The following is a 57,671-nucleotide window of genomic DNA, read 5'->3' as shown; positions in this document are numbered from 1 at the left end:
AGACCGCCCTCATCACTGGCGCCACTTCCGGTTTCGGCGCCGCCGCCGTGCGCCGCTTCGTCGACGCCGGCTGGCGCGTGATCGCCACCGGCCGCCGCGCCGAACGCCTGCAGCCGCTGATCGACGCCTTCGGCGCCGAGCGCGTGCATGCGGCCGCCTTCGACATCCGCGACGAAGCGGCGATGGACGCGATGCTGGCCGCACTGCCCGAAGCCTTCCGCGGCATCGACCTGCTGGTCAACAACGCCGGCCTGGCGCAAGGCACCGCGCCGGCGCAGGCCGCGCGGCTGGACGACTGGCGCACGATGATCGACACCAACATCACCGCGCTGGTGACGCTGACCCATCGCCTGCTGCCGACGCTGATCCAGCACCGCGGCGCGATCATCAACATCAGCTCGGTAGCGGCGATCTACCCGTATCCGGGCGGCAACGCCTACGGCGGCACCAAGGCCTTCGTCAGCCAGTTCTCGCTGGGCCTGCGCTCGGACCTGCACGGCACCGGCGTGCGCGTGACCGCGATCGAACCGGGCATGGCCGAAACCGAGTTCACCCTGGTGCGCACCCATGGCGACCAGAGCGCGTCGGACACGCTGTACCACGGCGCCGCGCCGATGACCGCCGAGGACATCGCCGAGACGATCTTCTGGGTAGCGACGCTGCCGCCGCATCTGAACATCAACCGCCTGGAACTGATGCCGGTGACGCAGTCGTTCGCCGGCTTCCAGGTCGCGCGGCAGCCCGCGCCGGGCGCGTGAGCGGCGATCGCGCGCCGGCCGCGGCGATGCAGGACGTATCGCGCGAACGCTTCGAGCAACTGTGCCGGCATCATGGCACGCTGGCGCAGGGCTACGGACCTGCGTACTGGCAGGCGTATTTCGCCGAGCCTGCCGCCGCCACGACCCGCTATTGCTACTGGCCGCCGGCCAGCGCGCTGCATACGCGGCTGATGCTGGTCAGCGACCACGCGCGCGGTGAATGCCGGATGTTCTTCATCACCGAAGACGAGGAAGAGGGCCTGTTCCGCGACGGCAGTTGATCTGGCCGGAGCCGCCGATCGGCCCCGGGCGTGGCTGACCACTGGTCCGACTGCCGTCGCTCGGCCTGGCCGGGGTCCGGCTGGCACGCCCGGCTCTTGGGAAGGACTTCCGTCCCGACTCACGCATCCAGCGCTGGGCAAGGCGCGCGCCATGCCGCGATCCACGGCCGCATCGACGGCACGTGCCAGGCACGGCGACTAGGCCGGCCCCGCCGCCGCCGGCAATGCGATTCGCCGCCGGCGCGCCAGGCGCTCGCGCAGTTGCAGGAACGGCCGCTCCACCGCGTGGTGCAGCAATGCGGCCGCCAGCAGCGCCATCGCCGCGTACAGCGCGAAGGCGAGCAGCCCGCGCCCGTCCAGCGCGACACCGAACCACGCCTGGGTGAGGTGGAACACGGCCTTGTGGGTCAGGTACAGGCTGTACGACGCGGCGGCCAGCCAGGCCACGCCCGGCACGCGGCTGCGACCGAGCACGCCCTGCAGCGAGGCGCCGGCGAACACCAGCAACGCCAGGCCCAGCGACAGCAGCGGCCAGCCGACCGCGTTGCCGAGCAGCCCGGTACGCTCGCGAAACAGCCACATCGCCAGCGCGCACACCGCCAGCCCCATCAGCGCCGCCAGGTTCGCGTGGCGCTGCAGCCGTTGCCAGCGCTGCGGCCGGAACACCTTGCACGCGGCCAGGACCACGCCGGCCAGCAGGCCATCGAGCCGGTTCCAGGTCGGGTAGTAGATGTCCTCGATGAACCAGTTGCGCTGCAGCCCGGCGCCGACGCGATCCAGTGCGCTGTCGTGCAGCCAGGTCGCGGTGCGCAACGCGACGCCGGCCAGCACCACGGCCACGCACAGCGCGACGAAGCGCGGCGCCGACGGCCGCCGCATCGACGCCGCCGCCAGCAGCGGGAACACCAGGTAGAAGTGCTCTTCCACGCACAGCGACCAGGCATGCGAGAACGCCGGCTGGTTGGCGTAGTCGATGCCCAGGTTCAAGGTGAAGCTGGCGAACATCCACCATGGCGCGATACCCGGCGCCTCGCGGAAGCCGGGCCAGGCCAGGTACAGCGACAGCACCACCACGAACGCCGGCAGAATGCGGAAGGCGCGGCGCAGGTAGAAGTCGCCGTAGCGCAGCGGCTCGCCGCGCGCCAGCGGCGCCAGCACCTGGCCGCCGATCAGGAAGCCGCTGAGCACGAAGAACAGATCCACGCCCATCCAGCCGTAGCGCGACAGCCAGGTCCAGTCCGGTCCCAGGCCGCCGACCACGAACGAGTGGAACAGCATCACCCACACGATCGCCAGCGCGCGCAACAGGTCCAGGCCGGGATAGCGCATCGGGTCGTCGAGGTGATCGCAGGGGCGTTCAGCTTACGGGCCGGTGCCGGCGCCCGTCCATCGCCAACGGCGGCGACAGCAGCAGGCATGTGGCGCGGACGAGCAGGCGCGCCCCTGTGCGCGATGCTCGCCGCTGGCGATCGCGGCGCTGCGCTGTTGCATGCACAGCTGGGCAAGGAGCGCCCGGCCCATCGGCCGGACGCGCGCCGCCGCTCAGCCCAGCGGCTCGTCCGACAGGTAGGTGTAGCCGGTCAGTCCCGCTTCCAGCGCCGCTGCCAGCGCCTGCGCCTCGTCCGCTGGCAGCTGCGCAGCGGCCACGCGCTCGGCGTAGGTCGCGCGCAGCTCGTCCAGGCGGTAGCCGACGTAATCGAGCATCACGTCGGTGGTATCGCCACGGCGCTGCTGGGCGATGCGATAGCCGCTGCCGTCGGCGCTGACCTCCACCGCGTCGGTGTCGCCGAACAGGTTGTGGATGTCGCCAAGGATCTCCTGGTAGGCGCCGACCAGGAAGAAGCCGATGCGGTAGCTCTCGCCGGCGCGCAGTTCGTGCAACGGCAGCGAGCTGTCCAGGCTCTCGTTCTCGACATAGGTCTTGACCATGCCGTCCGAGTCGCAGGTCATGTCGGCGATCACGCCACGCCGCGACGGCGCCTCGTTCAGGCGCTCGATCGGCAGGATCGGGAACACCTGGTCGATCGCCCACACGTCCGGAATCGATTCGAACACGCTGAAGTTGACGAAGTACTTGTCCACCAGCCGCTCGTTGAGCTCGTCCAGCACCGGGCGGTGGCTCTTTTCCTCGCTGCTCAGGCGCTGGCGCACGGCGTGGGCGATGGCGTAGAACAGGTCGTCGATGCGCGCGCGCTGCGGCAGGTCGATCTGGCCCAGCGCGTAGCTGGACAGGCCCTCGGCATGGAAATGCTGCGCTTCCTGGAACAGCTCCACCGCCGGACGCACGTCCAGTTCGGCATGGATCTCGCGCAGGTGGCGCACCGGCGCCGGCTCGTCGGCGTGCGCGTCGGGCACGCGTCCTTCCGGCGCCTGCTCCACCTCGGCCACGTTGGCGATCAGCACCGCGTGGTGCGCGGTCATCGCGCGCCCGCACTCGGTGACCACCCGCGGCGGGGCCAGCCCATGCTGCTCGCAGGCCTCGGCCAGCGGCTGCACGATATTGCTGGCGTAGGCATGCAGGCCGTAGTTGATCGAGCAGTAGCTGCGCGAACGGGTGCCCTCGTAGTCGATGCCCAGGCCGCCGCCGACGTCGACATGGCTGATCCTGGCGCCCAGCTTGGACAGCTCGACGAAATAGCGGGTGGCCTCGCGCATGCCGTTGGCGATGTCGCGCACGTTGGAGATCTGCGAGCCCATGTGGAAATGCAGCAGGTTCAGCGCATCGGCGTACTCGGTGTCGCGCAGCTGCTTCCACAGGTCCAGCAGCTGGCGCGGCGACAGCCCGAACTTGGCCTTGTCGCCGCCGCTGTTCTGCCACTTGCCGGCGCCCAGCGAGGCCAGCCGCATGCGCACGCCCAGGCCCGGCTTGACCCCCAGCGCCTTGGCTTCCTCGATCACCAGGCCCAGCTCGGAGGGCTTCTCGATGACGATGAAGGTCTGCAGGCCCAGCTTGCGTCCGATCAGCGCCAGGCGGATGTACTCGCGGTCCTTGTAGCCGTTGCACACGATCAGCCCGCCCGGCCGCGACAGCGCCAGCACCGCCATCAGCTCCGGCTTGCTGCCCGCCTCCAGGCCGAAGCCCTCGCCCTGGTGGCTGGCCAGCGTGCCGGCCACCCCGCGGTGCTGGTTGACCTTGATCGGATACACCGCGGTATAGCCGCCGGTGTAGTCCCAGTCGGCCTGGGCCTGGGCGAAGGCGGCCTGCAGCTTGCCCAGGCGCTCGCCGAGGATGTCGGGGAAGCGCACCAGCATCGGCAGCTTGGCGCCGGCCGCGCGCGCGGCGTCGACCACCTCCGGCAGCGCGATCACCGCCCCGTCCGGCCCCTGCGGCCGCACCACCACGCGCCCGGCCGCGTCCACGTCGAAATACCCATCGGCCCAATGCGGGATCGAATAGGTCTTGCGTGCTTGGTCGGGGGACCAATCGCTCATCGTGTCGGCTCGGCTGAGGGCAAAAGGGCGTGAATTGTAACGCCTGGCTCGCATGGGGTCCGTTACAATCCGCGCCGACCCGACGCCCGGCTCCCCGGTGGGAACCGTGGGTTTGGGGTTGGCGCTGCGTTGCGGCTGGAGTGCGCGAGGCCGCGCCCTGCCTCATCCGGCGAGGGGTTGGGCCTGGCATCGCGCGATTTGGCTGCGCGAGGCTGCGCCTTACCCTCACCCGGCGAAGGGTGGGCCTGGCATCGCGCTATTTGGCTGCGCGAGGCTGCGCCCCACCCTCATCCGGCGCTCCGCGCCACCTTCTCCCGGTGGGAGAAGGGAAGCCTGCACTCTTTCTGCTTTCTTAGGATATCCATGAGCGCCAACGACAACTGGTACATCGAACACTTCCAGCCCACCGGCTCGGCCATCGGCTACCGCATCACCGGCAAGCTGGACGAAGTGCAGTCGCCGTTCCAGAAGATCGAGATCTACGACACCACCGATTGGGGCAAGCTGATGGTGATCGACGGCGCGGTGATGCTGACCACGCGCGACAACTTCTTCTACCACGAGATGATCAGCCACCCGGCGCTGTTCACCCACGCCGCGCCCAAGCGCGTGGTGATCATCGGCGGCGGCGACTGCGGCACGCTGCGCGAGGTGCTCAAGCACCCGGGCGTGGAAAGCGCCACCCAGTGCGACATCGACGAGCAGGTCACGCGCATGGCCGAGAAGTACTTCCCGGAACTGTGCGAATCCAACTCAGACCCGCGCGCCGAGCTGCTGTTCGACGACGGCATCGCCTACATGGCCAATTGCCCGGCCGGCAGCGTGGACATCGTCATCGTCGACTCCACCGATCCGGTCGGCCCGGCCGAAGGCCTGTTCAACAAGGCGTTCTACGCCAGCTGCTTCAAGGCGCTGAAGGACGACGGCATCCTGGTGCAGCAGTCCGAGTCGCCGCTGGCGCTGCTGGACCTGATCAAGGAAATGCGCGCGGAGATGGGCAAGGCCGGCTTCGCCAGCTTCCACACCGTGCCGTTCCCGCAGCCGTGCTACCCGACCGGCTGGTGGAGCGTGACCCTGGCGCGCAAGCAGGGCGGTTTCGACTTCCGCCAGGACGACGCGGCCGCCAAGCCGTTCGCCACCCGCTACTACAGCGCGCACCTGCACGCCGGCACCCAGGTGCTGCCGCCGTTCGTGGCCGAAGCGCTGGGCGAGTGAACCCGGGACGGAAGCGCATCGGCGCTTCCGCCGGAAGAACCTCTGCAAGCAGGCCGGGAAGCCGTGTCGTGCGTCGCGCAACGGCCATGTCGTGATGCGGCGCATCCATGGCGCCGTCCATGGATGCATGGCCTCGTGGATCAGCTCGAGGTCGAAGCGCCTCGACGATGCGCCCGCGATCCAGCGGCCGCGGTCCAGCAAAGCACACTCCTCCCGACGGTTCGATTGCAGCCTTCATGCGCCGCGGCGCAGCGCGCCAGCGCCAGCGCCAGCGCCAGCAAGTTTCTCGCGTCTGTTCGCAGGCTCCGGCCGGTGAAGCGACATCGGCTGGCTTCACGCCATCAGCCGCGACAGACCTTGTCGCGCCCATCGCGGCCAGCGTCCTCCCACGGCGCTTCGCCGGCTGCCTATACCTGCCCCGGTCGAAGTGCGCTGACGCGGTGACGGGATCTCCTCGAGGACGTAGAAACGTCCGTCCGGCCTGAAGCCGGCGCGATACGCTCGTCAGCCATGCGGACGGGGCATTGCGCTAACGCGGTGGCGGGATCTCCTCAAGGATGTAGAAACTTCCGTCCGGGCTGAAGCCGAAGCGATACGCGCTCATAGGCCATGCGTACAGGGCGTTGACCTTGCTTTCCCAACGCCGCTCGCCGTCGCTGCCGCCGACCACGAAGTAGATCGAACGGTCGCCGTCGGCCAGCTCCAGATTCTCGCGCTGCTCCGGGTGCAGCGCTTTCAGCCCTTCCAGATGCCTGTCGAGCGCCTTGTCCACCGCCGGCAACGCCTGCAGCGGCACTTCGTCCAACCGGATCAGCTGCGGCGCCAGTTCCGCCGGATCGCGATCGCGCGCGAACACGTGCGGGCCGTCCCAGGCCGGCGTCGGCCGCCCGCTGCCGGCGGGCCGATACTCGTAGTGATCCAGCTGGCCGGGGCGCTGCGGGTTCTGCACCTTCAGCATCACCGTGCCGTCGTCGTGGAAGAAAACGTACTGGAACACCTTCAGCTCGCGCCCCGTCAGTTCCGGCCGTGCCTTCAGTTCGGCGAACGCGTCGCGGAACAGCTGCGGCCGCTGCAGCGCATCGTGCACCGGTGCCGGCGCCTCAGCTTGCGCCTGCGCCTGCGACGCCGCCGGCTCTCCGCCGCAGCCGGCCAGGGTCAGCGCCGCCAACAGCAGCGTGGCCGCCGCCGCGCAGCGTGGCGGCAGGCTGGCGGCCTGGGTTCTACAGCGCGTCGGCATCCAGTTCGCCGGTGCGGATGCGCACCACCGTGCCCAGGTCGTACACGAACACCTTGCCGTCGCCGATCTTGCCGGTACCGGCGGCCTTGACGATCGCCTCGACCACGCGCTCGACCTGGTCCTCGCTGACCGCCACTTCCAGCTTCACCTTGGGCAGGAAATCGACGACGTACTCGGCGCCGCGGTACAGCTCAGTGTGGCCCTTCTGCCGGCCGAAGCCCTTGACCTCGGTCACGGTGATGCCGGCCACGCCCTGCGCCGCGAGCGCCTCGCGCACGTCGTCGAGCTTGAACGGCTTGATGATGGCCATGATCATCTTCATGCGGCTTTCTCCAATCCCAATGGCGTCAGGATAACGCGGTTGCGTGATGGCCGGCCGTCGGGTTCAATGAACGCGCGCTTCATCGCCGGAATTTTCCGACAGCGCACCGCGCCCAGCACCGATGGCCCCGGACCGCCGGATGCCGCAGTCTGGCGCCACCTGCCGGAGCACAGCCATGATCGACTTCAACCAACTCGACGACCTTGCCCGCCGCCTCAGCGACCTGGTGCCGCCGGGCCTGCGCGAATCCCGCGACGAACTGCAGAACACCTTCAAGAGCGCGCTGCAGGCCGGGCTGGGCAAGCTCGATCTGGTCACCCGCGAGGAATTCGAAGTGCAGCGCGCGGTACTGCTGCGCACCCGCGAGAAGCTGGACGCGCTGGAGCAGACCGTGGCCGCGCTGGAAGCCGCGCGCAGCGGCAGCGGTACCGACAGCACGCCGCAAGCCTGATCCCCGCCGCCATGAGCCTGGCGCTGGTGCACAGCCGTGCCCGCGCGGGGGTGCTTGCGCCTCCGGTCCGGGTCGAGGTCCATCTGTCCGGCGGGCTGCCGGCCACGCAGATCGTCGGCCTGCCGGAGGCCGCCGTGCGCGAATCGCGCGACCGCGTGCGCGCCGCCATCCTCTGCGCGCAGTACGAGTTCCCGGCGCGGCGCATCACCGTCAACCTGGCCCCAGCCGACCTGCCCAAAGAAGGCGGCCGCTTCGACCTGCCGATCGCGCTGGGCATCCTCGCCGCCGCCGGGCAGATCGATCCGCAGGCGCTGGGCGGCTACGAATTCCTGGGCGAGCTGGCGCTGACTGGCGAACTGCGCCCGGTGGACGGCGTGCTGCCGGCGGCGCTCGTCGCCGCGCAGGCCGGCCGCACGCTGATCGTGCCGGCCGGCAATGGCGCCGAAGCGGCGCTGGCGCAGCACGTGCAGGCCTATACCGCGCGTACCCTGCTCGAAGTCTGCGCGCTGTTGAACGGCAGCAAGACCCTGCCGGCGGCGCAGGCCCTGCCGGCCGCGGCCACGCCGTTCCCGGACCTGGCCGACGTGCGCGGGCAGGCGCATGCGCGGCGCGCGCTGGAGATCGCCGCGGCCGGGCACCACCATCTTCTGCTGATCGGCAGTCCCGGCTGCGGCAAGACCCTGCTGGCCTCACGCCTGCCCGGCATCCTGCCCGACAGCAGCGAGGCCGAAGCGCTGGAAAGCGCGGCGATCGCCTCGGTCAGCGGCCGCGGCCTGGATCCGGCACGCTGGCGGCAGCGCCCCTACCGCGCGCCGCACCACACCGCCAGCGCGGTGTCGCTGGTCGGCGGCGGCACCCATCCGCGCCCGGGCGAGATCTCGCTGGCGCATCACGGCGTGCTGTTCCTGGACGAGTTGCCTGAGTGGAACCGGCATGCGCTGGAAGTACTGCGCGAGCCGCTCGAATCGGGAACGGTCACGGTGTCGCGCGCGGCGCGCAGTTCGGAGTTCCCCGCGCGCTTCCAGCTGGTCGCGGCGATGAATCCCTGCCCCTGCGGCTGGGCCGGCGATGCCAGCGGGCGCTGTCGCTGCACGCCGGACAGCGTGCGCCGCTACCGCGCGCGCATCTCCGGCCCGCTGCTGGACCGGATCGACCTGCACGTGGACGTGCCGCGGCTGCCGCCGCAGGCCTTGCGTGCCGACGCCGCGCCCGGCGAATCCAGCGCCGCGGTGCGTGCACGGGTGGAACATGCACGGCAACGGCAGCTGGCGCGCGCCGGACGCCCCAACGGCCAGCTCGGCCAGAGCGAAACGCTGCGCGACTGCCGGCTGGGCGCGCGCGACGAGGCGCTGCTCGAGCATGCGATCGAACGGCTGCGGCTGTCGGCGCGCTCACTGCACCGCATCCTGCGCGTGGCGCGCACCATCGCCGACCTGGCCGAAAGCGACGCCATCGGCAGCGCGCACCTGAGCGAGGCGATCGGCTATCGGCAGCTGGATCGTGGCGAGGAGGTGGCGGTGCCGGCCATGGCCAGCGGCTAGGACGTGCCACGCGCTTGGCAACAGCATTGCAGGAACTTGGGTGTGCCGCGCGGCGAATGGACATCTCGGCTCGAACGTCGACGCCGCGCCGATGTGCGTCCAGCGCTTCGAGGCCAGTGCGACGTGCACCAGCCTCGATCCACTTCAGCGCGCGCGAAGAGATGCCGCCGCTCGCGCAGTGAGCCCGCGCCGCCGCGCCGCGCTCGCCACGCTTGCGCTCCAGCAGCTAGGCCACGGGTCTGTGCCACTGGCACGCGACCGGGCCAGTGGCGTGTTCCGATCACGGTGGATCACGTGTAGGAACGATCCGGACCTCGGGCCAGTAGCCGCGGCAGTTTTGACGACGAATTGTCGCGACGGATGGCCAAAGCACCAGGCGCCGCTCCCAGCGGCTGCTTGATCGCAAGCACCCACGGCTCCGACCACGCGCTAGCGCGCATGCAGGCGGAAGAACTCCTCGAGCAAGGCGTTGCAGCGGCGCGCATGGGTGAACGTCATGCCGTGCGAGGCCCCCGCCAGCGCGTGCCAGCGCGCGTCGGGCAGCCATGCGGACAGCGCTGCCGCATTGTCGCGGTACTGCGCGGGGCTGCGCTCGCCGGTGACCAGCAACACCGGCAGCGGCAGCGCCATCGCGTCCTCGCGCCGGTACGGCGGCAACGCATCGCGCAACTGCGGCGCCAGGGTCGCCGCGTTGTCGCGCACCATCTGCCGGAACATCTCGCTGCTGCGCGCCCAGGCACCCGGCTGGCTGACCGAATCGACGAAGCACGCCAGCCCCGCCTCGACCTGGCCGCTGGCGACCAGCGCCACCGCCCGTTCGCGTACCGCCTCGACCTCGGCCGGCAGGCCGCCCGGCTGTGGTCCGCCCGGATCGAACAGGCTCAGGCTGGCCAGGAGTTGCGGATGCTGCAGGGCCACCTGCCAGGCCACCGCCGCCCCGCGCGAATGCCCCACCAGGTGCACCGGCGCCGGCCCGCTGGCGGCGATGAACGCCGCCACCTGTTGCGCATGCCAGCGCCAACCGAACGTGTGCCGTGCCGCCGACGCCAGCGCCGGGTAGTACCGGCCCAGGCTCAGCGAGGTGAGTTCGAATGCCTCGGCCAGGCCGCGCCATTGCGGCCACCAGTAGCGGTAGTCGCACAGCGCGCCGTGCACCAGGACCACCGGCGCGCCGCGGCCCACGCGCAGGTAGGCGATCGCGTCGTCGTCGCCGAGCGTGCGTACCGCCGGCTTGCCGGGTGGTTCGAACGCGGTCTTCACCTGCGCCACCGCAGGCCGGCGCCGGCCGGCATGGCGGGAACGAGAGGGGACGAGGGCCGGCACTGCCGCCGGCCTTGCATGGCGGTCGCGTACGGGCCAGCCATGGCGGCGCCTTGCGCGCTCAGCAGCCGGGCCATGCCGGCATCGGGATCTGGTGGAACATCCACAGCACTGTTCGATGGTGCGCCCGGAGGGATTCGAACCCCCGACCAATGGCTTCGGAAGCCACTACTCTATCCGGCTGAGCTACGGGCGCAACGGACGCGCATTCTAACGGCAAACCGCGCGCCGCGTCTCCCCCTTGCCGTCCCTTGCGGCCGCAGCGGGTCCCGCGCCCGCCACCGCCGCGGCGCAGGCATGGCGGACCGCGCCGTGCTGCCGCCGGACAGGCCCGGCTGCTACCCTTGTCGCATGGGTTACGAACGCTACGAAACGCCCGCCGCGCTGCCGCCGCGCGCGCGCCTGGGGCAGTACTGGAAACTGCTGCGCGGCGACCGTCCGATCGGCGCGCTGCTGCTGCTGTGGCCGACCTGGTGGGCGCTGTGGCTGGCCGCCGACGGCCTGCCGCCGCTGTGGACGCTGTTCGTGTTCACCGCCGGCGTCTGGCTCACCCGCTCGGCCGGCTGCGTGATCAACGACTACGCCGACCGCTGGCTGGACCCGCAGGTGGAGCGCACCCGCGGGCGGCCGCTGGCCACCGGCGCGGTCAGCGGCCGCGAGGCGCTGGCGCTGTTCGCGCTGCTGATGGTCGTCGCCTTCGCGCTGGTGCTGACGATGAACGCGCTGACCATCGGCCTGAGCGTGGTCGGGCTGTTCCTCGCCGCCAGCTACCCCTACCTGAAGCGCTACACCTACCTGCCGCAGGTCTACCTCGGCATGGCGTTCGGCTGGGGCATCCCGATGGCCTTCGCCGCGATCCGCGGCGAGGTGCCGGCGCTGGGCTGGTTGCTGTACGCGGCCAACATCCTGTGGGCCACCGCGTACGACACCTGGTACGCGATGGTCGACCGCGAGGACGACCTGCGCGCCGGCTCCAAGTCCACCGCGATCCTGTTCGGCGACCTGGACCTGGTCGCGCAAGCCATCCTGTACGCGCTGATGTTCGTCGCGCTGGGCTTCGTCGGCACCCGCGGCGCGCTGGGCCCTTGGTACTGGGCTGGACTGGGCGTGGCCGCGCTGCTGGTCGCCTACGAGTTCGCGCTGGCGCGCGGTCGCGAGCGCAGCGCCTGTTTCCGCGCCTTCCTGCACAACAACTGGGTCGGCCTGGCGATCTTCGCCGGCATCGTCGCCGCGCTGGCGACGCGTTCGCCGGCGGCCTGACGCCCGCTGCGCGGCCACGTGGCCTGCGCGGCGGCGATGTCGGCCTGGCGCGCGGCCGCGGCGGCCTCGGCCTGCTGCAAGGTGGTGGTGCAGGTGTGCGGACCGATCTGCAGCAGCCACTTCGCTCCACGCCACGCCACGCCGCAGCGCAGAGCGGCGCCAATTTCAGTCCGCCGGATCGCTGCCGACAGCATGGCGGCACGGCAACTGCGCGCCGCTGGCGACTGACATTGCGTGCGACGCTGGCGATGCAGACTTCCAGTGCATGTGGGGCGGCTCATGCCGAGATCGCCCGAGCGGTGTCGAGTCCCGGCTTGGCGCGTCGTACGAAGGAACGTCCCGCTGGATGGGCGCGTTTTCGGAGCCGGCTGCCGCAGCCGCGGCGGGCAGTCCGAACGACCCGCCGAGCGAGCAACGGACAGCGGCACTCGGCGCCCAGGTCACACAACCCGTTCCTGCCATCGCGCCCGTTTCGAGCGGCGGCTGGCGGAGGCGACGGCCGGCGCGCAGAATCGCCCGGACGCCGACCGGAGTTCCGACATGAACACCACTGCCGCTTCGCACGATGGATGGATGGCTCGCGCCGCGTTGCGCTGCGCGGCCTGGGCCGAGCGCTGGTTTCCCGATGCCTACGTGTTCGCCGTGCTCGGTGTGGTCATCGTCGCGCTGGCGGCGATGGCCTTCGGCGCCACGCCGCAGGCCACCGCGGCGGCGTTCGGCGAAGGCTTCTGGAGCCTGATCCCGTTCACCATGCAGATGGCGTTCGTGGTGATCGGCGGCTACGCGGTGGCCACCGCGCCGGTCGTGTCGCGGCTGATCGAGCTGCTCGCGCGCGTGCCGCGCAGCGGCCGCGGCGCCATCGTCTACGTCGGCCTGATCAGCATGCTGGCCTCGCTGCTGAGCTGGGGTTTCTCGCTGGTGTTCGGTGGCCTGCTGGTGCGCGCGCTGGCGCGGCGCCAGGCGCTGGGCATGGACTACCGCGCCGCCGGCGCGTCGGCCTACCTGGGCCTGGGCGCGGTGTGGGCGATGGGGCTGAGCTCTTCGGCCGCGCAGTTGCAGGCCAACCCCGCCAGCATGCCGCCGGGGTTGCTCGAGATCACCGGCGTACTGCCGTTCACCCAGACCATCCTGCTGTGGCAGTCGCTGCTGCTGACCGCGATCCTGATCGCGGTTTCGCTGCTGATCGCCTGGCTGACCGCGCCCAGCGGCGCGTCGGCGCGCACCGCGCGCGAGTTCGCCGGCGCCGCCTTGGCCGAACCCGAGCCGCTGCCGCCACGCACCCGTCCGGGCGAATGGCTGGAATACAGCCCGCTGCTGACCGTGCTGCTGTCGCTGCTCGCGTTCGGCTGGCTGGCCGGCGAGTTCGCGAGCAAGCCGGTGGTCGGCGCGATCGCCAGCCTGAACACCTACAACTTCCTGTTCCTGTCGCTGGGCCTGCTGCTGCACTGGCGCCCGCGCAGCTTCCTCAACGCGGTGGCCAAGGCGGTACCCAGCACCACCGGCGTGCTGATCCAGTTCCCGCTGTACGGCGGCATCGCGATGATCCTCACCCATGCCGTCGGCAGCGGCGATGCGACGCTGGCGCACCGGCTGTCCAGCCTGTTCGTGCGCATCGCCAGCGCCGACAGCTTCGCCCTGGTGATGGGCGCGTATTCGGCGGTGCTCGGCTTCTTCGTGCCGTCCGGCGGCGGCAAATGGATCATCGAAGCGCCGTACGTGATGCAGGCCGCGAACGAACTGAAGGTGCACCTGGGCTGGGCGGTGCAGATCTACAACGCCGCCGAGGCGCTGCCGAACCTGATCAACCCGTTCTGGATGCTGCCGCTGCTCGGCGTGCTGGGCCTGAAGGCGCGCGACATCGTCGGCTTCACCTTCATCCAGTTGCTGGTGCACATCCCGCTGGTGCTCGGGCTGCTGTGGCTGCTGGGGCTGACGCTGCCGTATGTGCCGCCGGTGATGCCGTAGCGCAGCATGGTGCGTGCGATGGCGCTCGCCTGGGAGCATCCGACTCTGGCGTGTGCAGCCAGCAAGACGACTGGGTGAGCTCAGGTCATCGGTCGTTCGGCGTGGCGCGGGTCGGCGACCGCCTTGCGCGGCCAACGGCGATACGTAGGTCGGTTTCCGACGGATCCGGAGCAGCGCCACGTCCGGCGTCTTGGCCAGGCTACCCGCGCGGGGTAGCGACAAAAGCCGCCTCGGCTGCTGTCGCTCCTACATGATCGGTACCCGCAGATAAGAACGGCCGAGTGGATCCCGGCCACTATCGAAGCGACGGCGGCGACGCGCCACTGCGGGACGCTCTTTCGCCGCCATCGCTCGCGCAGCTTGCTAATCGCGGCACGAACGCGAGGCTCAGTGGGTCTTGCCCGCAGGCGCGCGCGGCGAAGCGTCGGGTTGCGTACGCGTCAGTAACGCGAAGATCCGCGACTGCGCCGGTTCGTCCTCCAGCCCGCTGATCTGCATGTCGCCGGACAGCGGCGACATCACCGTGGCGACGGTGAGTACCTGTCCGTCGCCGAGCAAGGCGATGGGCTTGCCGATCTGTTGCGAGGTCGCCTCGGTGATGCGGCGGGCCTGGTCCGCATCGAAGCGCAGCGCGATCGCCGGGCGGTCGTCGCCGCCAGTGGCGCGGGAGACGGTGACGCCGGTATCGGCGCGCAGCAGCGGCTGCGGCGCCAGATACACCACGCCACCCTGCCCCAGTGCGGCGCTGTAGGCCGTCTCGGCATATCCAGGCTGCGGCGCATGGCTGGCCTGGCGCAGTTCGACCGCGGCTTTCACCGGCACCGCCTCGGGGACCGGCTCCTGCCGATCGCACGCGGCCAACGACACGCAGCAGGCCAGCGACAACATCCATGATTTGGTTCCGCGCATCGCATCCTCCAGGTGTTTTTCCAATGCCATCATAAGCGCACCGCTCATGATGACCCATCCGTTGCCTCCATCCGGGGGCCGCAAACATGGGGCGTGGGCAGGCCCGCCGATCCGCCAACCTGCCCTTCGCAGACGCACTGCTTGCTCCTGCCGCGTTCAGTACAGGTGACAGCAATGGCGACACGAGCCTGCCGCGTTGGCTACCGCGCTTCCACCTCCATGTGCTCCGGCACCATGCGCCGGCCCGGCGCGCGCGTCAGCAGTTTCAGCATGCGCTGCTGCTCCTGCACGTCTCCTATCCCGCCGAGCTGCATGCTGTCGGCGAACGGACCGGCGACGGTGGCGACGGTGAGCACCTGGCCGTTGGCCAGCAACGCGATCGGCTTGCCGATATGCGCTTGCGCCATCTGCGCGATCTGCTGTTTGGCCTCGGGGCGGAAACGGATATCGATGACCGGCGTTCCGCCGGCATCGAAGTTGGCGCGGGCCGTCAGCAGGGTCGCCCCCGCGACCAAGGGTTCCGGCTTCAGGTACAGCGGCCGGCCATCGCCACCGACCGCCCGCTCGTACCCCGGCACCGGCTCGTAGCTGACGCTGCGCCATTCGACCACGGCCTTGACCGCATCCGGCGCCGGCTCGCTGGACGACGCGCGGCCGCATGCCGTGATGGCGAGCATGCAGAGCAGCAGCCAACCCCACCGGGACCCTCCATGCATCATCGCTTCTCCGTTCAATGGCTCGCATCCTAGGACGTTTTTGGCGCGACAGAACAGGCCATGCTGCGCATGCGGTTGGACAGGCGGTAAGCCTGCCGCGGCGCCACGCTCGACTACTGGCACCGACGGCAGCTAGCAAGGCCGCACTCGGGCGCAATCGGAGCGAGCGCGTCAGCAGTTGGTGCTTATCGGCATCAGCCATCTGGCTCTCGCTGTCTCTCACGCGTCCAGCACGACATGCCCTGCACCTACACGCGCTTGACCCGGCGGTTGTTGAGGAAGCCGTTGACGTAGCTGCGGCCCATCATCGTGCCCAGCGTGGCATTGATGTCCGAAGCCGCCACGCCGAGCGCGCCGGCCTAGTCCGATAGCGACAACGCATCTCGACCATGCCGGTCAGGGCACCCGCGCCACCACCCACGCATCCACCCGGGCCACGCCTGCGCGCCGCAGCGCCTGCGCCGCCGCATGCAGGGTGGCGCCGGTGGTCATCACGTCGTCGATCAGCGCCACGTGCGCCGGCGGCGCGCCGTGCACCGCGAATGCCTGGCGCAGATTGCGCCTGCGCGCGACCGCATCGAGCTCGGACTGCGGCGACGTCGCGCGCACCCGCCGCAGCACGTCGCACAGCGGCAGCCCGAGCCCGCGCGCCAGCGGCCTGGCCAGCTCCAGCGCCTGGTCGTAGCCGCGCTGGCGCAGGCGGGCGCGGTGCAGCGAGACCGGCACCAGTGCCTGCGGCCGCGGCAACCCGGCGGCGCGTTCGAGCAGCAACGCGCCCAGCAGCCGGCCCGCCGCCAGATCGTGGTGGAACTTGAAGCGGCGCAGCAGGCCGTCGACCGGTGCGGCATAGACGAAGGCGCTGGCGGTCGCTTCCAGCGGCGGCGGCTTGCGCAGGCAGCGGCCGCACAGCGTGGCGGATTCGAAGGCCGGCAATGGCGCGGCGCAACGCTGGCAGGCGCAGCCGTTCCACGGCAACGAGGCGCTGCAGGCCGCGCACAGGTCCAGGGTGACGGCGCCCGGCTCTTTGCACACCAGACAGCGCGTCGGCAGCAGGCAGCGTTGCAATCGACGCCACCAGCCGTCAACTTCAAATGAACCTTCGCAGTTGACAGGGATATCCATGCTCACCAGACTGCCCGCTTTCCCAGCCCGTTACCGTCAGGAAACCCCCATGTTCGCTGTCATCCGACACGACTGGCAACGCCAGGAACTGCTCGCCCTGTTCGACCTGCCCTTCCCGGACCTGCTGCACCGGGCCGCCAGCGTGCATCGCGAGCATTTCGACCCGGCGCAGGTGCAGGTATCGACGCTGCTGTCGGTGAAGACCGGCGGCTGCCCTGAGGACTGCGCGTATTGCCCGCAGGCGCAGCGCTACGACACCGGCGTGGATGCGCAGAAGCTGATGAGCACCGACGCGGTGCTGGCGAAGGCGCGTCAGGCCAAGGCGGCTGGTGCCTCGCGCTTCTGCATGGGCGCGGCATGGCGCTCGCCGAAGGACCGCGACATCCCCAAGGTCGCCGAGATGATCCGCCAGGTGAAGGCGCTGGGCCTGGAGACCTGCGCCACGCTGGGCATGCTCGACGGCAGGCAGGCGCAGGCGTTGAAGGCGGCGGGGCTGGACTACTACAACCACAACCTGGACACCGCGCCGGACTTCTACGACTCGATCATCCACACGCGCCAGTACCAGGACCGCCTGGACACGCTGTCACACGTGCGCGACGCCGGCCTGAAGACCTGCTGCGGTGGCATCGTCGGCATGGGCGAATCGCGCGAACAGCGCGCCGGCCTGCTGCAGGCCCTGGCCAACCTGCCGGCGCACCCGGACTCGGTGCCGATCAACCGCCTGGTGCAGGTCGCCGGCACCCCGCTGCACGGCACCCGCGAACTAGACCCATTCGAGTTCATACGCACCATCGCGGTCGCGCGCATCGCCATGCCGCGCTCGATGGTGCGCCTGTCGGCCGGGCGCGAGAGCATGAGCGACGAACTGCAGGCGCTGTGCTTCTGCGCCGGCGCCAACTCGATCTTCTATGGCGAAAAGCTGCTGACCACCGGCAACCCCGACACCGAACGCGACCAGGCGCTGTTCGCGCGCCTGGGCCTGAGCCCCATGCCAATCACCGTGGACGCCGGCGACCACGATCACCCGGGGACCGTGCATGCGGATATCACCAAGGAGTGCTGCGGGCACGCGGCGTAACCGCGGCCGCCCTGGCAGCGGGTGCAACTCGTAACCAGGGCGTCAGCGAAGCAGTTCCAAGATCGATCCGCGCTGCACATCATGGATCGCGCGACATGGCGGCAAGTACCATCCAACAGGTCAAACTACCGGGCCGATAAACGGCGACCGATCTTGTCGCCATCGATAAACACCGCATGCCGCTTGGGTCAGGACGCCGGTCAATCGGGCCCGAAGATGACTTCGCGCCACCCGACAAAGACCATGAACAAAAAGCTTCCTCCATAGAACAACGTGGACAGCGTCATGCCGATGCGCCAACGCAGGTTCATGTAGGGCAACTTTCCGTCGATTGCCTTCTGTTCGATCTCCGTCGGCGGCGTAGTTCGATAGGGATTTTCTCCGCTCCACTGCATCGATTTTTCAAGCTCAGGCGGCAACGGTGGGTGAGGCGTGTGCCGCTCGATCCAGGGGATCATCCGGTCGGCCCAATAGCCGAACATCGCGCCCATTCCGAAGTAGAGCTTGTTGAACAGGCCCGGTTTCAGGCGATGCTCGTCGTCCAGCAGCCCCGGGATGGTATCCCGGTCGATCCGGGCATGGATCCCATGCGACTGCCCTTCGGGAATGCGGTATTCGATCGGAGGCACCTTGTGCGCAGGCGCGTCCATGTACAAGCGGATGAACTCCCACAACTCAGCCTGCGGCAGCACTGCATTCGCTGCATCGCTCACCCGAATGCCCTTCAAGATCTTGCGTGTCGCAGGCTCGATCTCGTTCACGTCCAGCATGTACATGGAACTTGCGCCGTAAGGCGTGACTGCCATATGCCCGTAGACAGCAGGCACCGCCTTGTCGTAATCGACCCATGTCCAACCCGACTTCTTGCCTTGCCACTGGTAGAAACGGCGAAGCTTACGACTTAGAATAATCCGTGATTGTGGCGAGCGGAGTTGCTTGAAGAAAATCGCAGCACAAATCGCTGGAACCAAGATAGAGACAGCGTTCAGAAGAAAGGCCGCCAAAAAATCATCGTTCCAGTTTATTTTGCCGAAGCCGAAGTTAACCTTGTATAGGTCAGGAAGACTCGAAAGAAGCATAAACCCTCCAGCCCAGGCCGTGATCAGCAGCGCAAAAGGGCGGAAGCTAGCGCGATAAGTCTTGGTGAACTCCAAGTAGGCTGGATTGATCGCCGACACCATTTGCCGCGCATTCGCCGAAGCCTCTTCTTGCGAAGGCCCGCCTGCCCCAGGCATCACATAATACATATTGTCCTTCTCGCCGGGCAGCGGCAGACTGCGGTACAACGCCATTAACGCGGTTCCGGATGCCGAAATGTGCTCACTACGTCCGGCATACCGTCCTTGTCGGGCCAATAGGTACCCTCCATCTCCAGGCCATCCACATATATAGCTTCCGGGTTGATTTCCTTGCCGGTCATCCATTCGATCATCGATTCAGACCATGGCTCATCGCGCTGAAATACCAACACTCCGGACAGATTCATCGCGCCCGTAGTGGGGTCCAGTTTGATTTCTGGACGCCCATATCCTTTAGCCTCTTCAGCCAGCAAATTCTTACGCCCAGCCCGACCAATCGACAGACTTTGCTTACCATCCTCACAGATGATGGTTCCTGCCTCGCCTTTCTTCATACGGCGACCATCCTTGACTGCGGTGAAATGCAACTCAAGGCGACTGCCCTTCGTGTAGCGAGGCAGGTCGACTTGATAGCTGAAGTGATAGCCAATACCGTGTCTGTCGCGAAAGTCACTGAACCGCCCCATGGCGGTGAATACGATGCGCTGGAAGGCCCGCACCTCGTCAGCGAGGGTGGCAAAAGGAGCAACAGCCCCAGCCTTTCCGAAAGCATTCTTCTCGTCCGCACGATGCGCGCCCTTGCCAAAGACGCCGTTGTCTAGCCAATATTCAACGGGCAATAATTCGGAATCGTCGGTGGCGAATGCCTGCCAGGCGCAGTACAGCGCCAGCCCCAACGCCGCGACGACGATGAGAGCCCAGCCCACCGGACCCATCAACGCAGCTATTCCCGTGGCGGCAGCACCCGAACTGGCTGCTGCAGCGGCTCCAGCGCCGGCCCAACCAGCGACGCTTGCAACTACCAGCGCGGCGCCCGAACCGATACTCCAAAGTCCCGAATCCACATCGCCACTCGCTATCTTTGCACGTCCCTTGATGATCGAGTATCCCCCCTCAATCACGCCAGCAGCCAATCCTCCGCGCGCCGCCCATCTTGCCACCAAGCGAACTGTAGTCGTCTCTACGCCTCGCACGGCCTGCACCGCCACGAAAAGTTCCATGCCTGCGCTCAAGCAACCCAACACTGAGTAGGACAGGCCCACCGCCAGATCCAACTTGTCCTCCGCTGAAGGGCTCGCCTTGCTGCGATACTGCTCGATGACGCTGGCTCCAGCAGCCACTTGAAAGAACACTGCGCCGGCGCTGAGAACCGCTCCAGCTTTATCCATCACCTTGTTAAGATGATTCTCCATCAAAGGATTGTTCTGGCTGGGATTGGCGCCCGAACGGGTACTGATCTGTATCTCTGTTAGACGCATCCTCTTAAGCGCGTCGTAATCGAGCGTAGCGCCGGATTCCATTTTCTTGACCACCCAGGCGACAGCGGCAATGGCCTCATCCCTGTTTGTGGGGGGCGCCAGCACCAGTGCACCATCCATCGCACCCGACAAGCCGGGCTTGTTGATCGGCGACAGGCCCACGGTACTGCCCCGGGTCGAAGCGACCGGCACCTGCGCGCGCACACGTGGATCACCTAACATTACAGCCAGGAACTTCTGCGAAACCTGCTGCCAGGTACCCTTGAGCAACGACGGTTGCACGGCGATGTCTTCACGAGTAATCAAGGCAAGCGTGACTTTCCGCAGCAGCTTTCGGTATGCCTTCGGGTTCTTTTGCCTCAGCTTGAACAACAGCCCGGCGCTGGTCTCTATGATCGTCGCAGTATTCTGGTTGGCCATTCGCGTAGCGCGAATGGCCCTACGAAAGTTATCGACACCGACCAGCGCCTTCGCAGAATACTCGCTCAGTACCCCCGTGGCCTCTGCAGCGGCATCGTAAGCTTCGTCCTGATCGCCCGGGTTTCCTGCCAAGTAGGTTAGGAATGGTGTATGCGCGGCACTGAGGCTGCGGGCGAGCCAGTTGTTGGGATCGTCCTCCGGGAGATCGAGCACGCTCATCCATATCTGATCGAGTTCCTTGCCGGTCTGCCCGGAACCGGCAATGCAGCACGCCACCATGTCCTCATGGTCGAGCCCCGAGCGAGTATCGTCCGAAAAATCCGAGCGCTGCTGGAGCTTCCAGGCTTCCGAAGTCATCACGGCGCAGTAATCTGCGCTGGCCTTCTCGCCATACGCAATCAACGAATCAGCAGTTCGCTTTTCGTCCAACGCCGCACGCCATGCGGTCTGGTCGATGTGGCGAAGATACCGGTCGGGGCCGTAGTGCGATGCGTACCAGGGGCCAGGGTTTTTCTCGGCATTGAGGCGGATGCCCTCGATGAGCTCGGCGACTATGCGCTTGCGGCTGCGCATCTCATCACCCATCCCTGCAACATGGGCCAATTCGGCGGCCGTGCGGCTGCGATAGTGATTCATCTGCATCGCAACGCCGACGGTGTCCTCCATGTACAGGATGACGCCGGTCTTGCCTTCGGTCGCCTTGGAGGACTTGGCCATTTCTGCGGCCAGCTGCGCGCCTGGCGACGACGCGTTTGGCAGACCCAGTTGCAGCAATGGAGCCTGCGCCATGAGCGATGCCTTGGGGCCTCGATTGTGCAATCGCTGCAACTGGATGGCGCTGATCTGATCGCGCGTCGTCTGCGAGGCGTAGTCGGCCACGTGCTTGCCTATGTCGGCCGTCATCTGCCTAGCATGCGTCACGGTCCTTCCTACACCGACATCGTTACGGGCGGCCGCGACCACGTCCATGGCCCACATGCGCTTGTCGCGGATGCCGTCCTTGTTCGCTTGGTAGTCGTCGAGCACCTTCTTCGACCAACGATAGCGACTGAAGGCCACGCATACGCGCGGCGTCTTTTCAGGGTCGAGCACGAAATACTGCAGGGCCGTGGGATTGTGCTCCGTGCGCATGCACGCGCTTGGCTCGTCCAACGGCTTGGCTTCGCTGGCGCTCTCGGGAAGGTCGGCGATCGGCATCTGGCGCAGCAGGCCCGAGGAATCTACGAGATACGCCTTCAGCCAAGCGTCTTTGGCCAGGTCGTAGATATAGATATAGCCCGCCGGCACCGAACGCATGTAGTACCAGTGGTCGGTCAGGTCGGTAGCCCGCAACGCGTTGCTCAATGCTTCCAGCTCGTTGGCTCCCGGGTCTCTGAACAAGACTCCCGAGGTGACGGACCTCAGCATCGCCGCGGCCAATATGTTCTTGGGCAGGACGCCGGATACCACGGGCAGGACCGCCAGTCCCTGCTTGACGCAGTTGGGACACTGGTCACCGGGCTGCTTGTCCGTCGTGTTTTTCGCGACCGTCTTTCGTGCCGCAGCGATTCCACCATCTGCCATGATCCGCTCTCCTTATCGAACCGGCTCTACTGCCGTATGAGCCAACGTTGTACTGCCGAGCGACTGCCAATAGGCATCGTCAAAGGCATCCAAAGCATCCATCACCGAACTGCCGCTGGCCTGCGCCGCCAGCATCCGCGCATGTACCTCGGGCGTGCGATCGAATCCCTCGCCGACCATTGCCACGTAGACGAGGTACATCACCCTGTCTCGTTCCGTATCCAGCCTCCAGGACTGCATGCCGGCGCGCAAGTTACGCGCGAGCTTGGCCGGCGACAGCGCGGCCATGTCACGCCCCATCTCCTGTAGAACGTCCAGCGCGCGGTTGACGTATCCGGCTTGGACGAGCAAGTCCAGCTGGCCGTCATCCAGGCGCAACGCACTGGCGGCGTCCGGCTCGGCGCTCGCCTGGTCGAGGACGATCGATTGGATGGCACCATCGCGCCTGAGCCAGTATCGAGCCGTTGCATGGCGGAGCAGACATTGCCTCTGTGTCGGATTCACCAGGGCGGCCAGGATGTCCATGATGCGGGGATCCCAATGCCGCAGCATCCGGGACTCGCCTTGCAGGGTCAGGGCTGCGCAGCCGGCCATGTGCGACGCGAGCTCCTTGAGCGAGCCGGAGCGTATCCAGCCACACACCGAGCGCGCGCGGGGCGCCGAGTCGTCCAGGTGCATGGCCTCGGAAACGGCGACGCCTATGCTGGTTTCGATAGCCTGGTCGCGGCCGAAATCCCCGAGCGCCAGCAGATAAGGCCGTTGTTCGTCCTTCAGATCCCGGCGGCGTAGCGGCAGAACGATGGCCTCTGCGCGCGTCGGGGCGTCGCGCAATGGGTCCACAAGGATCGGATCTACGAGCACACACAGGCGCCCGTGCGCGTCTTTCATGCCTTCTGCGAGCAGCGCGCCCCGTACGTTCTCCTTGGCCGAGTGAAGTCGTGCGTCAGACAATCGCCTCTCCCCCCTGGGCCGCGGCCTGCATCTTGTAGTCGCACCCCTTGTAGCTCGCGTTGGGCAGCGTGGTCTGGCTGCTTGCCGACTGCGGCCCCGTCCACACCCGGTTCCCGCCCTTGAATTCGATCTTGCCCGGCGCGCCCAGTTCGATGTTGCCGCCTTCCAGCTTGATGTAGGCGCCGGCGGCGGTGGCCAGCAGGTGCTTGTTGGGGGCGGCGATCTGGATGTCGGCGGTGGTGCTGGCGATCCTGACCTGGGTCTTGGCCGCGATCTTGGCCAGGTTCTTGTGCGCGCGGGCGCTGACCGCGCCTTGCGCGGCGTGCAGGGCGATGCCGCGTTCCTGGTTGGGGCTGCCGGCGACCGGTTCGCCGCCCTGGGTGTACAGCACCAGCCCGCCGGCCACGGCCATCACCAGTTGCGCCTGGCTGGCCCAGTTCAGCGCGGTGCCGGCGAGCAACGCGGTCTGCGTGCCAGAGACCCAGACCTGGTCGGCCGGAGTCAGGCTCATCATGCCCGCGGTGCCGCTGCCGAGCAGCGCCGGGCTGCTCCAGCCCGGGGCCTGGCCGTCGCCGCCTTTGAGCTGGCCTGCCGCGCTGCCGCTCTGCGTCGCCTTGAGGCTGGCCTGCAGGGTCTTGAGCCCTTCCTGCGCCGGCAGCGTGTCCGGGTCGTTCGGCAGTTGCGCCTGCTGCTGCTTGGCCGCATCGGCCAGCGCCTGCAGCAGCTGTTCGCCCTGCTCCAGCTGCGACAGCGCCTCGCTGGCCGCCAGCTGCTGCTGCCCGGACTCGCTGGTCAGCAGCAGGCCCTGGCCGGCGCGCACGGCGCCATAGGCCTGGGTGGACAGCTCGACGCCGAAGCCGCGCTCGCCTTCGCGCAGGTTGTCGCCGCCGCCCTTCAGGTGGCCCAGGGTCAGCGTGCTGGCGTGCTGGGTGGTCGACAGCTGCGCGCGGCCCTGGCCGGGGGTGTCGTCCAGCCGCAGCTGCTGGTAGCCGCCGGCGCCGTCCTGGCTCTGCGCCAGCGCCTGGCTCTTGAAGCCGGTGAACACCGCGCCGTGCTCGTTGCCCTGGAACCACGACGGCGCATTGCCGGTGGCGCCGGCCCCGCCGCCGCCGACCTGGTTGTGCGCCGCGTCGTCCTGGCCGCGTCCGTTGTAGATGCTGCCGATCACCACCGGCCGGTCGATGTCCCCTTCCAGGAACGCTACCAGCACCTCCTGGCCCTTGCGCGGCAGCACCACGCCGCCCCAGTTGTCGCCGGCCCACGGCGTCATCACCCGCACCCAGGTCCACGCCGAGGCGGTGCCCGGCGCGTTGTCGTCGCCGGCCGGGTGCGCGAGCGCGCTGCTGGCGTCGGCGCCGCGCTGGAACGGGAACTGCACCTTGATCCGGTGGTCGCGGTCGGACTGCACCGGGTCGCCGTCGCTGACCACGATCGCGCTCAGCGTGCCGCTCACCGTCGGCTTGGGATGCAGGCGCAGGCCATGGCCGTCCTCGGTCTGCGGCCGGTAGGTCGCCGTGGCTGGCAGGGCGGTGAACTGGTTGCGGTAGAACTCCACCGACGCATCGTCTTGCGGCGGCGCATAGCCGGCGCCCAGGCCTGCCAGCGCCGACGGCAGCGGCGCGCCGGCCACGGTCACCGTGCCCAGCGACTGCTCCAGCGCGTCGAACACATCCGCACCGAGGTTGTTGCGCGCCTGGTGCCGCACCTGCAGGCACAGGAACGCCGCATCGGCGGCCACGCCCACATGCTGGCTCAGCGCGAAGCGCTTGCCCGGCGCGAGCCGGCGCCAGCTGCCCTGGCCTTCGATGGTCTGCGCCGCCACCTGCTGCGCATCGAGCTGCTGCTGCGCGCGGCGCTGGCCGCGCGCGGTGTTCTGCCAACCGTACGGGCCGGCGGTGTCCACGTCCTCGGCGCCGATGTCGCCCAGCGCGGTGCCTTCGGCGCCGGCCGGACGCAGGCTCAGGCTGCGGTAGTCCCAGCTGGCGCGCGCCAGCTTGGCGGTACGCCAGCGCCGCGCCGGCGACCACTGCTGCACGCTGTCCTGCTGCTCGGTGACGTCGGTGCGGTGGTAGCGCACCGCGCCCAGGTCGGCGAAGGCGTCGTTGTGGTCCGACAGCACCAGCGTGTGCGTGCCGCGGGTGTCGCTGTCGGCCGCGCCGGTGTGTTCGAACCAGTAGCTGATGCCTTCCTCGGCCAGCAATCGGCTGAGGAAGGCGAAGTCGGTTTCCTCGTATTGCGTGGTCAGGCTGCGCTTGGCGTACACGCCGCGGTCGGCCAGCTCCCAGCGCCACGCCGGCGCGAGCGCGCCCTGCTCGGCGTAGTCGGCGAACACGCTCTCGGCGATCTCCACCACGCTCATGTCCTGGAACACGTAGCTGTCCAGGCGCTGGGCCAGCAGCGCCAGCCACGGCTCGACCACCAGCCGGTAACGCGCCAGCCCGCCGTTGCTGCCGAGCCGTTCGAACGCGGTGACATGGCCGTGGAACGGACGCAGCGCGGTGGTCGAATCGGCGGTGAGCAGTTCCAGCAGCACCGGCTGGCCGAGCAGGTCGTCCAGGCTCAGGCCGGCATTGGCCGACAGCGCGCCCACTTCGAAACGGAAACCGCCGCCGTCGACCGACTCGCGGCCGTCCAGGGTCTCGGCGACCAGCACGTCGGGGCCCAGCGCGGTATGCAGCCGCAGCAAGCGTTCCTGCTGCCGCGGGGCGGCGCTCAGGGCGGAAAGTACAGTGGCGACCGGGTCCATAGGTGCTCCTTGCGATCACAGATCGGCCGCCCGCGCCTAGCGGCCAAAGGCCGCGCGAGCGCGGCCTGGAGGGTGGCGCGTGGTGAAGCGATTCAGGCGGCGATGACGCGCTCGAGCTGCAGCGACGGGGTCTCGGTGCACTGCAGCTTGAACTCGCGCCCCGCGGCGGTGATCGCCACTTCGCGCACGTTGCTGACCAGCTGGTTGGCCTTGGCCTGCGCCGGCGCCTGCATGTGGATGCGCCAGGAAGCGCGCTCCATCAGCGAGGCCAGCGTGCGCGCATCGGCGCGCGCGTCGGCGGCGGCATTGCTAAGCAGCTCGACCACGTGCTCCGGGCGCAGGCGGTTCCAGCTGCGCAGGCTGTCGGTGTCGCGGCTCGCCCGTCCCAGGGCCAGGCTGTCGCAATGGGCAATGGCTTTGGCGCGATCGTATCCGTAGAAATCCATGGTGTTTCCTCCTTGGTGATGGACTGCGGGTGTCAGGATAGCTTGTATTTGAACGCGCCGTTCTTGCCGGCGCCGACCTTGATGGCGTTGATTTTGCCGCCTTCGGCCATCGCCGCGAGCACGCTCTCGGCGATTTCCGGCAACAGCGTCCCATTCAGGATGTGGTCGACGTTGCGCGCGCCCGAATCCACCTCGGTGCAGCGCGCCAGCACCGCCTCCACCAAGCTCGGATCCCACTGGAAGGCGGCCTTGTGGTTGGCGGCGACGCGGTCGCGGATGCGGCCGAGCTTGAGCGCGATGATCTGCGCCAGCACGTCGTCGTTGATCGGGTAGTACGGCACCACCTTCAGGCGGCCGAGGAAGGCCGGCTTGAAGCTGCGCATCAGGATCGGGCGCAGCGCCTCGGCCAGCGCCTCGGCGTCCGGGATCTCCTCGGCCGGCTTGTTCAGGCAGGCCTGCATGATCTGCGAGGAACCGACGTTGGAGGTGAGGATGATCAGGGTGTTGCGGAAGTCGATCTCGCGGCCTTCGGCATCGTCCATCGCGCCCTTGTCGAACACCTGGAAGAACATCTCCAGCACGTCCGGATGCGCCTTCTCCACCTCGTCCAGCAGCACCACGCTGTACGGATTGCGCCGCACCGCCTCGGTCAGCACGCCGCCCTCGCCGTAGCCGACGTAGCCGGGCGGGGAGCCCTTCAGCCCGGACACGCTGTGCGCCTCCTGGTACTCGCTCATGTTGATGGTGATCAGCTTGCGCTCGCCGCCGTACAGGATGTCGGCCAGCGCCAGGGCGGTCTCGGTCTTGCCGACGCCGGACGGGCCGACGAACATGAACACGCCGCGCGGCTTGTTCGGGTCCTCCAGCTTGGCGGTGGCGGTGCGCACGCGCTGGGCGATCGCGGCCAGCGCGTGGTCCTGGCCGATGACGCGCTCGACCAGCAGGCGGTCGAGGTTGCGCACGGTGCGGATCTCGTCCTTGACCATGCGCCCCAGCGGCACCCCGGTCCAGGCCGAGACGATCTCGGCGACCACGCCGCCGTCGACCTGCAGCGGCACCATCGGGGTCTCGCCCTGCAGCTCGCGCAGCTCGGCGAGCAGCGCGTCCAGCTGCGCCTGCTGCGGCGAGGCCGCCGCGATGGCCTTTTTCGCCGCGCCGCGTGCCGGCTTGGCCGCTGCGGCACCGTCGCCGTCGGCCGCCGGCGCAGGTTCGGCGGCGGCCGGCGCCGCTTCCATCTGCGTGCGCAGGGCGACGATGCGTTCGGCCAGCTCGCGCTCGCGCACCAGCCGCGCCTCGTTGTCGGCCAGCACCTGGCGCGCGCTTTCCTGCGCCTGCCGCAGCTCGGCCACGCGCTCGTCGTGGTGCCGGGCGCCGCCGGAGGTCTCGCGGTTCAGCGCGGCCAGTTCGGCCTCGAGCCGGTCCAGGTGCTTGCGCGTGTCCTCGATGATCGCCGGCGTGGCGCTCTGCCCGAGCGCGACCTTCGCGCAGGCGGTATCGAGCACGCTGACCGCCTTGTCCGGCAGCTGGCGGCCGCTGATGTAGCGGTGCGACAGGCGCACCGCCTCGGTGACCGCCTCGTCCATCACCCGGATGCCGAAGTGCTTCTCCATCAGCGGCACCATGCCGCGCAGCATCGCCGAAGCCAGCGTCTCGCTCGGCTCCTCGACCTTGACCACCTGGAAGCGCCGCGCCAGCGCCGCGTCCTTCTCGAAGTACTTCTTGTATTCGCTCCAGGTGGTGGCGGCGATGGTGCGCAGTTCGCCGCGCGCCAGCGCCGGCTTGAGCAGGTTCGCCGCGTCGTTCTGGCCGGCGGTGCCGCCGGCGCCGATCATCGTGTGCGCCTCGTCGATGAACAGGATGATCGGGTGCGGGCTCTTCTTGACCTCGTCGATGACGTTCTTGAGCCGGTTCTCGAACTCGCCCTTGACGCTGGCGCCGGCCTGCAGCAGGCCCATGTCCAGCACGTGCAGTTCCACGCCCTGCAGCACGTCGGGCACGTCCTTCTCGGCGATGCGCCGGGCCAGGCCCTCGACCACCGCGGTCTTGCCGACGCCCGCCTCGCCGGTGAGGATCGGGTTGTTCTGGCGGCGCCGCATCAGGATGTCGATCACCTGGCGGATCTCGCCGTCGCGGCCGATCACCGGGTCGATCTGCGCGTCGCGCGCGCGCTGGGTGAGGTTGGTGGTGAACTGGTCCAGCGCCGGGGTCTTGGTCAGGCCGCCCTTGCCGTCCGGCGTGCCGGTCAGCCCGTCGACCGGGTCGCCGCCGGCGTCGGCCTGGCCGGCGTCGGCGAAGCGCAGGCTCTGCCCGGCTTCCTGCGAGCCTTCGGTGAGCCGGGCGAAGTCGTGCTTGAGCGCGTCGAGCTTGATCTTCACGAACTGCTTGGAGCCGCGGTAGGCCAGCTGCGACAGGTCCGGCTCGGTCAGCATCGCCAGCAGCAGGTGGCCGCTGCGGATACGCGTGGTCTCCGAATCCAGCGAGGCGATCAGCCAGGCGTGCTCGAACAGCGTGGGCAGGTGCTGGGAGAACACCGGCGTACGCGTGTTGCCGTTCTTGAAGCGTCCGACTTCCTCGCTGAGGTCCCGCTCCAGCGTCTCCGGCGAGATGCCGCAGCGGCGCGCGATCAGCACGAAGTCGCTCTGCGGCTGTTCCAGCAGCGCCAGGAACAGATGCTCCAGGTCCACTTCGTAGTTGCCGCGCGCCATGCACAGGTTGGCCGCGCGCTCGGCCGCCTGCCGGCAGGTGTCGTCGAGCTTGCTGATCAGGGTCTTGAGATTGATGCTCATGCGAAAACAGGACGCTCCATGCTGGCGGTTTCGTGATGTGGCGCCGGCGGTGCTGCCTGCCGTCGGCGTTGGGCTCGGGCCCGGTTCATTGCAGGGTGTGCAGGCCGTAGGTGGTGTCGGCGCGCGGCCTGGTCTCCGGGCGCGAGCACAGGTAGCTGTCCCAGCCCAGGCGCACGCCCAGTTCGTCGCCGACGCCGGAGCCGCGCACGTCCTCGGCGCGCAGCACCAGCTTGACCTCGTATTCCAGCCCGCCGCCGGTCAGCAGCGTCAGCCACTTGGACAGCGCCTTCTCGGCGCTGCCGCCGGGCAGGAACTGGTCGAAGGCTTCGCGGTCCAGCGGGCCGAAACGCAGGCGCATGCGCAGGTCGCGCTGCCACACCCGCTCGCCGGCCAGCGCGCTGGAACCCAGCGTGGCATTGGCCTGGCCCAGCCGCGTGGCCTGCTGCGCCGGCACCTTGTACCAGGCGCCGACGAACTGTTCCAGGTCCACCGGCACCTTGAAGTAGTCGGCCAGCACGCGCTGCAGCAGCTTGGCCGAGATCGGCCGCTGGCGGATGGCGCCGGCGTAGTACGCCACCGCCTGGTCGAACACGTCGCCGTCGCCATCGACCATGCGGTCGCGCAACCCGGGCATGCCCATGCCCAGCAGCGACAGCACCAGCGGCAGGAAGCGCTCGCGCCGGTCCAGTTCGTACTGCAGCGCCAGCCGGTGCTTCTTCCATGCCGCGTAGTGCAGCGCCACCGCGCGGTTGGAGAACATGTCCAGGAACGCGCGCGGGGTGCGGTCGCGCTGGTACAGCTCGCGCTCGTGCAGGGTCTCGGTGTAGTGCAGCGGCAGTGCGCCGGAGGTGCCCAGCAGGCCCATGAAGTTAGGCGTCAGGTGCACTTCGCCGAGGCTTTCGGTCTCGATCGCGAACGCCAGTGCCGCGTCGCTCTCCAGCCGCTCGCCGTCCTGCGAATAGGCCTGGCCGACGGCGTCCAGCTCGGTCGCCGGGAACGCCAGCGACAACGAGTTGTGGAAACGCACGCGCGTGGGCAGGGCCTGGCCGGCCTTGACCCCCTGGCGCTGGAACACCCGCTCCAGAATCCGCATCGCCTGGAAGAACTGGAAGCGATGCGGCTCGGCGAGCAGTTGCAGCGCTACGCCAGGATCGATTCGCCGCTTCGCGGTGAGCATCTGACGAGTTCCTCCCCTGTTTCGCTGGAAATGAGCACCAGCCGGGTAAAGCTGTTGGCGTGGACGTAGAGGCCGAAGAAGTGGTCGAGCACGTGCGCGAACGCGGCCACACCGGTACCGACGAAATGGCTTTCGCTGATGGTCAGGCGCACTTCCAGCCCGCGCACCACCGAGGCGAAATGCTTGCCGGACAGCCAGGTGGTGACCGGATGCTGCTCGATGCCGACGATGCCGTCGATCTGCCGCGACGACACGCTGCTGCCGGAGATGTCGTACAGGCGCAGCATCTCCTTCAGCGCCGGCAGGCCGCTGCCGGTCAGCGACAGCTGGTTCAACGACAGGTGCGAGATCAGCCGCCATTGCGCGCCGCGCCCGTGGCGGAAACGCAGCGGCCGGCTCGGCTTGCGCAGCAGGCTGATCGCCCGCGCCGGCGTGCCGCCTTCGATCGACAGGTCGCCGCCGGCGATGCCGTAGGCCAGCTGGTTGGGCAGGTCGCGGTTGCTGCAGGTGAGCTCGACGCTGACCACGTCGGTCTGCGGCAGGGTCGGGTTGAATTCCAGGTCCACGAAGCTCAGTTCGGTCTCGTAGCCGGGGCTCTGCCGCGCCACGTCCTCGTCGCGGCGCGCGACCCAGTACTGGCCGGTGCGCTCGGGGTCCTCGCCGTGGTGCAGCGAATAGAACGGGCGGAACTCCTGGATCAGCTCGCCCTGCGGGGTCTGCCGGATGCGGTGCACCGAGTCGATCGAATGCACTTCGTAGGCGAAGGCGCGGCGCCCGTCGGCGACCACCGGATAGGTGACGCTGCGGTGGGTGACGCGGATCGGCTCGCCGTGCTGCGCGAACAGGTTCACCACCGGCGTGCAGCCCAGGCGGATGTTCTTGCGGTCCAGTTCCTCGAGCACCTGGTTGGCGGCGCGATCGGGCGGGGTGGCCTGCAGCACCAGATGCAGCGTGAACCAGCGGCTGGCGCCGGCGGTCACCGGCTTGAGCGCCAGATCGAAGAAGCCGAACTTGTCCGGATAGCCGAACAGCTCGGTCAGCAAGCGGTAGGCCGGATGCGAACGCGCCGGGAAGTCGATCAGCGATTCGTCGTCGGCGAAGCCCACCGGCGCCAATGGGGCTTCCGCCAGCCGGCGCCAGCGCCCGCTGCCGTCGGACTCCACGTAGGCCGCCTTGACCCCCAGCGCCAGCGCATCGCGCATCGCCGAGCAGAACGACGGCTCGCCGTCGACGAAGAAGCGCAGCGCGTCGGTGCCCAGGCCGGCGAACGAGGCCTGGTCGGACAGCAGTTCGAAGCTGATCGAGATCTGCGCGCCGGTACCCGGCGGCAGGCTGACCGCCATCGGCGCCTCGGCCACGCCGCGGTAGCTGGCGGCCTTCACTGCCACCGGCGCCAGCACCACGTCGTAGGCGGTGCGGAACCGGCAGTTGACCCCGCGCACCGGGCGCGACTGCAGGTAGCTGCCGCGCGGCACGCGGATCGGCGCGCTGAGCTTGGCGGCCACGCCTTCCATGTCGAAGTAGGCGATGGAGCAGGACGGGAACGGCCGCAGGTAGTGCGGATACAGCACTTCCAGCAGCGCGTCGGTGAATTCGGGGTAGTCGTCCTCGATGCGCTTGGAGATGCGCGCGCCCATCAGCGCGAACGCCTCGATCAGGCGCTCGACATGCGGATCCTGGCTGCCGTCGGCCGACAGCTGCAGGCGCCCGGCGATCTTGGGATAGCGCTCGGCGAACTCGCGCCCGTAGCGGCGCAGATAGCCCAGTTCGCGTTCGTAGAAGGGAAGCAGGTCCTGCATGGTCAGGGCGTCGCCTGGCGCCGCAGGCGGCTGACCGAATACTGCAGCGTGGACGGTTGCAGCATGGCGTCGAAGCTCACCGGCTCGCGCGCCGGCTCCATGTCCAGCAGCGCATGGATGGTGAAGTGCAGGCCGCCGCCGAACTGGCCGCCGGTTTCCAGCTTCACGTGCACGTTGCGCAGGCGCCGCTCATGGCGCGCGATCGCCTGCTCCAGCGAGCGGCAGATCATCGTGCGGTCGTAGGCGTTGGCCAGGCTCATCGCGGAAAAGTCGCCGAGGCCGTAGGTCATCAACGACTGCTTGCAATTGGGAAATTCGGTGAGGCCTTCCTCGCTGAACGCCGAACGGGTGTTCAACAGGCCTTCCAGGTCGCGAGCGACCGATTCCTTGTACTGGTCGATGGAGATCGCCTTGAACACGTGCGCACCGCTCGTGGACTTGGGCGCATCGTCGAACAGCTTTTCCAACAGACTGGGTTCGAGTCCCTTCATTGACCGCCCCTACGTGAAGTCGTCCTTGAGCCTTCCTGCCAACTGGGCGCGGCCGGCGGATGGCGCGGCCCGGCTGTGCGTCGGTCCTGTGTCTTCCGCGCGAGGCGGAAATGCGATGGCGCGCGAAGGCGCCATCGCAAAAACAAGCATCAAACGGTGTAGTTGGGAATGTTCTTGGTGGCACTCCACTGCGCAACCGCCTTGCCGCCGATTCCGCCTTCCGGCTTCTGCTGGTTGTAGGTCCACTTGATCGCGCCGAAGCTGAGCTGGACTACTTCCTGCGGCATGCCGTCCTCGTCCACCGTGGTGGTGACGCGGTGCACCAGCACGTTCATCAACTCAACCAGGTAGTAGTTGATGGCGTTGCCGTCCTTGTCGGCGCGCATGAACTCGATGCGGGCCTTGGGGAAGGTGGTGCCGTTGGCGCACGCCTGGTTCAGCGCGGTGGTGGACAGATCGATCGCCTTGACGATCTCGATCGGCGACAGGTTCACACGAGCGGCCGACTGACCGCCGGCGGTGGACGCCGTGGCCGAGCGCGGCTGCAGCAAGTCCTGGGAGAACGACTTGATCTCCACCCAGTCCTTGTGCTTGTCGTCGTGCGATTCACCCTTGATGGTATCGATAGAAAGAAACGCGTGCTGCATATCTGGTCTCCTAAGTTCCGGTCTTCCGTGAGATTGATTTGCCGGGCGAGGGCCCGGCGGTTATTTGCCTGTCCCGAAGGACATTGCGTCAACTGCAAAACATGGGATCTCCGTCCCTCGACGCTACGACAACAACAAGCGTTACGCCTTCTTGGTACCAGCCGGCAGTTCGGCCACCAGACGCAACGAAACAGACAGCTCATCGAGCTGGAAATGCGGCCTGATGAAGGCCACCGCGCGGTAGACACCGGGCTTGCCCGGCACTTCCGAAACTTGTACGGACGCTTCCCGCAAGGGGTATTGCGCCTTGGCTTCCTGACCGGCGTTGTCGTCCAGCAACACGTACTGGGAGATCCAGCGGTTCAGGAAATCCTCGACGTTGCGCGCCGAGGCGAAGCTGCCGATCTTCTCGCGCATCATCGCCTTCAGGTAGTGGGCGATGCGCGACACGGCGAAGATGTACTGCAGCTGCGCCGACAGGATCGCATTGGCATTGGCCGAATCGGTGTTGTACTTCTTCGGCTTCTGCGCCGACTGCGCGCCGAAGAACGCGGCGTAGTCGGTGTTCTTGCAATGCACCAGCGGGATGAAGCCCAGGTCGCTGAGCTCCTTCTCGCGGCGGTCGGTGATCGCGATCTCGGTCGGGCACTTCAGCGCCACTTCGCCGTCGTCGGTGCGGAAGGTGTGGGTCGGCAGGTCCTCGACCAGGCCGCCGCCTTCCACGCCGCGGATCGCCGCGCACCAGCCGTAGTCCTCGAACGCCTTGGTCAGGCGCGTGGCCATCGCGTAGGCGGTGTTGCACCACAGGTACTTGCTGTGGTCGGCGGCATCGACCTCTTCGACGAAGTTGAAGCCTTCGACCGTGGTGCCGTCCTTCGGGTTGTACGGCAGGCGGCCGAGGAAGCGCGGCATGGTCAGGCCGACGTAGCGGCTGTCTTCCGACTCGCGGAACGACTTCCACTTGGCGTATTCGACGGTGTCGAACACCTTGGCCAGATCGCGCGGCTTGCCCAGGTCGGTGAAGGTCTCCAGGCCGAACATCGATTCGGCCGCGGCGGAGATGAACGGCGCGTGCGCCGCGGCGGCCACGTGCGACATCTGCTCGACGAAGTACATGTCCTCCGGCTGGCGGCCGATGTAGTAGTCGCCGACCAGCGCCCCGAACGGCGCGCCGCCGAAGGTGCCGAACTCTTCCTCGTAGACCTTCTTGAACAGCGCGCTCTGGTCGAAGTCGATCGCCGACTTGAAATCGCGGACCAGGTCCCGCTTCGGCGAGTTGAAGACCTTGATCTTCATCGCCACGCCGGTGGAGGTCTGCTGGCACATGTAGTGCAGGCCGCGCCAGCTGCTTTCCAGCTTCTGGAACTCCGGCGCGTGCATCACCGCGCTCAACTGCTCGGAGATGATCCGGTCGATCTCGGCGATGCGCGCGTCCAGGGTCAGGTTGAGGTTGTCCGACACCACGACGGTGCCTTCCAGCACTTCCTTGGCCAGCTCGGAGATGATGTCCTTCGCGCGCTGGTGCTCGGTCTCCGACTTGGCGACCTTGCTCTGCTCGACGATCTGGTCGAGCAGTCCTACCTCTGCCAGCGTGGCGGGCGCCGAATTATCGGCGGCACTCGAAACCTCTGCCATTGATTACTCCCCCTTTTCCCGACCCAGCTTCTTCAGCTGTTCGGTGTTGTTCAGCACGTCGGTGAGCAGGTCTTCGAGCTTCTCGTTGCCGGCCAGCTTGTTGCGCAGGTCGGCCAGCTTGGTGCGCGACTCGAGCAGCCTGCGCAGCGGCTCGACCTGTTCGACCACGGCCTCGGGACGGAAGTCGTCGATCGACTTGAACTTCAGCTCCACGCCGAACTCGCCGCCGGCGTCGCTGATCTTGTTGGGCACGCGGTACACCGCGCGCGGCGCCATGCCTTCCATCACCTCGTCGAAGTTGTCGAGGTCGACGTTGACGAACTTGCGGTCCTTGACCTTGGCCAGGGGCTGCTCGGGGTTGCCGCTGAAATCGCCAAGCACGCCGACCACGAACGGCAGTTCCTTCTGTTCGATCGCGTCACCCTTTTCCACGTCGTAGGTCAGCTGCACGCGCGGCGGCCGGATCTTCTGCAGACGTTTCTGGACGCTTTCCTTCTTAGCCATGGGGTGTCTCCTGACGTTTGGGGCTTGGGGGGAAGGCCGGGATGACCGGTCAGTTGCCGCCCAGGTTCTGGAACGGATCGGCCGACGCCTTGGGCGTTTCCTTGGCCGGCGCGGGGTCCTTCGCAGCCGGGGCGGCCGACGATGCGGCGCGGCGCGTGTTGCGCACCGGCTTGCGCGGCTTCTTCGGCTCGTCGGGCTGCAGGATGTCGTCGCCCATGGTCGCGCGCAGCGTGGTGGCCAGCGCCTCGGCCTCCTTGCGCGCGGTGTCCGAGGCGAGCGCGCCGCGGCCCTGCAGGCGCTGCAGCGACTGGTTGGCGATGCGGAAACCGGCGACGGTCAGCACGCCGTCGGCGACCAGGTCGTCGGGATCGCGCTGCAGCACTTCCTGCGCCGCGACGATGGCGCGCGCGTAGTTGCCGCGGTCGAACTGCAGCTGCGCGATGCGCACCCACGGCTCCTTGCGGGTGGGATCGGCACGGCCGGCGTCTTCGAAAGTCTTCAGGGCCTGTTCGGCGCTGCCGCTGGTGACCTCGGCTTCGGCGCGCGACATGGTGGCGTCGAACGACGGCGGCGGAGCCTTCTTCGGCGTGGAGGCGCAACCGACGAGAGCGACGAGCAAAACGAGTGCGAACATCGGCCGGAAAGTGCCCAGCCCCTTGACTACCGTCATCATGACTTCCTCTGCAAAAACCAATCCTAAAGTTAAACCTGGAGCCGCCGATGTGAAGACAGGGTGAGCCAGGTCTATGCGTTGTTCCGTAAGTGTACAGGTGCAAATAGGACCGGGTATAGTGGCGTTCCACGACCGCGTCAAGCCGGCCAGAGTCTGCCCCATGCTGCGATCTCTGCACGGGCGGTCGGGCGCGCCGCCCAGGGGCGACGGCCCCCTGAGTGGCTGAATGCGGATCGCCTCCCCGTCCGCCACTCCAGAGCAAGCATGAACATATCCGCTCATCGTTTCAATTTTCTGTTGGCCCTTCTTGCCGCCACGCTGGCCCTGTCCGGCTGCGCCAGCGGCGGCCTCGGCAAGGCGGTGGACAAGACCCTGGAGGCGGTAGGCATCAAGGAAGCCGAACCCGAGGCGCCGCCGGTGATCCCGCTGCGGCTGCTCGCCGGCAGCAACCTGAATGCGGGCAACGACAAGCGCGCCACCGCGGCGGTGGTCAAGATCTACCACCTGCGCAGCGCGCAGCGCTTCGAGCAGGCGCCGTTCACCGCCTTCCTCGACCAGGCCGGCGAGCAGGCCGCGCTGGGCGCGGACCTGCTGTCGGTCAACGAGATCGTGCTGACGCCGAGCGCGCGCCAGGAACTGAACGAGCAGATGTCCGACGGCACCACCACCCTGGGCGTGGTGGCGCTGTTCCGCGCGCCGGCCGAGGGCCGCTGGCGCCTGGCCTTCGATACGCGGCGCAAGGAACTGCCGACCCAGGGCATCACCATCGGCATCCATGCCTGCGCGCTGACCACCGACAGCCCGGCGCTGATCACCCGCCTGTCGGGCGACCCCGGCAGCCTGGCATCGGTGCGTTGCGCCCCGTCGCGCTAGCGCCTGCCTGCGCGCGCGTGCTGTAGTACGTGCTGTAGTATCGGTTGCCCGTCGGCAAGGAATCTGCGGTAGGCGCGCGTGGCCTTGCCGCCCGTGGCCGGCCGCGACGGGCGGCCGGATCGGTGCGAACCGACCTCTTCAAATCCAGGGATAGACTCGTGTCTCATGTAAGCAGGATGTCGAAAGTATTTTGGGGCGAAGGGCTGTTCCTCCGGCCGCAGCATTTCCAGCGCCAGGACACCTATCACGAAGCCAGGCTGCAGGATCTCGCGCAGACCCTGCATCCCTATGCCTGGGGCTCGCGCCGGATCCGCTTCGATCCGCAGAGCATGGCCAGCGGCAGCCTGCGCGCGCTCGACCTGTCGGTGGTGTTCCCCGACGGCGAGTCCTACGACGCGCCGGCGCACGACGCCCTGCCCGATGCGCTGTCGCTGAAGGACCTGCCGGCCGGCATCCAGACCACCACGGTGTACCTGGCGCTGCCGCTGCTGCGCGACGACGGCGGCAACTGCAGCGACCCGGAAGGCTCGCAGCTGGCGCGCTACCAGCAGCTCAACCGGCCGACCAGCGACCTGTACACCGATGCGGCCGAATCGGAACTGGCGTACCTGAGCAAGGCGGTGAAGCTGCTCACCGACGACAATCCGCGCGATCCGTACGTGACCGTGCCGGTGGCGCGCGTGCGCCGCACCCCGACCGGCGGCTTCGAGCTGGACGACGACTTCATCCCGCCGTGCGCGCAGATCGACGCCTCGCCGACGCTGTACCGCGAACTGCGCGGCCTGCTCGATTCGCTGCAGGCCAAGGTCGACGCGCTGTACGGCCTGCACCGGCAACCGTCGCAGCACATCATCGAATTCCGCTCCGGCGACATCGCCTCGTTCTGGCTGCTGCACACCGCCTGCTCGTCGTTCGGCGCGCTGTCGCACCTGTTCCATCACCCGCAGCTGCATCCCGAGCGCCTGCACCAGGAACTGCTGCGCATGGCCGGCGCGCTGCTGACGTTCTCCAACGCCTACCAGCTCAACGACCTGCCCCGGTACAACCACGCCGCGCCGGAAGCGTGCTTCCAGCGCCTGTTCCAGATCGTGCGCGACCTGCTGGACACGGTGATCTCGGCGCGCTACTTCAAGATCGCGCTGACCGAGGTCAAGCCCTCGTTCCACCTGGGCCGGATCGATTCGCAGCGGATCGACGAGAACGCCGCGTTCTACCTCAGCGTGTCGGCTGACATGCCGGGGCCGGAACTGGTGCAGACGGTGCCGGTGCGGTTTAAGGTCGGCGCGCCGGACGATGTGGAGAAGTGCGTGCTGTCGGCGCTGCCGGGCGTGAAGCTGACCCATGCCGCGCAGGTGCCGGCGGCGATCCCGGTGCGTCCGGGCAGCTACTATTTCGCCGTGGAAGCGCGCGGGCCGCTGTACGAGCGCATGCTCAAGGCGCAGTCTATGATGCTGTACGTGCCGGCCGGCATTCATGACCTGAAGATGGAACTCGTCGCGGTGACCTCATGATGAATTCGCTGCCCCCCACCCCGGGCCCGATGCCCTCGCTGACGTCGCAGGGCCCGCATGGCCTGGCGAGCGCGCAGCCGTCCACGCCGCAGAGCCTGCTCGACCTGATGGCCGACGGCTTCTACCTGCTGCTGCTGCTCAAGCGCGGGCAGATGCCCGGCGACACCGAGTCGTTCGTGCAGTCGGTGCAGAAGTTCCTCGACGGCGTCGAACGCGGCGCGGTCAAGCTCGGCATCTCCGCCGAGGACATCTACGCGGCCAAGTACGCGTTCTGCGCCGCGGTGGACGAAGCGATCCTGTCGCAGCCCTCGGCGCTGCACGAAACCTGGGAACGCAATCCACTGCAGCTGCGCCTGTTCGGCGAGCACCTGGCCGGCGAGCATTTCTTCGACCGCCTGGAAGAACTGCGCCGCCAGGGCGCCGTGCGCCTGCCGTCGCTGGAGATCTACCACTACTGCCTGCTGCTGGGTTTCGAAGGCAAGTACCGGCTGGAAGGGCCGGAAAAGCTCGGCTACCTGACCGCGCGCCTGGGCGACGAGATCGTCTACTTCAAGGGCAAGCGCACCGGCTTCGCGCCGCACTGGCCGCCGCCGGACAACGTGCGCCATGCGTTGCGCCGCGTGGTGCCACTGTGGCTGCCGGCGGCGCTGGTGGCCGGCTTCGGCGTGATCGGCTTCTTCGGTCTGCGCCTGTACCTGGACCACCAGACCGAACAGCGCATGGCCGCCTACAACCAAGTGGTGCAGATGCCGCAGCGCACCGCACACATTACGATCACCCTGCCGTGAGTACGTCGATATGGATATGCCGACTCTGGCCGTCGCCCTTGCTGGTCTGGCGCAGCCGTCCCAACACGCCCGCCTGATCCAACTGCGCGCCCCTTTGGAGGGGCTGGTGGTGGAGCGCTTCCATGGGCAGGAAGCGGTCTGCGGGGCCACGCGGCTGCAGATCGAGTGCCTGGCCACTTCGGCGTTCCTCGAGGCCGACGCGCTGCTGGAGCAGCCGCTGGACCTGCAACTGCGCCAGGCCGACGGCACCCAGCGCCATTGGCAGGGCCTGTGCACGGCGGTGGCGCAGCTGGGCGGCGACGGCGGCCTGGCCCGCTACCGGCTGACCCTGGAGCCGTGGACGGCGCTGCTGGAGCTGCGGCGCAACGCGTTGGTGTTCCAGGACCTGGACGCGCGCGCGATCTGCGAGCGGATCTTCGCCGACTACCCGCAGGCCGCGTTCCGCTTCGAGCTGCAGGCCGCACTGCCCACGCACCCGATCACCACCCAGTACCGCGAGACCGACTGGGCCTTCGTCACCCGCCTGCTGGCCGAGGCCGGCCTGGCGTGGCGCTACGAGCACGCGCAGGGCGAGGACAGCGAGGCCGCCGCGGCCACGCTGGTGGTCTTCGACCCGCAGGCGCAGGCGCCGGACAGCGGCACGATCCGCTTCCACCGCAGCGACATGGCCGAGGCCGACGATGCGATCAGCGCCTTTGGCGAGCGCCGCGGCGTGGTGCCCACCGCCAGCACGGTGGCCAGCTGGCACAGCGAGCAACTGCGCGCGGTCAACGCGCAGGCGCAGGCGCAGGCCGGCGGGCTGCCGCCGCTGGAGGTCTACGTGCAGCCGCGCGCCGGGCGCTTCGCCCAGGACGCGGCCGCGCAGGCCCAGGCGCAGGCGCGACTGGACGCGCTGCGCGTGCCGCACACGCTGCACGCCGGTGCCGGCAGCGCCCGCGTGCTGTCGGCCGGGGCGGTGTTCACCTTGAGCCAGCACGCGCAGCACGAAGGCCAGCGCTTCGTCCCGGTGTCGGTCGAGCACGTGGCGGTGAACAACCTGGGCCAGGGCATCGTCGCGCTGCTGGATGCGCCGGAGCTGGAGCACGGCAGCTACCGCAACCGCTTCCTGGCGGTGCCGGCGGCCACGCCGCTGCGCGCGCTGCCGCAGGACCGCCCGCGCATGCACGGGCCGCAGAGCGCCCGGGTGGTCGGCGTGGCCGATGCGGCGGTGAGCCCGAGCCGCGACCACCAGGTGCGGATCCAGTTCCCGTGGCAGCGCGGCGCGCAGCCCACGCCGGGCGGCCTGAGCGACAGCGCCAGCGCCGAGCCCGGCCATGCGCCGGGCGACCAGAGCGCCGGCACCTGGGTGCCGGTGGCCGAGTGGGTGGCCGGCCCCAACTGGGGCAGCCACTTCCTGCCGCGCATCGGCAGCGAGGTGCTGGTGGAGTTCCTGCACGGGGACCTGGACCAGCCGCGCATCACCGGCCAGCTGTACAACGGCGAGGTCGCTCCGCCGTTCGGCGGCGGCCTGGACGAGAGCGCCAGCCACCCCGGCACGCTCAGCGGCCTGCACACCCAGTCGCACGACGGCAGCGGCACCCAGCAATGGCTGCTGGACGACACCCCGGGCCAGCTGCGCACGCGCCTGCACACTTCGCTGGCCGACACCCGGCTGGAGCTGGGCTACCTGATCCAGCACAGCGACACCGCGCGCGGCGCGCTGCGCGGCCAGGGCTTCGAACTGGCCTCGCAGGGCTGGGGCAACGTGCATGCCGCGCAAGGCCTGCTGCTGTCCAGCAGCGCCCGCCCCCAGGGCGCCTCGACCGCGCTGGACGTGGCCGAGGCGGTGGCCCAGCTGCAGGGCGCCGAGCGCACCGCCCAGGCGCTGCACGACACCCTGACCCAGCAGCAGGTGCCCGGCCTGGACGCCCACTCCAGCGTGACCCGGCTGCGCGAGGCGATCGACCCGCAGGCGCAGGGCAAGTACGCCGGCGCGGTCGGCGGCCAGCCGGCGACCAAGCCGGCCGACGGCAGCCGCGAGGGCCAGGACCCGGTGGAACGCTTCGCCGAGGCGCGCCTGCTCGGCGAATCGCCCGACCACGTCGCCTGGACCACTCCGGCCAGCGGCGTGGCCTATGCCGGGCAGAACCTGCAGCTGACGGTGCAGGACGATGCGCACCTGAGCGCCGGGCAGACGCTGTCGGCGGTCTCCGGTCAGCACGCCGCGCTGTTCGCGCAGAGCGGGCCGATCAAGCTGATCGCCGCGGCCGGGCCGGTGAGCCTGCAGGCGCACACCGGCACCCTGGAACTGCTGGCCGACCAGGCGGTGACGGTCACCGCCACCGATTCCCGCATCGACGTGCTGGCGCAGCAGAAGATCGTGCTGCAGGCCGGACAGACGAGCATCACCCTGGAAGGCGGCGACATCACCTTCGCCTGCCCGGGCGAGTTCACGGTCAAGGCCAGCCAGCATCCGTTCTTGGGGGGCGAGAGCGGCAATCCCAAATTCGCGTTGCCCGATGGCCTGGTGCATCTGGAGCCGGACCGCATGCTCGATTTCTCGGGCTGATACATCTACAAGGAAGACATCTTCATGGCCGATACCGAGAAGAAGCTCGCCAAGATCAGCAAGCTGATCTATCCATTCCAGAAGAGCGCAGAGCCGGGCAAGGCCGGCGCCAAACCCACCGATATCGACGACCCGCAGGTCTATTTCGATGCGCTGTCCAATGCGCAGGACGGGTTCTATCCCATCGGCGCCAACGGGCAATGGCACGGCGGCATCCATTTCGATGCGCTAACCGGCAACACCCTGGCGCAGAAGGAAGGCATCCGCTGCATCGGTGATGGGGAGGTAGTCGCTTATCGCATCGATTCGAAGTATCCGAACACCCCATACAGCGCAGGCAAGGCCCCCTACTCGCGCGGCTTCGTGCTGGTACGCCACCGCCTGGAACTGCCCCCCGCGCCCAAGCAGGCCGCACCTTCCACGCAAGCCGGGGCTGCCACCACACCCGCCGCAGCCAACCCGACACCGGCTACGGCTACGGCTACGCCACAGTCGACGACCCAACCGACCGCAAAACCTGATCCCAAGGCGGAAGAGCCTTCGCTGATCTTCTACAGCGTGTATCTCCATCTGCTGGACTGGGCCGGCTACCAGGCCGAGCCCAAGAAGCCGCGCCCGGCGTTCTGGAAGAGCGTGGCGTACACGGTCGGCGACAAGGCCAAGGACAGCGACAGGGTCTCGAATCCTTCCATCCCCGAGGGAGGCGTGGGTCTGAACCTGCGCGACGCACAGCACCGCAAGGTTGGGTACGCACCGCGCGGCGCCAAGCTACGGCTGGGCGCGGAAAGCCCTACCAAGAAGGGCTATTTCGTCATCTCCGAGGTGGTCAGCGGCCAAACCGTTCCCGCAGACGCAAAAGGGTTGTACGCCTTCAAAGCGGAGTTGACCGCCGCCAGCGCCGAGCCTGACACCCAGGACGCGGTCTATGTGCTGCCGACCCCTGCCCCGATCAAAGCCGGCGAATTGATCGGCTATCTGGGCGAATACCAACGCTTCACCGATCTCAATCCACTGGCCTCGACCAGCCCGGCGCAGAGCGGCGTGCGGCCATTGGTGCAACTGGACGTGTTCACAGCCGAAGACCTCAAGGCGTTCATGGCCAAGAGCCGGGAGCGGGCGAAGCTGTTGGATGCCAAGCAAAAGACGCTGCTCAAGATCGACGTGGGCGCCAAGCTCGTGCTGCCGACCGAGCCGGACCAGCAGATCGGCGCCGAGGAGGCGACGGCCCTGGTCCCAGGAGGCAAGGAAGGGGCATGGGTTCAGGTGCGAAAAGGCACCTTGCAGATCATGGACAAGGGCAGCCTGAGCGGCTTCAACAGTTCGACGCACACCTATGGCGGCGGCCAGATCCTCCATCGCGTGCTAGGTGCGGCCGATAGCGACAGCATCACCGAAGCCGCCTACAACGCGCTGAAAACCAAGGAAGAAAAAGACAAGTACCCGCGCCGCCAGGTACTCGTCCCCAGCGGCACGCCGGTGTGGGTGGAAAAGTCGCTGCTGGGCACCGACGCCGTCACCACCGGCCGCTCCCTCAAAGCGTGGAGCAAGTTCCCGCTGCAGGCGAGCCAGACCAACGGGCCGGAGGCAGGCTTCATCCGCGTCGCCGCCATCAAGGGACTGAAAAAGGTCGCAACCGAAACGGACGGCACCCGCTGGTGGCAAGTGGACGTGGGCAAGATCGACGGCAGCAGCGGCGTGGGCTGGGCCAGGGAGAAGGACCACGTCAAGGTCACCCTCTGCTCCCCATGGGACTGGCCGGGCTTCGAGCATATAGAGGCCGACAGCACCACGCCAGAAGCCCTGTACGCGCGCCACGTCATCGCCACCAAGCAGGCCAAGCCCGACGAGCAGGCCGCACTGGAAGCCAAAGCACAGGCGGCCACGGGCGGGCCGCTGTTCTCGCGCCTATGCGATGCCATCGACCTTGATGACGACCGGCAGCTCAGCCCCGAAGAACTGAAAAAAGCACTGAAGCAACCGTGGCTGGCCGAAGCGATCTCTCGGCTGGTTTTCCATCACACCAGCGAGTGGGGAACGCCGCGCCCGCAATGGGATGCGATCGACTCGGCCATTCCCGAGCCACGCAAGGTTGATTGGAAAGAGGAAAAAGATCGGATTGAATCGTTGCAGTGGTGGAAGGATATCAATACAGATCCAGCACTACCTGTTGATGCCAAAGTCTACAATTTGCATCCAATTGGGCTTATCACAAACTTCGCAAGCACCGCAACCGGAACGCTAATTTGCGCCAAGTGCGGGGCGACAATCAACCTAACCGAAGCGTTCCTTAGTGAAGTGTGCGGCAAAAGCGTCAAAGCGTCTTTCATTAAGGCGATGGTTGAAGCGTCCGGAAATATGTTCAAAAAGTACGGCGTGGACAGCTGTAGTCAGATCAAGCATTTGCTGGCTCAAGCAAAAAAAGAAACCGGAGGCTTTATTAGCTTCCGAGAATCGTTGAATTACTCAAGGAAGACCTACACCGCCGCCAAGCTTTACAACATGGCACCGACAGCAATTAATAACGGCCTCGCCAGAAAAGGAATAACATTTGCCACTAAAGAAGAAAAGCTACAGTGGATAGACGAGAATTTGATAGCAAATGACTCGGCGTATGGTGAACATAGTTTTGGCAGCAATGAACAACCAGGGAAAGACTACCGTGGCCGCGGTCTAATACACCTCACTCATTATGAAACATACAAGAAATGCGCAAAGGAAACCGGACTGTCAGTTGACTCAAACCCTGAGCTTCTAGAAGACGATCCTGCAGTAGCGATTGAGACAGCCTTATGGTTCTGGAAGGACAGGAAAATAGGTGCAATTGCGGATAACCCTACCCTCTCCGGCGACGCTGCCGTTACCGCAGTTACTAAGCCAGTCAACACGGGGCTTGAGGGACTTCCTGACCGTCAACAGTACAAACGCGAGATTTCGCCGATCTTCAATCGCCATTTCAATAGCGGCTGCACTCAAAATGATTAATCAATTGCTAGCATTCCTTTTTCTAGCCTCAGCTCCAGCTGTAGCCGCCACGACAGCCTCTACAGATAGCCAAATATGTGATAGCGCCGGCCGTGATCAAGCTTATCCTCCTATAAGAGCTTATGGGGCGACAGTATGCTTCCTGTACATAGAGAAGGTCGCCGGTAGAAAAAGTCCGCTGTCCGTTGACCCTCCTGGGATAGCAATTTATTCGATATCACAAGATGGAAAACTAACGCTTGCCTATGAGCTCCCATATGCAGGCACCAGCGGAAAAATTGATGACGCATTCCTCCTCAGCGTTCATGGTGATCCGAATAAAAGGTTATTTGTAATCCAAAGCACAGATACACCTAGTACTTGGGAAATCATTAGCCGCGCTTATGACGTGACTGTAATGAAATTTTCTAATGGCACTATATCCCAAGACAAAAGTGCTTCCCATTTTTTTGATGGCGGCGGTGACTTCGCCGACACCAAAGGGGGGCTAACTTACCAATTTCCATACAAAGACAGAAAATCGATTGAGCGAGCGGTGATTTCTCCATTGTTCCAACTAGCCCACTCTTCCACCCAAGTTGAAGGAAAAATTAAGGAAAGGACATTGCTCTATCACGGCCCTTACCTGCATGAGGTCAGTAAAATGTATTTGATTAAGGACGACCATGTCAAAGTAGAGGACTCCACAGCAGGCTGGTGTAAAGTATCATACCTTTCTAAGAAGAGAACGATTACGATGTGGGTTCAGTGCAAAAACATACTATTCTAAACAGCGGGCTCACCGGAAACGTCATCCGGTAATTTATTGGCCTGCGACTAGGTCAACAGTGGCCAGCAATGCGGACGCTTATTGATCAATACGAAGCCCTGCTTCCGTTAGTTACCACATGCATCTCTATTCCTTCTCCCGAACCGTTTGTGCAGGTTCTTGCCCGGTATATCCTTGATCCACGAATGCCAGCTTCACTGTCTCGCTCGTAACACGCTGCACCTCTGGCACCAATGATCGCACCTGAGCGCGCTCTTGGTCGTTGGCCTACGTCACCTGCACTGTCGCCCTTAACGTAATCCGGTAAAAAAACATCAAATGGGTGACTAATGAGAATACTGGCTCTCGTGCTGTTATTACCAGCTTCTTTTTTGTTGCAAGCAAAAGCACCGCAAAACTCGGAGATATTTACCCCAGAAAGCTTAAGCAGCGGAATGTCCCTAGAGGCCAATGGATATCGGTTTGAGATTGTAGAATCTGGAGGCGTGACTGCTCTTTTAGCAAAGTCACCTTCCGGGATGAAGAAAACAGTAGAACTTCATGACGCTGGCTTTTCTCGGCCCGAGCGGCTATTTTATGTTAAAAGCCATGGCTGCAATATTGAGTCGATAGATGTCGTGATTCAATTCGCACCCGAACCCAATGAAGACATCAAGTACAGAAACTATTACCGAATAGTTTTTGCAAAAGATATGTCCTCAGTAGTTTCGGAGTTTTTTGATCCAAGCGTGGCCGCAGCGAACGCAGTTCTGCCCATCCAAAGCGTCAGAAATTTAGAGGATAAATACACCAAAGAGAAAATCACCTGCAAAGGATCAAAACCTATCGTAGAGGAGAAAAAATAAACTACTGAATGGTTTGCTTCCTCTGTCATTAAGGTCCGTCGTCTTGATTTAGGGCCCGTCTGCAGCACCAACACACACGGCATAGACGAGATCGACAGGCCGTCAGTACAGCGGGACCAGTGGAATATCTGCCCAGAACAATGAGACCCGAGCCACAGCCTAGCGAGGTCGAAAGTTGCTGATGGTGCCGGGATGGAGAGCAAATAGTTGCTTTGTAAAACGCCGCCATCCCGCAACATGAACAGGCCTGAGTTTGTTCCCCTCGGCGCGAAAAGAGTCCCGTCGATTTTTATTCTGGGAGTTTGGCATGCCGCGGCCGCCTGACGTTGCCGATCTGTTAGCCAGCCATTGGTCGAGATGATCGACCTGCGTCATCTGCTATTGTGCTGGCCTGCCGATCGTCCAAAGCCCAGATCGAGGACTTGCGTGTATGACGGACGCGGGTGCGCGATATCGCAACTTGAGACCACTATGAAATATGCACTGGCCTCTGTGCTTCTCATACTGTCCGCTTGCGGGAGTGGAGGTGAGGCTACACAAGCCAGCCCAACGGGTCACACCGCCACGTCGCCTCTACGCACCGGACCCGCGGTCGGCCCCCAAGCCACGCCTCTCACCCTTAATCCAGTGACGTTGCTCTACGGAGACCCTACTGCCAATGGCCGCTTTGGGCGTGTAACCATCGTGCACAACGGGCGAGCCGTTAGGACCTTGTTAGGGCAGCAGGATCATGATGGCGCGTTTGAACGCGAAAAATCGCCACGCCTTTCTCCCGACCATCGATTCGTATTCCTCAGCCAGATCGCATCAGCTGAGCTGGAGACTCCGCAGGGACCAATCACGCAAGAAACCGCGTATTGCAACCTGATTGACACCCACAGCGGCTGCATCATCGCGCGGGAGACTGGCGAATTCTGCGGCGGCGAGTTCGCTGCCGAAGGCCAATGGGATAACCCCGTGTATCCGGACTTTGATCTCATGAAAGCGACACCCAAAGCCGATGACTATGCAAAGGGTGTGCGCAAACCGGCGGATTCGCCGGAAACATCATTCGAAAATTTATTGGCCTGCGACGAGGTCAATAGCAACAATGCCGACGCCTATCGGTCGATTCTGGATAAGCGCATCTTTGAACTTGACGCCTCCGAGATCGAAGCCGTGCAAAACAAGCTGAACCAGCTAAAATCACACCGATGAGACATATCGGGAGCACGTAGTCCGCATCTGTAGCAGCGCGACCGGGAAAGTCCAGCCACCATTTGTCGCACCACTACCGAACGGGTGAGCTCACACTAGCCCCCGCCGAGCGTCACAGCACGGTGGCAGAGCCGGGGCTCGCACTGGTTGGCCACTTCAGTTGCTTGGGACGGATATGAGCATGCATTCCATTGGCGGCGGCCTTTTTATTTTCAGCCTATTCCTAGCGGCACTCCCCGGCTTAGCCGCGACGCGGGAAGACAAGGCTTTGCAAATGCGCTGTGTGGCAACTCAAGTTGACGATCACATCGAACTTCGTATCGTGGAAGGCAGGCTGGTTAGTGCGTGCCCACCAGATGCAGAAGAAGGATGCCCTTACAGCGCTAGTCGCGGACAGACGCGCCTGGCCAGCACGCCGGATCTCAACCAGGATGGCCGTGCCGACGCCATCGTCCGCTACCTGGGCGGCAGCTATGGCGACGCCGATGCGGCTGGATACCTTGTACTGGCGCAGTGTCAAGATGGCACATACATTCCCGTTCTGGAGGGAGTTTTCAGCGGCCTCAGGGCACCCACTTCAATCAAGCAAGACTGGCCAGGCCTGACAGCCACCCAGGTCTGCCCAGCGCCCGACGGTACCGGCCCAGCAGCTGTAGAATCGTTACTGCGTTTCGACCTTGGATCCTTCCAATACTTGCCGGCGCCCGATGAGCCATTGAGCTCCCCCTTGCGGCTGAGGGAACCAATCGATGCGCCACGTGATCCAGCTGAGGAAGGCAGACTTGCTGAGACTCACTTCTGGAAGCTATCGCTATGCGCTTCAAGCTTTACTTGTCCAGCGCGGCAATTGCGGTGTCACTGCTTGGACCTCTGCGGGACGCCTCCGCGGGAAATGACAAGGCTGCTTGGCCAGGCTCTATTGCTGGCAAGTGCTATCCCTCCCTGAATGACTATGTCTTGTCGGCATTCCCCTGGACAAAGGATGGAGAAGACGAAAACATACGACGCATCACCGCGAGCGAAACAGCCGATGGTGGCGAGGCATACGTTTGGGTCATTGATGCAACTCCCAATACGAATGTAGTGCGCACTCTTTTCAGAGTCGGTGCTGAGCAAGCGTGTGTAGTGCTTGATGCCGCGCCTTCGAGCACTATGGAACTGGAAATATCCGACAACGTCTTGCCGAGCCAAGCGACATCCCTCGATACGCCGCCGCCCGGGATACCGATGACTCGGGTTATTTACAAGCTGGACCGTGATGGCAGTGCCTATCACCCATACCAGTGTGAGCGAGTCGAATCTGCTGCTGGCATCGGCAAGAAGATCGATTGTGCCAAGATATTTGGATCGAGATGAAGTAGTGGACTTGATGGAGACGGGTTGGCCGTCTATGCATCCAACAAGAAGTCCCGCCAGCCCGTAGGCGTTCTAGTGGAAACAAACCTGCGGCCTTGATCGCTCATTAGCGCTGTCCTGGCGCCAGTCGGCGACGTTGTCGAAGCGCCGCGCATGGCGTCGGCACTGGCGCATTCGCTCATGCCGATCGAAAGCGCCAGCCATACCAGCACCGAATTCGCCAAGTCCCTGCCACTTTTCGATGCGACTTGCTCGGATTCGCCGCTCAAGCCGCACCAGGGCGAAGGCGCAGCGTCTTCAGGACCGAGTCCCAGTAGCCGATCGCCTCTTCGTCGCTCTTGAACGGCGCGTCCACGATCTTGCCCTTGGCGTCGGACTTGCCGGTGGTGCTCAGTTCCAGCGAAATGAACGGGAAGCCCAGCGAGTTGGCCTTGCCCTGCGTCTCCCACAGGAACTCGTAGCTGCGCTTTCCTTCGGCGTCGGCACGTACCAGCAGTTCCTGGCCCCGGAACGGACCGATATCCTCCTGCCCGCGGCGCAATGGCTTCATCTGCGCGGCGGCCTTGGCGTAGCCGGGCGGTACGTTGCCGACGCGTGTGAGCAGGTCCGCGTCCGGCTTGCCGGTGACATAGGCGGTCAAGGTCATGGAGACGCTCGGATAGGCGCGCGCGCGGATGCCCGCGGTGAATCCTTCCTTGCCCAGCTTGTTGCGCGCGATGAAGCCCGAGTCGATGCAGAAGCCGGCCTCCTTCGGTATCTCCACGGCGTCCCGGTAGCGCACCGCGCCGCCCAGGGTGCGGTAGTAGTCCACCGCGCCCTGCAGCCGGGTTTCGTCGCTCTGCCCGGTGAAGTGGTAGAGCACGCGCTGGGCGGGCACATGCAGGTAGAAGTCCTGCGCATGGATCCGTCGGCTCGTGGCGCTGGACCAGGACGTCAACAGCACGCTATCGGCAGTGGGTTCGGCGCGCTGCACCAGCATCGCGCCGCCGGCGCGGTGCTGCGCCGCCTGCAACCGGCGCTCCTGTCCCGCGACCAACTCGAGAAACCGCTCGCGATCCACGTTGCGCTGGGTTACCACCGGCCCACCGGCGTATTCGTAGCCGATCTTGAGTTCGCTGTCGCTCGGCACCTCGACAAGGTGCCGTCCCAGGCAAAGCGTTTTCATCGTTGATCTCCGAGTGTCAGGCGCAGCGGCTGCAAGTCCGGGCAGCATCAGCAATAGCAAGGCCGCCGGCAGACGAAAGCGGCCGAAGTCCAGGCGTCGTACTGGCGAAAACGTCTTCATGCCCAATCCGCATGCTGCGCGCACTGGGCGACACCGTACAGCGTGGCCCATTGGCTGCGCACGTCGTTGTAGCTCGACTGGTGCTCGTAGCCTTCCGCCTTGCCCTTGCCGTTGCGGCTGGCGAACTCCCCCTGGCCGAGGTCGCCCTGCCGGAAGCTGGCCTGCACGCCCGCCGCCGCGGGCGCGCCCCCCGACGTATCGGGTACCGTACCGTCGCCGGGATCCGCCGGGTCGGCGATCTCCAGGCTCGCGCTGCCGCCCTGGCCCGCCACCTCCATCGTGCCCTTGCCCTTGTCCTGGGTGATGCGCAGGCTGTCCCAGGCATCGGGAAGCTGGCCGGCCCAGCGCAGTTCGGACCAGCTCTTCTGGTTCGCATCCGAGCCGTAGTGGACGAAGGACGGCTTGTGGTAGCACCCGGACAGTTCGCGATGGAACGCCGCGACATCGTCGATGTTGCGCTCGAACAGCGAGCGTTTTCCCGGCGCGGGGGGGCCCTCCAGCTCGGTCTCGCCGGCCGCGGCCGGATTGAGCCCGGCCGGATCGAGCAGCGGCGTGTTTTCCTCGGGCACCAGTCCATACCAGGCCGGGTTGGTGTAGATCTCCGCGTATGGATCGCCGGCCTTCGGCAGTTCCTCCGAATTGGGCGTGAACGGGTCGCCCAACTTCAGCCATGGCTTCCCATCGCAGTAGTCCATGGCCGGCAGCAGTTCCAGTCCTCCCGGGGAGTTGCCCAGGATGGCGACGACCTCGGCCGCGTCGCGGCCGAGAATGACGCTGGAAACGCCGTCGTACCCGGCGCGGCAGTGGTGGTAGGTCGCCGCGGCGCCGGTCGCGGGCATGACCCCGTGGACCACGCCCAGCAGGTTGGCGTATCCCTGGATGCACGCGACCGAGCGCGCGACCAGGCCGCCCATCGAATGGGTGACCAGAACGACCTTTTCGGCAGGGATCTTCTGCTGGCGATAGTGCGCCAGCACCTTGTTGTCGATGTAGTCGATGATGTCCTGGCCCGATTGCCGGTTCGATTGCAGCCAGTTGTAGCCGCCTGCCCATACGTCGAACCGGTAGCGCGCCGCGGCGCGCAATTCGGCCTGGCCGAGCGCGGCGTTGCCGCCTTGCTGCTCGCCATAGGCGTCCGGGCTGCGCATGCCCTCGTCGCGCCACCATTCCAGCGGCTCGCCCGCTTCCATCACGTTGCCGAGGCGTTTCTGCAGCAACGCCATCACCGGGTTGTAGGCCGAACGCATCACCGTGCCCCAGCCGCGTTGCTTGGCGAGTTCGTCGGTGATGGTGCCTTCGGCGTCGATCGGGCCGTTGTCGTCGACCTCGACCTTGGCCGGGTCCAGGCGGCGCTGGCGCGTGGCCGCGCCGCGGAACCAGTAGCCGAACAGTTGCCCGATCGCGCCGAGGATCGGGAAGAACCCATCCGTGTTCGGCGCCCGCCATACGCTGTCGCCGCTTTCCTTGGACTTCAGGTTGGTTCCCATGATGCCGGGCAGGAAGACGATGGGAATGACCGCCGGCGGATCGGCCAACAGGACCTTGTCCCGCTGATCGACCGTGTGCGTGAGCCGCGGGCGCACGATGGGACGCCCGGCTTCATCGCGCTCGGACGTCGCAAGAAGAACCTCATCCTTGTTGTCTGGCATATGCGTTCCTAGCCCTTGCCCAGCACTTTGATCACCAGTTGCTCCATCGCCATGCTCTTCTGTCTGGGCAGGCGGCCCTGGGCGTCGGTCACCAACTGCATCACCGCGCCATCGGCGCGCGTCACTTCCACGCGCGTGTTCGCCAGCGGCTCGTTGGTGCTGCGGTGGCGCAGCACGTATTGGTCGTCGAAGCTGGAGCTCGGCCAGGTATTCATTTCGCGGCTGAGGTGGGTCGGCCCGACGAACGACTTCTTGCTCGCATGCACGGTGATGGTGCCGGGGCAGGCGAAGGTGATGTTGCCGCCTTCGATGGTCACGCTGGCACCGCCGGCCACCGCCAGGTGCACCGTCTTGCCCGCGGCCAGTTCCACCTCGGCGTTGGCGCTGACCACCTTCAGCCCCTGCTTGGCCTGCACCCGCACTTCGTCAGACTGCGCCTGCACGTCCAGTTCGCCTTCGCCGCTGACCAGGCTCAGGCTGTTGGTTTGGGTCTGCCCGCCCTCCACCGCCGCGGCCAGCACCCCGATCGCCTGCCCGCTGTGCAGCCGCCCGTGGCCGGCGACCGCCAGCTCGCTGCCCTGCCCGCTGGCCAGCGTCAGCGTCTCGCCCACGCTCCAGCTCAGGCCCTGCCCGGCCACCACCCCGATCCCCGCCGGCGACGCCAGCCCCAGCAGCGCATCGCCGGTGTGCGGCACGCGGCCCTCGCCGGGGCTGGCGCTGCGCTCGGCCGCCGCGCCCTTGGCGTCGGCGTAGGCCGTGCCCGGCACCGTGGTCTTCACGCTGCTCAGCAGCGCCTGCAGCGGCGCCTGGTCGGCGATCAGCTTCGATTGGTTCGCCTGCTTCGCCCCTTCGTGCGCGGCCAGCTTCACCGTCTGGTGCGTGCCGGCCGCCTGCGAAAACGTCTTGCCCAGGGTCTGCAGCTGGGTCAGCAGCGCGCTGGGCTGCGCCGCCTCGCCGGCCGGGCCCTGGGTCCGCCCGTAGCTGCTCAGCCACAGCCCCGACGTGGAGCGCAGCGCGCCCCACGCGTCGGTGCGCAGCTCGAAGCCTTCGCCGCGGAAGCTGCCGCGGTAGTTGTCGGCCTGGTGGATCAGGTGCCCCAGGCTCAGCTGCGTGGCCGCCTGCGTGGTGGCCAGCTGCAGCCGCAGCTGCTGGTCGCTGTCGTCGAACACCAGCCGGCTATGGCCCTCGCCGCCCCACTCCTTCGACTTCACTCCCCACAGCGCGGTGGCGTTGCGGTGCGCCGCATCGCCGCCGCCGGCGCCGTGCCAGGCCGGGGCGTGGCCGCCGGCCAGGTTCGCCTGCGCGCTGCCGCGCCCATCGCGCGCCTGGGCGTAAGCCTGGGTGTCGGCCTCGGCGGCCTGGCCGCCCGGCGTGGCCGGCGTGCCGGCCTCGCCCTTGCCGTTGTACAGCGTGCCCAGCACCACCGGACGGTCGATGTCCCCTTCCAGGAAGCCCACCAGCACCTCCTGGCCGATGCGCGGCAGGAACTGGCTGCCCACCCCCGGGCCGGCATAGCGCTGCGCCACGCGCAGCCAGGTGCTGTCCTGCGCGGCCGACGCCGACGCGTCCTGCTGGAAGTGGAACTTGACCCGGATCCGGCCCAGCGCATCGGCGTGGACCTCGTTGCCGTCGGCGCCGGCCTGGCCGTTGGCGCCAACCACCACCGCGGTCTGGTAGCCGGGGGCGGTGGGCCGCGGGTTGAGCCGGGCGCCGGTGCCGTCGGCCAGCACCGGCCGCCACGGCTGCTGCCGGTCCACCGCCTCGAAGGCGTTGCCGTAGCCCACCGCCTCGGCCTGGGTCCAGGTGCTGCGCGCGGCCACCGCGCTGGCCTCCGGCCACGCCGGCGGCGCGCCCAGCTGCGCCTGCACCGCCTCGCGCAGGTCCACCGGCAGGTTGTTGATCCCGGCATGCCACAGCCGGGTCAGCAGCAGCTGCGCTGGCGGCGCCTGGCCTTGCTGCGGCGCCTGGGTCAGGGTGAACCAGGTCCCGGCGCGCAGCGTGCGCACCGTGCTGCGGCCCTGCCACGGCGACCACTGCGCCTCGTGCGCCTGCGCCATCAGCCCCGCATAGCGGTCCGCTTCCTGCGCGCTGGCGAAGGCGTACATCCCCACCGGCTCGTACACCTCGCGCAGCGACTGACCGCCGCCGCCGTGCAGCGGCAGCTGCGCGCTGCGCGCCTGGCGGGTCTTGAAGTCCTCGCTGAGCACCGTCAGCCGGCCGCTGCCCAGCCGCCGCGTGGCGCCGATCGCCAGCACGCTGTCGGCCGCCTCGGTCGCGTCGCTGCGGTGGTAGCGCAGCCCGCCGCCCTGCGCCGAACTGGCGTCCTGCGGCTGCGCGGCGCTGTCGGCGAACACCACCAGCTGGTGGCCGCATGGCGCCTGGTCCGACTCCTGCAGCCGCCAGCCCAGCCCTTCCTCGGCCAGCAGCCGCTGCACGAAGGCCAGGTCGCTCTCGCGGTACTGCACGCAGTAACTGCGCGGACGCGCCTGCGCCAGGAACCCGCTCACTTCCTGGCTCCACTGCCAGCTCGCCTGCGGCGCGTAGTCGGCGAACACCGCCTCCACGATCTGCACCAGCGTGCGCTCCTGGAACACCCGGCTGTGCCGGCCCTGCCCCAGCCACCACGTCCACGGCACCAGGCCCACGCGATAACGCGCCAGCCCGCCGTCGCTGCCCAGTTCGTACGCCTCATGCACCAGGCCGCTGCGCGGGCTCTCCCCGCCGCCGGCCAGCTTCGTGTACAGCGTCGCACGACGCCCCAGCCACGCCTCCAGCGGCAACCCCGCCTGCGTGCTCAGCACGTCCACCCACCATACGAAACCGCCGCCCAGGCGCTCTTCGCCGCTCCAGCGCTCGACGACCGCGTTGGCATCGCCGCCTGGCAGCTGCAACCGGTACAGGCGCTCGCCATCCGCCAGGAGGGCGGCGCGGGTAGACAACGCACTCAGTGCTTCCATCGCTACACCTCTGTCCCCCGGGCCGTACCGCCCCCGGTCAACATAGTTTCCTGCCCCTGTGGGGCGAACTTAGCAGATGAAGTCGTGACGCGCATGACGGTCCGCAGCATGCCGCGGACCGCCGGACCCGCTGTCGGCTCAGCTCTGCTCGGGCAGCCGTGGCGGCTCGGACGAGGCGCCGGCGTTGTCGCGGGTGTTCTTCTGCACCGCGATCGCCGCGAACAGGCTCAGCGCATAGGCCATCGCGTAGAAGCCTTTTTCGCTCAGGGTCAACGTCGCATTGAACAGGCCGATGGCCAGCAGCAACAGCGCAGCCAGCACCGAGAACCAGGCCAGCCCGTAGTAGATCGCCGTCACCGCGATGCCGTCGGCGCGGTCGCGCACGCTCTTCTGCACCGATACCGCCGCGAACAGGCCGAACAGCAGCAGCGTGAAGTAGTAGCCCTTCTCGTTGAGCAACATCTCCGCGTTCCACAGGCCCAGCAAATAGGCGCCGACGCCGAGCAGCAGCGCCACCCACGACGCGCCGACGAAGGCTACGGACGGCTTGTTGGCAACACTGGCTCGCATGATCACTATCCTTGGAAAAGAAGAAGTCCACATTCACAGGGCGCCTGCGCCCGCCGCACTGCGGCGTTGCCCCGGCTCCAGAACGCCCCATGGTTTCCGCCGGGCTCGCCGCAGGATCTCCCCACCCGCAGCCGCGCAACGCCGGATGCGATGGACAATAGACCAGATAACACCACCGGTCTACGCGGGAATGGCGGCGTGGACGCGCGAGCCAGGGCCGCCCTCGGCTCACAGGTCCAAGGCCATGTGGCCGCGGTTTCAGGCGCTCGCCGCCGGCAGGCAGGCCCGCGGGCGCCGTCGTCGGCGCCGACAAGGCGGCATCGCGGCATCCGGGCGATTCCACGAACGTCCCGGGCCGGCGCTGCGGACGAGCCGCCTGCGCAGCGCGCGGCGCAGGCACCGCGACGCCCCCGGCCGCCACCGCGTTTTCAGAAAAATCTGACCCGCCGCCGCGCGCCAGGCAGGCTAGAATCCTCCGCGCCCCTAACGACGAGAACTGCCATGCTGGATCTGGATGCCCTGCTGGCGCCGATTTCCGACGATCAGCCGGCCGGCGAAGACCTGTCCTTCTCCATCGAGTTCGATCGGATCCAGGAAGCCAGGCGCTCGGACGATCCGACCCTGGACCAGGGCGAGTGGCAGACCGACATCAAGTACGCGGACTGGTCCAGCGTGGCCCGCCAGTGCGGCGACCTGTTGCAGACCCGCACCAAGGACCTGCGCCTGGCCGGCTGGCTGACCGAGGCGACCACCCAGATCGACGGCTTCGCCGGGCTGGCGCTGGGCTACCGGCTGATCGCCGGGCTGTGCGACCGCTACTGGGACGAGGTGCATCCGCTGGTCGTGGATGGCGACCACGAGGAGCGCATCGGCAACCTGAGCTGGCTGCTGACCAATTCGCTGCAGTGGCTGCGCGCGGTGCCGATCGCCTCGGGGCCGCAGGGCCGCTTCGGGCTCAACGACTTCGAGGCCGCGCATACCCGCAGCGCCAATCCCGGATCCGGCGACGAAGACGGCCAGCCCAGCCTGGACCTGCTCGAGGCCGCGCGCCGCGACACGCCCCACGATTTCTACCGGCAGCTGGTCGACGCGCTGCCCGATTGCGCCGAAGCGCTGCAGTCGCTGCAGGCGGCGGTGGACGACCGCCTTGGCGTGGACGGGCCCAGCTTCAGCGCGGTGCGCGAGCAGGTGGAACACCTGCAGCGCACCGTGGCGCGGTTCGCCCGCGACGCCGGGCTGCTGTTGGATGGCGCGGCCGACCCGGGCCACCACGAAGTGCCGGGCGCCGGATTCGGCTCGGCCATGACCAGCGATGCGGCGCCGTCGGCACCTGCCGCGCCGCGCGCGCCGGGCGGCGCGCCGACCACGCGCAAGGAGGCGCTGGCGCAGTTGCGCCAGGTCGCCGAATTCTTCCGCCGCACCGAGCCGCACAGCCCTGTCGCCTACCTGGCGGAAAAGGCCGCGCGCTGGGGCGAGATGCCGCTGCACGTGTGGTTGAAGCGGGTGATCAAGGACGACAGCGTGCTCAACCAGATGGAAGAGATGCTGGACGTCAACCAGAACCTGGACCAGTAGGCGTCCAGGCCCGCGCCGTCCCGCACGCCGTGGGGACGGCGTGCGACGGCTACTGGATCTTGAACTGGATGCGCCGGTTACGCGCGCGTCCGTCGGCGCTGGCGTTGTCGGCCACCGGTTCGTCCGGGCCCTTGCCCTGCACGCTCATGCGCGCGCCGTCGATGCCCTTCTGCACCATGTAGGTCTTCACCGCCTGCGCCCGCGCCTGGCTCAGCGCGAGGTTGCTCTCGCGCTGGCCGACGTTGTCGGTGTGGCCGATGATCAGGAAGCGCGCATCGCCCATCTGCGACATCTTCGCCACCATCTCGTCGAGGATGCTCATGCCCAGCGGCGTCAGCCGCGAGCTGCCGCTCTGGAACTCGATGATGCGGTTGCCCAGGGTCTGGTCCAGCACGCTCTGTTCCGAGCCGCCGAGCTTGAGGCTGTTGGTCACCGTGTAGGAGGTGTTGCTGGCCAGGCTCAGGTCGCTGGCGACCTGCTGCCGCTGCGCCTCGTTGACCACCTGCCCGCTGATGCGCACCGCCTGGCCGTTGACTTCCAGCTTGCCGGCCGACACCCGCTTGAGTCCCGGCGACACCATGTTGGCGACGTACTCGCCCCAGTTCGGCGGCGACGGGATCGATTCGACCTGCACCCGGTCGACGACGCGCGCGCTGCCGTAGACGTCCTGCAGGTTCTTCAGGATGCGGGCCTTGGTGGCCTGATCCGGGACGACGCCCTCCACGATCACCGGGCGTTCGCCGGCCGCGCCCGCGGCGGGC

The 57,671-nt window shown here is 67.0% G+C and carries 45 protein-coding genes and 1 tRNA gene (2 of these 46 running past the window's edge); 18 read left to right on the top strand and 28 right to left on the bottom strand.

The window, feature by feature from the left end; genetic code table 11:
• On the top strand, positions 1–758 hold the 3' portion of the coding sequence (locus JR065_RS06050; protein WP_206233025.1) for an SDR family NAD(P)-dependent oxidoreductase. The gene continues 7 nt to the left of window position 1, outside the view; 758 of the gene's 765 nt are visible here — the last part of the coding sequence; the start codon falls outside the window, past its left edge; it ends in the stop codon at positions 756–758.
• The gene (locus tag JR065_RS06045; protein WP_206233023.1) at positions 755–1,039 is read left to right on the top strand and encodes a hypothetical protein; all 285 of its coding nucleotides are present in this window, start codon (positions 755–757) and stop codon (positions 1,037–1,039) included. The genes JR065_RS06050 and JR065_RS06045 overlap by 4 nt, the downstream gene beginning before the upstream one ends.
• 198 nt (positions 1,040–1,237) lie before the next feature.
• Here the strand turns inward: JR065_RS06045 and JR065_RS06040 are convergent, their stop codons facing one another.
• Positions 1,238–2,368 (bottom strand): acyltransferase family protein, encoded by a 1,131-nt coding sequence (locus JR065_RS06040; protein ID WP_206233022.1) that lies wholly within the window; start codon positions 2,366–2,368, stop codon positions 1,238–1,240.
• 213 nt (positions 2,369–2,581) lie between these two features.
• Positions 2,582–4,471, bottom strand: a complete 1,890-nt coding sequence (gene speA / locus JR065_RS06035) for an arginine decarboxylase (RefSeq protein WP_206233020.1) — start codon at positions 4,469–4,471, stop codon at positions 2,582–2,584.
• A 363-nt stretch (positions 4,472–4,834) separates the two neighbouring features.
• On the opposite strand from speA, the gene speE reads away from it, so the two are divergent.
• On the top strand, positions 4,835–5,686 hold the full coding sequence (gene speE, locus JR065_RS06030; protein WP_206233018.1) for a polyamine aminopropyltransferase: 852 nt from the start codon (positions 4,835–4,837) through the stop codon (positions 5,684–5,686).
• 529 nt (positions 5,687–6,215) lie between these two features.
• On the opposite strand, the gene JR065_RS06025 is transcribed toward speE, so the two are convergent.
• Both JR065_RS06025 and JR065_RS06020 read right to left on the bottom strand, forming a co-directional pair.
• A complete protein-coding gene (locus JR065_RS06025; RefSeq protein ID WP_206233017.1) occupies positions 6,216–6,923 on the bottom strand; it encodes a hypothetical protein in 708 nt (235 codons plus the stop codon).
• A complete protein-coding gene (locus JR065_RS06020; protein WP_206233015.1) occupies positions 6,907–7,245 on the bottom strand; it encodes a P-II family nitrogen regulator in 339 nt (112 codons plus the stop codon). Before JR065_RS06020 ends, JR065_RS06025 begins: the two co-directional genes overlap by 17 nt.
• Positions 7,246–7,420: 175 nt before the next feature.
• Here JR065_RS06020 and ubiK point away from each other — a divergent pair, with 175 nt between their 5' ends.
• Both ubiK and JR065_RS06010 read left to right on the top strand, forming a co-directional pair.
• The gene (ubiK, locus tag JR065_RS06015) at positions 7,421–7,696 is read left to right on the top strand and encodes a ubiquinone biosynthesis accessory factor UbiK (protein ID WP_206233013.1); all 276 of its coding nucleotides are present in this window, start codon (positions 7,421–7,423) and stop codon (positions 7,694–7,696) included.
• 11 nt (positions 7,697–7,707) lie between these two features.
• The gene (locus tag JR065_RS06010) at positions 7,708–9,237 is read left to right on the top strand and encodes a YifB family Mg chelatase-like AAA ATPase (protein ID WP_206233011.1); all 1,530 of its coding nucleotides are present in this window, start codon (positions 7,708–7,710) and stop codon (positions 9,235–9,237) included.
• 429 nt (positions 9,238–9,666) lie between these two features.
• On the opposite strand, the gene JR065_RS06005 is transcribed toward JR065_RS06010, so the two are convergent.
• Both JR065_RS06005 and JR065_RS06000 read right to left on the bottom strand, forming a co-directional pair.
• The gene (locus JR065_RS06005; RefSeq protein ID WP_206233010.1) at positions 9,667–10,497 is read right to left on the bottom strand and encodes an alpha/beta fold hydrolase; all 831 of its coding nucleotides are present in this window, start codon (positions 10,495–10,497) and stop codon (positions 9,667–9,669) included.
• A 179-nt stretch (positions 10,498–10,676) separates the two neighbouring features.
• Positions 10,677–10,753, bottom strand: a tRNA-Arg gene (locus tag JR065_RS06000).
• A 155-nt stretch (positions 10,754–10,908) separates the two neighbouring features.
• Between JR065_RS06000 and ubiA the strand changes: the two genes are divergently transcribed.
• A complete protein-coding gene (ubiA, locus tag JR065_RS05995; protein ID WP_206233008.1) occupies positions 10,909–11,817 on the top strand; it encodes a 4-hydroxybenzoate octaprenyltransferase in 909 nt (302 codons plus the stop codon).
• A gap of 540 nt (positions 11,818–12,357) precedes the next feature.
• Positions 12,358–13,782: a short-chain fatty acid transporter gene (locus JR065_RS05990; RefSeq protein WP_206233006.1), complete on the top strand. Its 1,425-nt coding sequence runs from the start codon at positions 12,358–12,360 to the stop codon at positions 13,780–13,782.
• A gap of 387 nt (positions 13,783–14,169) precedes the next feature.
• Here JR065_RS05990 and JR065_RS05985 read toward each other — a convergent pair whose 3' ends face one another.
• From JR065_RS05985 to JR065_RS05975, 3 genes are all read right to left on the bottom strand, one after another.
• On the bottom strand, positions 14,170–14,775 hold the full coding sequence (locus tag JR065_RS05985) for a SecDF P1 head subdomain-containing protein (protein ID WP_241093413.1): 606 nt from the start codon (positions 14,773–14,775) through the stop codon (positions 14,170–14,172).
• A 116-nt stretch (positions 14,776–14,891) separates the two neighbouring features.
• The gene (locus JR065_RS05980) at positions 14,892–15,368 is read right to left on the bottom strand and encodes a SecDF P1 head subdomain-containing protein (protein WP_206233004.1); all 477 of its coding nucleotides are present in this window, start codon (positions 15,366–15,368) and stop codon (positions 14,892–14,894) included.
• 435 nt (positions 15,369–15,803) lie between these two features.
• Positions 15,804–16,529, bottom strand: a complete 726-nt coding sequence (locus JR065_RS05975) for a ComF family protein (protein ID WP_206233002.1) — start codon at positions 16,527–16,529, stop codon at positions 15,804–15,806.
• Between the two features lie 49 nt (positions 16,530–16,578).
• Here JR065_RS05975 and bioB point away from each other — a divergent pair, with 49 nt between their 5' ends.
• On the top strand, positions 16,579–17,610 hold the full coding sequence (gene bioB, locus JR065_RS05970) for a biotin synthase BioB (protein ID WP_206233000.1): 1,032 nt from the start codon (positions 16,579–16,581) through the stop codon (positions 17,608–17,610).
• Positions 17,611–17,810: 200 nt separating this feature from the next.
• Here the strand turns inward: bioB and JR065_RS05965 are convergent, their stop codons facing one another.
• The 13 genes from JR065_RS05965 to JR065_RS05905 all read right to left on the bottom strand — a co-directional run bounded on the left by JR065_RS05965 (position 17,811) and on the right by JR065_RS05905 (position 36,005).
• The gene (locus tag JR065_RS05965; RefSeq protein ID WP_206232998.1) at positions 17,811–18,902 is read right to left on the bottom strand and encodes a hypothetical protein; all 1,092 of its coding nucleotides are present in this window, start codon (positions 18,900–18,902) and stop codon (positions 17,811–17,813) included.
• A complete protein-coding gene (locus tag JR065_RS05960; RefSeq protein WP_206232996.1) occupies positions 18,902–22,150 on the bottom strand; it encodes a toxin VasX in 3,249 nt (1,082 codons plus the stop codon). The genes JR065_RS05965 and JR065_RS05960 overlap by 1 nt, the downstream gene beginning before the upstream one ends.
• A 12-nt stretch (positions 22,151–22,162) precedes the next feature.
• Positions 22,163–23,038, bottom strand: a complete 876-nt coding sequence (locus tag JR065_RS05955) for a DUF4123 domain-containing protein (RefSeq protein WP_206232994.1) — start codon at positions 23,036–23,038, stop codon at positions 22,163–22,165.
• 55 nt (positions 23,039–23,093) lie between these two features.
• Positions 23,094–25,847 carry a type VI secretion system Vgr family protein gene (locus tag JR065_RS05950; protein ID WP_206232992.1) on the bottom strand — a complete coding sequence of 918 codons (2,754 nt, stop codon included), beginning with the start codon at positions 25,845–25,847 and terminating at the stop codon, positions 23,094–23,096.
• Positions 25,848–25,939: 92 nt separating this feature from the next.
• Positions 25,940–26,293: a hypothetical protein gene (locus JR065_RS05945; RefSeq protein WP_206232990.1), complete on the bottom strand. Its 354-nt coding sequence runs from the start codon at positions 26,291–26,293 to the stop codon at positions 25,940–25,942.
• Positions 26,294–26,325: 32 nt separating this feature from the next.
• Positions 26,326–29,079 (bottom strand): type VI secretion system ATPase TssH, encoded by a 2,754-nt coding sequence (gene tssH / locus JR065_RS05940; RefSeq protein ID WP_206232988.1) that lies wholly within the window; start codon positions 29,077–29,079, stop codon positions 26,326–26,328.
• Between the two features lie 85 nt (positions 29,080–29,164).
• Positions 29,165–30,256 carry a type VI secretion system baseplate subunit TssG gene (gene tssG, locus JR065_RS05935; RefSeq protein WP_206232987.1) on the bottom strand — a complete coding sequence of 364 codons (1,092 nt, stop codon included), beginning with the start codon at positions 30,254–30,256 and terminating at the stop codon, positions 29,165–29,167.
• The gene (tssF, locus tag JR065_RS05930) at positions 30,220–32,055 is read right to left on the bottom strand and encodes a type VI secretion system baseplate subunit TssF (RefSeq protein ID WP_206232985.1); all 1,836 of its coding nucleotides are present in this window, start codon (positions 32,053–32,055) and stop codon (positions 30,220–30,222) included. The genes tssG and tssF overlap by 37 nt, the downstream gene beginning before the upstream one ends.
• A gap of 2 nt (positions 32,056–32,057) precedes the next feature.
• On the bottom strand, positions 32,058–32,546 hold the full coding sequence (gene tssE, locus JR065_RS05925) for a type VI secretion system baseplate subunit TssE (RefSeq protein ID WP_206232984.1): 489 nt from the start codon (positions 32,544–32,546) through the stop codon (positions 32,058–32,060).
• Between the two features lie 149 nt (positions 32,547–32,695).
• Positions 32,696–33,193 carry an Hcp family type VI secretion system effector gene (locus tag JR065_RS05920; RefSeq protein ID WP_206232982.1) on the bottom strand — a complete coding sequence of 166 codons (498 nt, stop codon included), beginning with the start codon at positions 33,191–33,193 and terminating at the stop codon, positions 32,696–32,698.
• Between the two features lie 141 nt (positions 33,194–33,334).
• A complete protein-coding gene (gene tssC, locus JR065_RS05915; RefSeq protein ID WP_206232980.1) occupies positions 33,335–34,828 on the bottom strand; it encodes a type VI secretion system contractile sheath large subunit in 1,494 nt (497 codons plus the stop codon).
• Positions 34,829–34,831: 3 nt separating this feature from the next.
• Positions 34,832–35,332, bottom strand: a complete 501-nt coding sequence (gene tssB, locus JR065_RS05910; protein ID WP_206232979.1) for a type VI secretion system contractile sheath small subunit — start codon at positions 35,330–35,332, stop codon at positions 34,832–34,834.
• Between the two features lie 49 nt (positions 35,333–35,381).
• A complete protein-coding gene (locus JR065_RS05905) occupies positions 35,382–36,005 on the bottom strand; it encodes a tetratricopeptide repeat protein (RefSeq protein WP_206233058.1) in 624 nt (207 codons plus the stop codon).
• Between the two features lie 264 nt (positions 36,006–36,269).
• Here JR065_RS05905 and tssJ point away from each other — a divergent pair, with 264 nt between their 5' ends.
• From tssJ to JR065_RS05865, 8 genes are all read left to right on the top strand, one after another.
• Positions 36,270–36,878: a type VI secretion system lipoprotein TssJ gene (gene tssJ, locus JR065_RS05900; protein WP_206232977.1), complete on the top strand. Its 609-nt coding sequence runs from the start codon at positions 36,270–36,272 to the stop codon at positions 36,876–36,878.
• Positions 36,879–37,054: 176 nt separating this feature from the next.
• Positions 37,055–38,389, top strand: a complete 1,335-nt coding sequence (gene tssK, locus JR065_RS05895) for a type VI secretion system baseplate subunit TssK (protein ID WP_206232976.1) — start codon at positions 37,055–37,057, stop codon at positions 38,387–38,389.
• Positions 38,386–39,177, top strand: a complete 792-nt coding sequence (gene icmH, locus JR065_RS05890) for a type IVB secretion system protein IcmH/DotU (protein ID WP_206232975.1) — start codon at positions 38,386–38,388, stop codon at positions 39,175–39,177. Before tssK ends, icmH begins: the two co-directional genes overlap by 4 nt.
• A gap of 10 nt (positions 39,178–39,187) precedes the next feature.
• Positions 39,188–41,725 (top strand): type VI secretion system Vgr family protein, encoded by a 2,538-nt coding sequence (locus JR065_RS05885; protein ID WP_206232973.1) that lies wholly within the window; start codon positions 39,188–39,190, stop codon positions 41,723–41,725.
• 24 nt (positions 41,726–41,749) lie between these two features.
• Complete coding sequence (locus JR065_RS05880; protein WP_206232971.1) at positions 41,750–44,707, top strand: glycoside hydrolase family 19 protein; 2,958 nt, start codon at positions 41,750–41,752, stop codon at positions 44,705–44,707.
• Positions 44,700–45,476, top strand: coding sequence for a hypothetical protein (locus JR065_RS05875; RefSeq protein ID WP_206232970.1), 777 nt, complete (start codon positions 44,700–44,702; stop codon positions 45,474–45,476). The genes JR065_RS05880 and JR065_RS05875 overlap by 8 nt, the downstream gene beginning before the upstream one ends.
• 329 nt (positions 45,477–45,805) lie before the next feature.
• Positions 45,806–46,321 (top strand): hypothetical protein, encoded by a 516-nt coding sequence (locus JR065_RS05870; protein WP_206232968.1) that lies wholly within the window; start codon positions 45,806–45,808, stop codon positions 46,319–46,321.
• A 627-nt stretch (positions 46,322–46,948) separates the two neighbouring features.
• Positions 46,949–47,518, top strand: coding sequence for a hypothetical protein (locus JR065_RS05865; RefSeq protein ID WP_206232967.1), 570 nt, complete (start codon positions 46,949–46,951; stop codon positions 47,516–47,518).
• Between the two features lie 241 nt (positions 47,519–47,759).
• On the opposite strand, the gene JR065_RS05860 is transcribed toward JR065_RS05865, so the two are convergent.
• Positions 47,760–48,038 (bottom strand): hypothetical protein, encoded by a 279-nt coding sequence (locus tag JR065_RS05860; protein ID WP_206232965.1) that lies wholly within the window; start codon positions 48,036–48,038, stop codon positions 47,760–47,762.
• Positions 48,039–48,331: 293 nt separating this feature from the next.
• Between JR065_RS05860 and JR065_RS05855 the strand changes: the two genes are divergently transcribed.
• Positions 48,332–48,874, top strand: coding sequence for a hypothetical protein (locus tag JR065_RS05855; protein ID WP_206232964.1), 543 nt, complete (start codon positions 48,332–48,334; stop codon positions 48,872–48,874).
• Positions 48,875–49,139: 265 nt separating this feature from the next.
• Here the strand turns inward: JR065_RS05855 and JR065_RS05850 are convergent, their stop codons facing one another.
• The 4 genes from JR065_RS05850 to yiaA form a co-directional block, all read right to left on the bottom strand.
• Positions 49,140–50,159 carry a T6SS immunity protein Tli4 family protein gene (locus tag JR065_RS05850; protein WP_206232962.1) on the bottom strand — a complete coding sequence of 340 codons (1,020 nt, stop codon included), beginning with the start codon at positions 50,157–50,159 and terminating at the stop codon, positions 49,140–49,142.
• Positions 50,156–51,808 carry an esterase/lipase family protein gene (locus JR065_RS05845; RefSeq protein WP_206232961.1) on the bottom strand — a complete coding sequence of 551 codons (1,653 nt, stop codon included), beginning with the start codon at positions 51,806–51,808 and terminating at the stop codon, positions 50,156–50,158. Before JR065_RS05845 ends, JR065_RS05850 begins: the two co-directional genes overlap by 4 nt.
• Before the next feature lie 8 nt (positions 51,809–51,816).
• Positions 51,817–54,765, bottom strand: a complete 2,949-nt coding sequence (locus tag JR065_RS05840) for a type VI secretion system Vgr family protein (protein WP_206232959.1) — start codon at positions 54,763–54,765, stop codon at positions 51,817–51,819.
• A 138-nt stretch (positions 54,766–54,903) separates the two neighbouring features.
• Positions 54,904–55,335 (bottom strand): inner membrane protein YiaA, encoded by a 432-nt coding sequence (yiaA, locus tag JR065_RS05835; protein ID WP_206232958.1) that lies wholly within the window; start codon positions 55,333–55,335, stop codon positions 54,904–54,906.
• Positions 55,336–55,836: 501 nt separating this feature from the next.
• On the opposite strand from yiaA, the gene tssA reads away from it, so the two are divergent.
• Positions 55,837–56,910: a type VI secretion system protein TssA gene (gene tssA / locus JR065_RS05830; protein ID WP_206232956.1), complete on the top strand. Its 1,074-nt coding sequence runs from the start codon at positions 55,837–55,839 to the stop codon at positions 56,908–56,910.
• A 49-nt stretch (positions 56,911–56,959) separates the two neighbouring features.
• Here the strand turns inward: tssA and JR065_RS05825 are convergent, their stop codons facing one another.
• A protein-coding gene (locus tag JR065_RS05825; RefSeq protein ID WP_206232954.1) for an OmpA family protein crosses the window boundary here: on the bottom strand, positions 56,960–57,671 show its 3' portion. Its footprint extends 83 nt past the window's final position; the window shows 712 of its 795 coding nt (coding positions 84–795); its start codon lies beyond the right edge, outside the window; the stop codon is at positions 56,960–56,962.

This window comes from Xanthomonas sp. (assembly GCF_017163755.1).
GTDB lineage: Bacteria > Pseudomonadota > Gammaproteobacteria > Xanthomonadales > Xanthomonadaceae > Xanthomonas_A.
Note: the sequence above shows the minus strand (reverse complement) of the source record. Positions and strands in the feature narration are given on the sequence as shown.

Bases quoted from the DNA above. Each gene is read 5' to 3' on its own strand.
- JR065_RS06040 (WP_206233022.1), bottom strand. From the start codon at position 2,368: ATGCGCTATCCCGGCCTGGACCTGTTGCGCGCGCTGGCGATCGTGTGG.
- speA (WP_206233020.1), bottom strand. From the start codon at position 4,471: ATGAGCGATTGGTCCCCCGACCAAGCACGCAAGACCTATTCGATCCCG.
- speE (WP_206233018.1), top strand. From the start codon at position 4,835: ATGAGCGCCAACGACAACTGGTACATCGAACACTTCCAGCCCACCGGC.
- JR065_RS06025 (WP_206233017.1), bottom strand. From the start codon at position 6,923: ATGCCGACGCGCTGTAGAACCCAGGCCGCCAGCCTGCCGCCACGCTGC.
- JR065_RS06020 (WP_206233015.1), bottom strand. From the start codon at position 7,245: ATGAAGATGATCATGGCCATCATCAAGCCGTTCAAGCTCGACGACGTG.
- ubiK (WP_206233013.1), top strand. From the start codon at position 7,421: ATGATCGACTTCAACCAACTCGACGACCTTGCCCGCCGCCTCAGCGAC.
- JR065_RS06010 (WP_206233011.1), top strand. From the start codon at position 7,708: ATGAGCCTGGCGCTGGTGCACAGCCGTGCCCGCGCGGGGGTGCTTGCG.
- ubiA (WP_206233008.1), top strand. From the start codon at position 10,909: ATGGGTTACGAACGCTACGAAACGCCCGCCGCGCTGCCGCCGCGCGCG.
- JR065_RS05990 (WP_206233006.1), top strand. From the start codon at position 12,358: ATGAACACCACTGCCGCTTCGCACGATGGATGGATGGCTCGCGCCGCG.
- JR065_RS05980 (WP_206233004.1), bottom strand. From the start codon at position 15,368: ATGCTCGCCATCACGGCATGCGGCCGCGCGTCGTCCAGCGAGCCGGCG.
- JR065_RS05975 (WP_206233002.1), bottom strand. From the start codon at position 16,529: ATGGATATCCCTGTCAACTGCGAAGGTTCATTTGAAGTTGACGGCTGG.
- bioB (WP_206233000.1), top strand. From the start codon at position 16,579: ATGTTCGCTGTCATCCGACACGACTGGCAACGCCAGGAACTGCTCGCC.
- JR065_RS05965 (WP_206232998.1), bottom strand. From the start codon at position 18,902: ATGGCGTTGTACCGCAGTCTGCCGCTGCCCGGCGAGAAGGACAATATG.
- JR065_RS05960 (WP_206232996.1), bottom strand. From the start codon at position 22,150: ATGGCAGATGGTGGAATCGCTGCGGCACGAAAGACGGTCGCGAAAAAC.
- JR065_RS05955 (WP_206232994.1), bottom strand. From the start codon at position 23,038: ATGAAAGACGCGCACGGGCGCCTGTGTGTGCTCGTAGATCCGATCCTT.
- JR065_RS05950 (WP_206232992.1), bottom strand. From the start codon at position 25,847: ATGGACCCGGTCGCCACTGTACTTTCCGCCCTGAGCGCCGCCCCGCGG.
- JR065_RS05945 (WP_206232990.1), bottom strand. From the start codon at position 26,293: ATGGATTTCTACGGATACGATCGCGCCAAAGCCATTGCCCATTGCGAC.
- tssH (WP_206232988.1), bottom strand. From the start codon at position 29,079: ATGAGCATCAATCTCAAGACCCTGATCAGCAAGCTCGACGACACCTGC.
- tssG (WP_206232987.1), bottom strand. From the start codon at position 30,256: ATGCTCACCGCGAAGCGGCGAATCGATCCTGGCGTAGCGCTGCAACTG.
- tssF (WP_206232985.1), bottom strand. From the start codon at position 32,055: ATGCAGGACCTGCTTCCCTTCTACGAACGCGAACTGGGCTATCTGCGC.
- tssE (WP_206232984.1), bottom strand. From the start codon at position 32,546: ATGAAGGGACTCGAACCCAGTCTGTTGGAAAAGCTGTTCGACGATGCG.
- JR065_RS05920 (WP_206232982.1), bottom strand. From the start codon at position 33,193: ATGCAGCACGCGTTTCTTTCTATCGATACCATCAAGGGTGAATCGCAC.
- tssC (WP_206232980.1), bottom strand. From the start codon at position 34,828: ATGGCAGAGGTTTCGAGTGCCGCCGATAATTCGGCGCCCGCCACGCTG.
- tssB (WP_206232979.1), bottom strand. From the start codon at position 35,332: ATGGCTAAGAAGGAAAGCGTCCAGAAACGTCTGCAGAAGATCCGGCCG.
- JR065_RS05905 (WP_206233058.1), bottom strand. From the start codon at position 36,005: ATGATGACGGTAGTCAAGGGGCTGGGCACTTTCCGGCCGATGTTCGCA.
- tssJ (WP_206232977.1), top strand. From the start codon at position 36,270: ATGAACATATCCGCTCATCGTTTCAATTTTCTGTTGGCCCTTCTTGCC.
- tssK (WP_206232976.1), top strand. From the start codon at position 37,055: ATGTCGAAAGTATTTTGGGGCGAAGGGCTGTTCCTCCGGCCGCAGCAT.
- icmH (WP_206232975.1), top strand. From the start codon at position 38,386: ATGATGAATTCGCTGCCCCCCACCCCGGGCCCGATGCCCTCGCTGACG.
- JR065_RS05885 (WP_206232973.1), top strand. From the start codon at position 39,188: ATGGATATGCCGACTCTGGCCGTCGCCCTTGCTGGTCTGGCGCAGCCG.
- JR065_RS05880 (WP_206232971.1), top strand. From the start codon at position 41,750: ATGGCCGATACCGAGAAGAAGCTCGCCAAGATCAGCAAGCTGATCTAT.
- JR065_RS05875 (WP_206232970.1), top strand. From the start codon at position 44,700: ATGATTAATCAATTGCTAGCATTCCTTTTTCTAGCCTCAGCTCCAGCT.
- JR065_RS05870 (WP_206232968.1), top strand. From the start codon at position 45,806: ATGAGAATACTGGCTCTCGTGCTGTTATTACCAGCTTCTTTTTTGTTG.
- JR065_RS05855 (WP_206232964.1), top strand. From the start codon at position 48,332: ATGCGCTTCAAGCTTTACTTGTCCAGCGCGGCAATTGCGGTGTCACTG.
- JR065_RS05850 (WP_206232962.1), bottom strand. From the start codon at position 50,159: ATGAAGACGTTTTCGCCAGTACGACGCCTGGACTTCGGCCGCTTTCGT.
- JR065_RS05845 (WP_206232961.1), bottom strand. From the start codon at position 51,808: ATGCCAGACAACAAGGATGAGGTTCTTCTTGCGACGTCCGAGCGCGAT.
- JR065_RS05840 (WP_206232959.1), bottom strand. From the start codon at position 54,765: ATGGAAGCACTGAGTGCGTTGTCTACCCGCGCCGCCCTCCTGGCGGAT.
- yiaA (WP_206232958.1), bottom strand. From the start codon at position 55,335: ATGCGAGCCAGTGTTGCCAACAAGCCGTCCGTAGCCTTCGTCGGCGCG.
- tssA (WP_206232956.1), top strand. From the start codon at position 55,837: ATGCTGGATCTGGATGCCCTGCTGGCGCCGATTTCCGACGATCAGCCG.